This is a genomic window from Winogradskyella sp. ABM4_392, assembly GCF_056160445.1.
This window is the reverse complement of record NZ_JBSWXE010000006.1, coordinates 57,672-115,342: the sequence shown is the minus strand read 5'-3', so window position 1 is coordinate 115,342 and position 57,671 is coordinate 57,672. Positions and strand designations below refer to the sequence as shown.

Genomic DNA, 57,671 nt, shown 5'->3' with positions numbered 1-57,671 from the left:
AAACCACGCTCTTCTGGCAAGTAACCAATATCTCTAATATGCTCAGGTTTTAAAGGTTGTCCATCTAGCTGAACCGTACCTTGATCTGGCATTGTTATTTGATTGATAATACGAATTAAAGTGGTTTTACCAGCACCATTAGGGCCAAGTAATCCAAAAATACTGCCTTTAGGAACAGCAATGGAAACTTCATTTAGTGCTCTAAAATCTCCGAAACTTTTAGATACGGAATCAGCAACTAACAAATCGTTCATATGAATTGCGGTTTTATACAACGGTTAGTGTGTAAATATATTAAATGTTACAACACTAATAAGGATTTTTAATTATTAATCAAGTTAGATTATACTACTTAATGGTCTAAAAAACAAAACCCACCCTTATGGTTAGATAAGGATGGGAAAAAATTGCTATGAAAAAGAAAAATTACCGCTAATTAGCATTAGCGATAATTCAAAGATAGTATTTTTTATTTAACATTTAAGGTTTTACGAAAACATATCCTTAACCTTTTCAAAAAAAGATTTGTCAGAGCTTTCTGGTTTAGGCTCAAAATGCTCGTCATCTCTCATGTTTTCGAAAAATTCTTTCTGTTTTTTGTTCAAAGTCTTTGGTGTCCAAACATTTACATGAACCAGTAAATCTCCTTTACCATATCCATTAATACTTGGTATACCTTTTCCCCTTAGTCTTAAGATTTTTCCAGATTGTACGCCTGCTTCAATCTTAATTCTTACTTTACCTGTTACAGTATCTATTTCTTTAGAAGTACCTAAAACCGCATCTGGTAAACTTACATACATGTCGTAGTGTAAGTTGTCACCTTCTCGTTTTAATGTTGGGTGCTCTTCTTCTGAAATTACAACCAAAAGATCACCAGCAATTCCGTTTCCTGGTGCATCATTACCTTTTCCGGTAACTTTAAGCTGCATACCATCTACAACACCTGCAGGTATTTTTACAGAAACAGTTTCTTCAGATACCTTTAAACCTTGTGCATCTGCATCAGAAGGTTTCTTGTCTATAATCTGCCCAGCACCACCACATGTTTGGCAAGTTGTGGCCGTTTGCATTCTACCTAAAATAGTATTCGTAACTCTGGTTACCTGACCAGCTCCATTACAGGTTGTACATGTTTTATAGGTAGTACCTGGTGCTTGCTTCTTGCGTTTTACTTTTATCTTTTTCTCAACACCATTGGCTACTTCTTCCAGAGATAATTTAACACGTATTCTAAGGTTGCTTCCCTTTACTACACGTTGTCTTCCGCCTCCACCGAAGCCACTAAAACCACCTCCACCAAAGGCACCTCCAAAAATATCTCCAAACTGACTAAAGATGTCATCCATATTCATGCCACCTCCGCCAAAGCCACCTCCGCCTTCAAAGGCTTGATGACCAAATTGGTCGTAACGTGCTTTTTTGTCTGGATTACTTAAAACCTCATAAGCTTCAGCTGCTTTCTTAAATTTTTCCTCAGCCTCCTTATCATCTGGATTTTTATCTGGATGATACTTTAAAGCCATCTTACGATAGGCTTTTTTTATCTCTGAGTCCGAAGCACCTTTACTTACTCCTAGTATGTCGTAATAATCTTCTTTCATGTTTATTGCCCAAAAAATTGGGTATCTTTTATTGTTCTCGATACAATTTTTCGTCCCTCAAAATCACTCGAACTGACGAATCGTTAATACTCTATCTGCTAAGCCTGTCCGATAACCACTTTTGGGAAACGAATAACTTTATCACCAAGTTTATAGCCACGCTCTACAACATCAATGATTTTACCTTTTAAATCATCACTTGGAGCTGGTATTTGGGTTACCGCTTCATGATCATCTGCATTGAAGGTATCGCCTTTGTTAACTTCAATTTTAGATAAGCCTTTTTGCTCTAATGTGTTTAATAATTTGTTGTAAATCAAAAGCACACCTTTGCGTAATTCTTCGGCTTCTTTATCTTCTTCAATATGCATTAAGGCACGTTCAAAATCATCTAAAACTGGCAACATAGCTAACATTACACCTTCGCTGGCAGTCTTAAATAACTCTATACGCTCTTTATTGGTTCTTTTCTTATAGTTTTCGAACTCAGCAAACAAACGCATAAATTTATCTTTCTCTGCTGCCAACTGGTCTTGTAATTGTTCTTCAGCAGTTTTTTCTTCTTTTTGCTCTTGTTCTGCAGTTGCTGTTGCAGTATCGTCTACTTGTGGCTCTTCAACCTCTTTATTTTTATCTTTTTTACTCATTTTGAGTTTGTTTTATTTTGAATCTGAATTTTAAATCTACGATTTAGGGTTGCAAAAGTACTGCCATTATTATAATAATGTCAAAATGTCATTAACATTTTTTTATAATACTAGCAGCTCCTATATCCTTAACTTTGCTTTTCAACAAACATATTTTAAAAAAACACTAACATGAAAACAACGTTTTTAAAAATTACCGCTTTAGTAGCATTTGTAGCCTTCTCTAGTTGTAAAGACAAAGCTGAAGAAGCAGAAACAAAAGCCGCTGAAGATGCTGCTGTAGCAGAAGCTACTGCTGTAACTTACAAGGCAGACACCGACAATTCAACTATTAACTGGAAAGGTTTTAAACCAACAGGATCACATACAGGAACTATTAGCATTATGGATGGAACTGTTGCAGTAAACGATGGAAAAATAGAAAGTGGAAGCTTCGCTATTGACATGAAAACCATAGCTGTAACGGATATTCCTGCTGATGATGAAGGTAATGCTAAATTACAAGGGCACTTATCTGGACCAGATTTTTTTGATGCAGAAGGTTTCCCTAAGGCAACATTTGAAATTACTGGCTTAGGAACTAAAGATGGTAAAACCATGCTTTCTGGTAACTTAACAATGAAGGGTGAAACAAACAACATTAGTTTCCCAGTGAAAACATCTATTGATGGTGACACAATGACCCTAAAAAGTGAAACATTTACTATTGACCGTTCTAAATGGAATGTAAAGTATGGTTCTAAATCGTTTTTTGATGATTTAGGTGATAAGTTTATCAATGACGATATAGAGTTAAGTATTTATCTTATAGCTATGAAAGCTTAACATATAGAGACGTCAGTTCGAGTGGATTTTAGATGCGATAGCAGATAAAATTTGTATCGAGAACTATTTTCACATGCGAGACTTCTCGATACAATTGCTCATCCTTCGCAATCACTCGAAGTGACAAATCAACAAATAACAAAAAGCACTTACGTTTCCGTAAGTGCTTTTCTTCTCCATAGCAATCTTATCTCTAAAATTGCCTCGCTATTAATCAACCATCATCAACCAAAACAATGATTAATAACGTTGTAGTAATGCGCTAACTATTAACACTAAAACCATATTACGGCATTACTACAGTATCAATGACGTGTATTACACCATTGCTACCTTTTACATCTGTCGCAGTAATCTCACTATAATTACCATTTTGGTCTTTCAACCAGATTTTTCCATCTTTTTGCATTACAGTTAAGATCTCACCTGCTAAAGTCTTTACCTCTACTGATCCTTTGCCTTTCTTTAAAGCAGCTACAACATCGCTAGCCATTAATTTTCCTGGCACTACGTGATAAGTTAAAATCTTAGTTAAGGTCTCTTTGTTTTCTGGCTTTAATAAGTTGCCTAAAGTTTCTTTGTCGATTTTTGCAAAAGCATCGTTGGTTGGCGCAAATACAGTAAAAGGACCATCACCTTGTAAGGCTTCAACTAATTCTGCTGCTTGTAAAGCTGTAACTAAAGTTGAAAAATTCTCATTGCCTACTGCTGCGTCTACAATGGTTTCTTGTGCCACAGTCTTTTGTGAGAATGTTAAGGCTACAATTGTCGTTAAAACAAATACTAACTTTTTCATGATTTTTTTAAAATTTTGGTTAAACTATTGCACTTATTTCGTTTTTGAAGTGCTTTCATTTATATTTACACAGGCTTGATGCTAATGGATGAGCAAGCCTTTATTTTTGGGAAATCTTTAACATTAATGCAAAACGATAACTTTCTTATTCAACAACTCAAAGACAAGGATGAGCGTGCGTTATCGTTACTCTACGACAAATATGCTGGTGCCATTTACAGTGTGATTATAAAAATGGTACGCGACGAAGGCAAAGCCCAAAATTTACTCCAAGACACCTTTATGACCGTTTGGGATAAAGCCGAAAGCTACGATGCCAGCAAAGGCCGTTTTTATACTTGGGTATTTAGAATTGCAAGGAACAAAACGTTAAATTTTCTCAGAAAAGTAGAACCTCTCATCCAAACGGATGATTTTAGTGTATATGATAATAAAGAAGAAGCTATTAGTATAGACGCTAAGTATTTAGAACTTAATGGTGCCATAACCACGTTAGAAGAACACCATAAGGAAGCTATAGAACTGGTATATTTTAAAGGCTTAACACATAAGGAAGGACACCAGCAGATGGATGTGCCTCTTGGCACGTTTAAATCTTATGTGCGCCAAGCTTTAAAGCAATTGCGAAAAGCCTATACCAAAACCCTGAGTGTACTTTTACTAATACTAAATGCGCTGTGATGATGGATAAGAAAACGATATTAGATAACGGACTATTAGAGCAATACCTGCTTGGTGAACTCAACGCACAAGAATGCGAACAGATTGAGCAAGTCTTAGCAACTGATACCGAACTAAAAGCGCAGTTTGATGCTATTGAAAAAGATTTTGAAACGCTTGGTTTAGAAAATGCTATTGAGCCACCAAAAGGCATTAAATACCAATTAATACAAGATATTAGAGAAGCCAAAGACACCAAAAACAATAGGAATAACACCAATCTTAAGTATTACTTAGGTATTGCAGCCAGCATAACAGCATTATTAATGCTTGCTAACTTTTGGATGTATAACGAGTTGAGCGACGTAAAACAACAACTACAAACGGTTGAAACCGAAAAAACCGAGTTAAACGATAAACTCAACAACCTCAACAAACAAATAGATGAGGAAATTGCACTATTTAGTACCATAGCACATCCTGATACTGAGCAATATGTCTTAAAAGGCAATACCTTAATGCCAGATGGCAAAGTGGTAAGTTATGTAAACCATAGCACCAAATCTGTGGTGATTAATACCGAGCGATTACCAGATCTCGACGCTGAGCACGACTACCAAATGTGGGCAGACGTAGAAGGCGAAATGATAAATATGGGAGTCATTACCAAAGACCAAAATCTTATGGCAATGAGCTATATAGACCATGCCGAATCTCTAAACATTACCATTGAACCTGCTGGTGGTAACGACCACCCAACTGTATCTCAATTGGTGACTAACGTTTACCTCAACTAGCCTGAAAAAATACGTAGGGTTACGTATAGTTTGTTTTATTGTATTTTTTAATTTTAATGCTTTGAATTAGGCTAGTATTGGTTTTATTCTGCTTAAGTGCTGGGATAAAGTAATATTTTGCTTAGTTAAAACTAGTTGGCTATAATTTAAGAAAGCATATGCAAACAAGAAATGTTCTTCCTCAAGACAACCTCTTTTATTCTGTACTTTTAAGTTTAGATGGAGGAAAATCATATGGTTCTGGCTTCAGAACAAAATATAAGAACCATAATTATCTTGTTACTGCGAGACACGTTCTGTTTACGGAAAACTACGATATAAGAGCTAAAAGCTTAATAATTACTTGCCAAAATAAGAACAATATTGATGAACCTTTAATTTTAGAAATTGATTTAGAAAAAGCATTTTGCAAATACGACAAGATTAATGACGTTGCTATAATTAGACTTGGAGAATTTAAAAAACTATATGACAAAGAAACCCCTTTGAAGACAGATAAAACCAAACACAAAAGACCCACAGTTTTAATTGGAGAAGATTATTTAACAGAAATATCTTTACCTGAAAATCTTAGGCTTGTTTCTCTTGACAAAGAAGCGACCAGAGGAATTGACGAAATAAGAATAGGTAATGACGTTTTTTTAATGGGTTATCCAACTTCTCTCGGTATGAGACGGAATGAAGACTTTGATAGTAGCAAACCTTTATTGAGAAAAGGGATAATAGCTGGAGTACATAAAAATAAAAACACATTCATAATTGATTGTCCAACATATTTTGGAAATAGTGGCGGACCAATAGTCGAATACGGAGAAGATGATTATTATAGAATTATTGGAATTGTTTCTAAATATATTCCATTCGTCACGCATTGGCATAGTAGTCGTGAACATATAACTAATACCGAACTGACTAATTCAGGATACACAGTGTGTGTTCCTATTCAAGCCGCATTTGACCTAATAGATAAACAGAATAACTAAAATGAATTGGGACGAATTACATCCTAAAGTGAGACAATTGGCAGAAGAAAGATTTATTAATAAATTTTATGCAGATGCTATTTCTATGACATTAAGAGAAATAAACTCTATAGTCAAGGCAGAAATATTAAACTTAACTGGGACTGAATATGATGGAATAAACTTAATGAGACAAGCATTTGGTTTTCAATACAATAACGGAACACTTAATAGAGATGCGAGGATATTATTCGTACCTGATTTAACAACAGAATCGAGAAGAAACATACAAGATGGATATATGAATATTTTTGTTGGAGCTATGAGTGCAATTAGAAACCCAAAAGCTCACGAAAATATGATTCCGGATGAAACAAAAACAAGGCACCTACTTCAATTATCAAGTTTACTATTTATTAAACTTGAAGAGGCAGGTATACAAATACAAATGGAATAAATAAAAAACTACAGCCAACAATGGCTATAAGTAATTGCTTGTTCTCGCCTACTTCTGAAAATCCTCGCGGATTTTCAACTTGGTGTATACTTGCAGAGTTTAGTACTAACACACGCAACAACTCATAGCCGAGACCGTTGTGCGTCATTTACTAGAACCGAAATTGAACAGTAATCAATGATTAAAAAATGGATTCATAATCTTCTCAGAAAAGAAGAAAGCAATGATATCAATATTGACATTTTTCAAGAAGCCATAATTGATTATCGTCAAGAGGGAAAGGAACTTATGTTTAAACTTGGAGAAAAATATGGTTTAAATATAGAGGTTAAAGAAGACTATGAAAAATTGATATCTAGAAGCAATAAAAATATACCAAGAAGAGGAGAACTTTCGAAAAGATGGAATTATAGTTTTCACGGAGGAGAATGTGGATTCTACAATAAAAAACATCAAAAACAAGTGGAAGTTGTTTTAAGTAATCCGCCTGAATTTGGACATATAGATTCTTGGTTTCTTCTGTCTTATATGCAATCAGTTGATAAATACAAAAGTGAAGTTGCAGAATTGGATTGGCAGAAATTAAAGTTGGTTGTAGAAAAACTATATGTAACTGGTAAAATCAAAAAAGTAGTTGAATAAAATATACAACATACTACTAAATGAACTTCTAATAGGAACAACTGAATTAGAAAAAGCTGATGCACCTATGGGAGTTGTATTTGGACTGATTGAATTTAACGGAATTGAATCGCCTTACGAATTCCTCAAAGAATACTGTTTGAATAAACAAATCGAACTCGCCTCTGATTATCCAGAAGACAAAATGATTTCTACAATGAGTATTCCTGAATTAAAAATCACAAGAGACAATGGAATCGAAATTAAAGGAATTGGAAATCAAATAACAGGAATGGATAATGAAGAATATGAAATATCAATATTCGGAATTCCATATCCATTTTACGAAGAGGAATTTCCTCATCACGTAAAAGAGTATGAAAATATGTTTAATAAAGAATAAAAAACGAACGCACAACAATGGCTAAAAGTAATTGCTTTTTCTCGCCTACTTTCTAAATCACACCAACAAATCCTCCAAAGCTGGTCTTAGATTAGCATACGTAAAATTAAACCCTTTGTTTTCTATTTTTTGTGAGCTCACGCGTTGGCTTTCAAATAAGAGAATATGCATTTCACCAAGTGCCAATTTCATTGCAAATTTTGGGATATTTGGCAATATTAAAGGACGTTGCAATACGCTTGCCGCTATTTTAGTAAGCTCTTTATTGGTCACAGCATTTGGAGCTACACCATTGTAAATGCCTTCTAGTTGGTATTGCAAAACGTGCATAAAAATACTGGCAAGGTCTTGCACGTGTATCCAACTTTGCCATTGCTTGCCATCGCCAAAAGCGGCACCAGCACCAAACTTAATAGGTTTTACAATTTCTGGTAAAGCACCTCCATCTTTAGCTAACACCAAACCTATACGCACCTTGGCTACTTTACAACCTAAGGTTTTAAAACCATCTACAGCAGCTTCCCACTGCTCTACTACGTCTCCTAAAAACGTGTCAGACACTTGTGTTGTATCTTCCTCATAGTAGTTGGTTAAACTTGTTGGATAAATACCTATAGCACTCGCAGAAACCACATGCGCTATCTGGCAATTATGTGCTTTTATTGTATCTTGTAATAGCTGCGCTGTTTTAGTACGGCTTTCTAGGATTTCTTTTTTATAGCTGTCTGTCCAACGCTTTGAGATACTCGCTCCTACCAAATTGATGATTGCAGATACACCTTTAAAACAGTTGTGGTCTATCTCGTTGGTATTAGGATTCCAATAGAAACCTTTGTAATTGGCTTCGGCACTTAATTTAGATTTTGAAGTGGTTAAATAATGGACAGTTATCTCTTGTGCATGACATAGTTTTACAATCTCCTGCCCAATTAATCCTGTTGCTCCTGTTATTAAAACTGTCATTGCTTATTTCTTTTTCTTTAGCTTTTTTTGTTCTTAGCAAAGATACGACATGCTTTAGGGCTTCAACGAGACTTTAATTTGGATTTAACGTTTGGTGTGCTCATTGTCTGTTCGAGTGAATTTTAGATGCGAGAGCAGATAAAATTTGTATCGAGAACCTTTTCAACTCATAAAGCTTCTCGATACGATTGCTTAAGCTTCGGAATCACTCGAAGTGACATAGAGTTCCATTTAGCTCTCTGCGTTCGCTGAATGCTTCGTTGCACGAAGCATTTCCCTCTTACCAGGTGGACCAGGAAGCCGCTCAACTATAAAACCAACAGCTTGCATGGCACGTCGCACACTTCCTTTTGCCGAATAGGTAACCAAAATACCATTGTCTTTTAATGCTCTATACATAATCTTGAAGATGTCTTCTGTCCAAAGTTCTGGCTGTACACGTGCGCCAAACGCATCAAAATAGATAATATCAAATCTATTTTGGTCAGTGATGTCTTTAAAGAATTTTTCTTGCTTTTCGAGCTTGAAATTTGGACTTATAACGTGCTGCTCTTCCCAAGGAATCGTATGCATTTTCTCGAATTCAACATTATGCTGTTTAGAAATTAATTCGACATAATTTAGTTGTTGAATTTCTTCAGTTTTTACAGGATAGGCTTCTACTCCAACATAGTTTATGGATTGCTGAAGTTCTTCAGCTTTTAAAAAGGTAAGAAAGGCATTGAGTCCTGTACCAAAGCCTATTTCTAGAATGTTGATTGGGTGAGATCCTGAATCTAGTTCAGGGTGACATGATTGAAAATAAAAAAGCAAACCATGTTTTATAAACACATGGTTTGCTTCTTGAATAGCACCATGAATGGAATGGTATTGTTCATTCCAATCTTCTATCTGAATGGTTTTAGAACCATCTGATGTGGTGATTATTTTTCGCTTCAATTACTGAATTAAAAGTTTTCTAATCTTCGGTATTGGTCCTGTACATTCGGTTTTATGACAAGCCAAACAATTATTAATGGCTGTATTGTAACGCTCCTTTAATTCAATATTAGATAAAGTATCTACAACCATTTGCTGAGCGGTTATAAAACCATCTACCTTACTATTCCAAACTGCTGTTCTTCCATGACCATTACTCATTTCTGCGGAATGCAGTTTCATAAGATCTAAAGGCATAGACACAGGTGTTTCACCATTGATAATCTGCTGTTTTATTTGCAAATTATAGGCATACATACCATTCATAAGATTTGCCATCTCAGATGGTTGATGCATGATTAACTCTGGCTTTTCCTTTTTATCAGTAGGTTTTGGCTCAGTTTCATTCTTACAATTAAAGCATAAGAATAATACTACTGCAAAAGCAAGAATCTTATTGTTTAAGGAGAACTCCATCAGCTAAGAACTTGTATTCGAATTTAGGCTCAGTTATTGCAGCAATCTCTTCTGCAGATTTGCCTGCATCTTCTGCATAGTGTCTTAATTCGTCTACTGAAGTTTCTTCAACAAAGGCTTTTCCGTTTACGACTACTTCACCCTCAGCATTTAAAGGCATAAAGAAACCGTAATCTTTAAAACGCACCATAACTTCCTTGTCGTTACCCATATCTAAAGTCATCCAACAGCCTTTTTTAGAGCATACTTCGTTGATTTTTCCTGTCATTTTAGCATTGATGGTATCACCTGCTTTTAAGCCTTTGTAATGTTCCATCATACGATCTGACGATAATGCATCTGCATCATTAATTTCCATTCCGAAAGCGGCATAAGCAATCTCTTCTTTTATATCTTCTACCTTGTTTTCAGTGACTTCTTTTTCGTTTTTACAAGACACGATGGCTAAGCTCATTGCTAAGATTACAACTATTTTTTTCATTATTGATTTGTTTAGTATTGTTTATAATAGAACTACAAAATTACGAATTTTAAGATAATATTACCTTTTATTAACCACAATGATTTTGTACTTTTGCACAAATTTAAAACACCTCTTTAATGGTAGAAACTAACCCTAACGAAATCGTTGTAGTAAAGTCAGAAAATTCTAAAATCAACACTGTTGATTTTGACAACTTAACATTTGGGCGTGTATTTACAGACCATATGTTTGTATGCGATTTTGAAGATGGTAAATGGCAAACTCCAAAGATTATGCCTTACCAACCAATGACAATAGAACCTTCTGCGCGTGTGTTTCATTATGGACAAGCAGTATTTGAAGGTATGAAAGCCTATAAAGATGAGGATGGCAAAATATTTTTGTTTAGACCCGAGCAAAATTTTCAAAGAATAAATAAATCTGCTTCTAGACTTGCTATACCAGCATTTCCTGAAAATTACTTCTTTAATGGTTTAGAGACCTTATTGAAAATGGAAAGCGACTGGATAAAACCAGGACTAGGCAACTCATTATATATTAGACCTTTTGTTATTGCTACTGAGCCAGCTATATCTGCTTCACCAGCAGCAACGTATCGTTTTATGATTATTTGTTCGCCAGCAAAGGCTTACTACAATAAACCTGTTCGTGTTTTATTTGCTGAAAAATTTAGTAGATCTGCAGATGGTGGTGTAGGATTTGCAAAAGCAGCTGGTAACTATGCTGCTCAGTTCTACCCAACTGGATTGGCCCAGAAAAAAGGATTTGATCAAATTATATGGACTGATGCTTCTACGCACGAATATCTGGAAGAAGCTGGTACGATGAATATATTCTTTAGAGTTGGTGATAAATTGATTACAGCACCAACAAGCGATAGAATTCTGGATGGTGTAACACGAAAAAGTGTAATACAGCTTGCTGAGGATTTAGGCATAACGTGCGAAGTAAGACCTGTAAGCGTTAAGGAAATTAAAGAAGCTGCTATAGATGGAAGTCTAAAAGAAATATTTGGTGCTGGTACTGCAGCAGTAATTAGTCCAGTTTCAGCATTTGAGCATGCTGATGATGTTTTCGAAATTCCGCAGTTAGACAACTCTTATGCTTCACTATTTAAAAAGACACTTACAAGTATTCAACATAACCTATCGGAAGATAAACATGGTTGGAGACACGAAGTAAAATAATTAAAAAAGCAGCCGATTGGCTGCTTTTTTTTACGACTCTAAAATATCTTTAATATTTGGTTTAAAGTAATTAGGTCCTTTAAGAACCTTACCATCTTCTCTATAAATTGGTTCACCATCTTCACCGAGTTTGCTCATATTACTACGCTGAATTTCTTCAAAAACCTCTTCTATCTTATACTGAAGTCCATGCTCTATAATTGTACCACAAAGAATGTACAGCATATCACCTAGCGCATCTGCAACTTCTACCAAATCATTATCATTAGCAGCTTCGAGATATTCTTCGTTTTCTTCGCGCATAAGTTTGTAGCGCAGCATATTTTTTTCTATTCCTAAATCAGCTTTTGGTGTTTCTCTGTGTCCTATTTTAAAGGCTGTGTGAAATGCTTTTACGGCATTAATTTTATCTTGCATATTGAATAAAAACTAAGGTTGTTATTTTTTCGTATATAGAACAGAGACCATCATTTTTTGATGATTTTGCTCTAATTTTAATTATTTTTGCATAAAAATACACTAATGTTTACTACAGGTCAACTGATTTTTGGGATATTATTTTTTATAGCTTTTGTTATTGCTGTAGCTTACCAATATCGTAAAGATTTAAAAATCCATAAAGCCTATTACAAAGGAACTGTTTGGATTCTTATTGCATTTATTGGCTTTATTGGTATGATTGCCGCAGTGAAGTTTCTTTTAATGTAATTACTCTCATATTTTTCACACTTTTTTAGAGGAGATACACCCTTTCAATTGTTTTATAGGAAAAGGTGCTATGATTTTTCTATACGTGGTTTTGGCTTTAGTCATTTTTAATGGATTGCTTTTGGTCATTAGCTCTAATAATACCGATGATTGTTAGTAAAACTAACTACCATTGATATAGCCAACTACTTTTTTAGTCGTTTGTCCTAATTTTCTTATCAATTCACATTTATTTTTTAACTTATAGACAGAAATATACCCTTTATTGGGTATGTTTTGATGTACTCCTACTTGGCATCTTTGAATCAAGGAATTACAGAATGGAATATAAATTTTATTGTTTTAAAGAACTGAAATATATGCCTCAACCAGAGTCTTCATACTGGTGCTGGGCAGCCTGTCTTTCACAAATGGTGATTGGTCTTAAAGCACCATCAAAATTTGGAAGAACACAATGTGAACTAGTAAGTGAGTACAGGTCTAATTTTATTGATAATCATAGATTTAGTTGTTGTACTACAGACAACACTATACCTGTTGGTTGTGATTTACCTTTGAAGGAAACTGACCTTGTAGAAGTATATGATAAAAGTGGATTTGACACTGAAGAAATTCAAATACTCAATTTAGATGATTTTGAATATATAAAAACTACATTAAAAAAATGCCAATCTCCAATTGTATTAAAAATAAGGATAAACCGTAGTGCTCACATGAACCTTATAACCGGTTACGGTGAAAAAGGTGACTGCAAATATGTCCTTGTTACCGATCCTCAAAATAGCATTGGCGAAACATATTATAAAATGGATGAATTTCGACGAAAAATTATCGTTGAAAGCGCGTGGACTACTGAAGTAAAAGGAGACCATCTAAAGACAGATGTAGCTCTTCAACAAAGTATAAATTTCATTGATGAGTTTATTGAGAAATATCAAAATGATATTTTTGAGTTTTCTAGAGACAACCTTCTGAACAGAGTTATCCTTCTTGATCCTTGGTCATATTTATCACATAATGAACCTTCAAGATTAGCTCAACTTATTAATGATTTACTGAATAAAAATGCTTACGACAAGGAAGAGTTACATGAGGTGTTTAAATTAATTAATGAGAATACCAAACCAAAGAATGACAAAAATGATCGATTAAAAACGTTCTGTTGGCCTTACATTAACAAAACAACTTTTGGTATTAGAGACCTTAATTTTATTGACGAAAATTTATTAAGAAAAAAGATTGACAAAGAAGGAATTAATCTTTCTGTCTTTAATAGAATTAAAAGAGGAGATGCATTCACTGTATTAAAGAATTATGCTATAACAATTCAATTAGAATTAAAAGAAAATATAATATATGTTAAACCTGTGAAATATCCTTTTAATTATTCCTTAAACACAGAATGGCAAAGTTATAACGACTTTATATACTCACTAATCTCCTTACCTACAATCGAATATTTTGCTGAAGACCGGACAAGACCAATAGGTGGATCAGCATTAACTATGTAATCAATAAACCCTAATTATATGGCACACGAAAATTTAAAATTTCCATTAAATCTAAAAAAGAACGATACATGGCAGCCTATTTATGGTGGACAGCACCATGGAACTTTTTATATGATTTATATAATGATTCATAACTATGAAGAAATAGAAGTAGCTAAAGACCAAAAAGCTTATAATTTTGAATGTAGTTTTAGACTTCAAAACTTTAGAGGCGCAATTACAATTGGCTTAAATGATTTCAGAAACCATCAATTTGCAGTTGATGAATCAGATGAAAATACGGAGAACATTTTAAATTTTAATTTAGAAGTAAAACCTTTTAAAAAGAATGATCATCTAAATAATGTTCAAATCCTATTAGAAAAACCAATAGAGTCAGGCCTAATTGCAGTATTTAATGTCTTTATTACTTCACCACCTGATTGTCTTTTCAATCCTAAAGACTTAGATAATTCAACATATATTAATCCATATACACACTTAAGGGATGGAGATCAATACATTGACGTCGCCTTTAGAAGAAATGGATCCGAGGAACAATTCAGACCACCAGAGGATATGGGTTGGGGTAAATATGGATTCTGTATACCTGATGTTTGTATTTTTGAATAAAATTAAAATACATATTTACAAAAGTGTTTTTTTCTTCGTGTTTCCAATTTTATCATTTGGTCAAACAGAGGAAAGCACTTTTTTGCATTTTTGTAATATAGGTAAGTATGAAAAAGCCAAAAATGTATTAAGTGCAATCAAAAATAAAGAATTAGCACTTCAACTAACTAATTATCTTAATGTAATCGAATATGGAAAATTTGATCAGATAGACTTAAACCGCTCGTTAGATTACACCACTGATAAACGCATAATAGCTTTAAATAAAATTAATAAATCATTAAAATTTTATTTAAAAGATGGGAGTGAATTAAAAGCTTATACACTTTTAAAAGAGAGCTTAAACATTTCTGAAAGTATAAATAATAAAGTCTTAATTTGTCTAAACTCTAGATTACTCCTAGAAATCTATAGTAGAACATTGTTTACATTAAATGATATATCATATAAATATGTGATAAATAATTATAAAAAACATGCTGCTAATAATTATGATAAGAAATTAGCAGAATTCTACGACTTTAAAATAACAATGCGATTCTTTTACAAAGACTCAACTGAAGTCTTGACAAAAAAATACAAGCAGATAAATACTCTTTACAAGAATGATTCTTTAACTTTTAACACAGCTAAACTTTATCTCAGTAACTCTGCGTATCACAATAGATTAACACAAAATATTGACAGTAGCTTTTATTATTTGAATAAAGCTAAAGTGTTTTTTGATTCTAAAAAAGGGTATTTTGAAAATGAAAAAAATATAGCCCTAGATGTAAATTTAGCATCCCTATTATTCCAACAAAAAAAGTACAATAAATCCATAGAAGTACTAAGCAAAATTGAAAATAACCAAAATGGCTATATATACCAAATTTTAGACTCGTATGTTAATTTATATAAGTACTATAATTATAATGCCTTGGGTGATTCGATTAATGCATTAAAGTATCACAATAAAGCACTTAGTCAAAGATTGGTTCAGAATCAAACTAAAAATCTGCAATTAGTCTCAGAATATGAAACTAAATATGAAGCGGAAAAAAAAGAAAATGAAAATCTGATTTTAAAAACTGAAAATCTAGAAACCGAAGCCAAGAGAAAACAAAACCAAAACATAGCTATTGGTTTGGGAGGAAGTTTAGTTTTAGGAAGCATCATTGCATTTTTATTGTTTAAAAACACCAAACGCAAACAAAAACTTGCAGAACAAGAAAAAGAAATAGAATCTCAAAAATTAGCAACTGTTTTAAAAGAGCAAGAATTAACTGCTATTGATGCCATGATTGAAGGTCAAGAAAAGGAACGTCAACGCATTGCTAACGATCTGCATGATGATTTAGGTGGATTGATGGCCAACGTAAAGTTGCATTTTAATGCCTTAAAAGATAAAGACTCACCAGAGCTCTTCAATAGAACCAACAACCTTATTGAAGAAGCTTACCAAAAAGTACGTACTGTTGCTCATGCTAAAAACTCTGGCGTTATTGCTAAGCAAGGTTTACTCAAAGCTGTAGAGAACATGGCTGAGAAAATATCTGCTTCTAACAAAATACAAATAGACGTTATTGATCATGGTCTAGATAATCGATTAGAGAATAGTTTAGAATTAACCTTGTTCAGAATTATTCAAGAGCTCATTACCAACGTTATAAAACATGCTGAGGCAACTGAAGTTACGATTCATTTAACTAATCATGACGACACTATAAATATTATGGTCGAAGATAATGGTAAAGGGTTTAATCCAAATCAGGTAACAAAAACTAATAAAGGCATGGGAATTAGCAGTATTGATAAACGCGTAGAACATTTGGATGGGAAACTGACCATTGAGTCTGAAAAAAATAAAGGAACAACTGTAATAATCGATATACCATTATGATACGACTAGCAATTGCAGAAGACCATCAGTCATTAATTGATGGTATAAAACTTCTTTTAGAATACGAAGATGATATTGAGATTGTGGGCACCGCCAACGATGGTGAAGCATTACTAAAATTGGTAAGATTAAAGCAACCTAATGTTGTTATCACTGATATTAGGATGCCTAAAGTCGATGGAATCTCTGCTACCAAAGCGATAAAAAAAGAACTCACTCATACCAAAGTTTTAGGATTTACAATGTTTGATCAACAAGATGCAATTAAACAAATGCTAGATGCTGGCGCTTCTGGCTATCTACTCAAGAATTCACCTTTGGAAGAAGTCCTTAAAGCTGTACGTTCCGTCTATAATGGCGACACCTACTTTGATGCTAACATCAAAGTAGAAGATGATAACAACACCAACAAAAAAGCAAAAGGCAAGCTCACAAAACGTCAAATAGAAATTTTAGCACTTGTCGGTCAAGGGAAAACCTCTCGAGAAATAGCAGACGAATTATTTATTGGTGTACATACTGTAGATACACACCGAAAGAATATGATTCGGATATTAGGTCTACATGGCAAAGGCGAATTAATGCGCTATGCTCTAGAAAAGAAGTATAAATTTTAATTATTCTCTGATCAATAAAAATCTTCTATAATTTCAATAAAAAATCCCCATTAATGGGGATTTTTTTGCTTTAATACGTTTTGTAGGTTTACACTGACTATTAATTCTTGTAACTTATGAAACGATTATTACCCTTAATTTTATTGACATTATGCCTATCATATAATGTGTTCTCACAAAGCTCTGGCAATTTTACTGTTAATGACTTATGCTATAATGCAACGACCAATTGCAACAATACTTTTGACACTTATCAAATTATAATACCTTATGATGGCAAGATTATATTCTCTGGTACTTTATCTAGTTCTAGTACTAATGGTGACCCTGTTGCTTTTACAATAAACGCAAGTATCAATTATACAAATAATGGAGGAACTCCATCAGGCCAGACTGTTGGAGTAGCCCAAAATCAAACTGGATCTAATATTGAGATGGAAACAAACGGTCTACAAGCTGGTATAACAGTAGACGTTAGCATTTCTGCCAATTTAAGTCCTAGTTACTGGACAGCAGCTTATGACATCTCTTATACTGTGGTTCCACCTATGTATAATAATGACTCAGAACCTAATGATGATTATACACAAGCTATAATTACAACTGAGAACAGTTTATACGAAGGCCATGGGCAATTTATACCTGGAGATATTAATAACATAGCAGAAAGTGATGATTGGTACAAACTTACTGTTCCTACTAATGGAACACTAAATATAACTGTTAACCATGATACTGTTATAGAAGATTATTATTCTACATACATACAAATGTATAAGCAAAATAATGATGGTTCTGCAACTTCTGGTATAGGTTATCAAAACAGCAATACTAATGGACTACTTTTAGCTTCAGCATATTGCCTTAAACAGGGAGATGTTGTTTTCCTAAAAATAGCTGGAAATGATAATAGTTATCAAATGTATTGGAATATGCAAGAACCTCTTGGATATATTGACAACGAACCAAATGACTTAGACTATCAGGCATTAACTATAAATTTAAATGAGACCAAATATGGCAATATTGGCCATGGTATTACACCAGATGCTAATGGACAAGCATTAGACGATGATGCTGATTGGTATAAATTTATAGTAGCTGAATCAGGTGATGCTACTATAACCCTAAATGCATCTCAAACTTATGTAAGAATACTAGAAGCTTTTTTTGAAAATTTAGACGGAAGTTTATCACCTACCTATTTCACAAATAATGGTACTGACCCAAACTATGATTTTTACTGTATTACAGAAGGAACCTATTATATTAAGGTTGAAGACACCACAAATTCACCTATAGGTAGTGGATTCACAAATGGTGGAAGTTGTCAAGAGTGTTGTAGTACATACTCTATTTCTTATACGTTTTCTAATGGCGCAACAAATGGTAGTGATGAATACGAACCTAATAATGATATAGGTACTGCAGAATACTTACCGTTTGATAGCAATTTTAATGGCCAAATCGGATACAATATTATAAATCAAATAGATAATATTGATTACTACGAAATACAAACTGACTATAATGGTGCATTAGAAATCAGCTTTAGCGAACCCTTTATAGGTACAGTTTATTTCTATTATTATGAAGGTATCCCTATTTCCGTTGGCAATATTAACACCAACTCTGATGGAGAAGTTACATCTGTAAGTGTCCCTTGCGCTGCTGAAGGAGAGACATATTATCTTTCGCTTTATTCAGCATCTTGTACATCATACCAATTGTATGCAACAAATACTTATTCGGGTGTAAATGGAGAATTGGAACCTAACAACACAACTAATGACTCTCAAACTTTAGATGAGTACGACAATGTATTTGGACAGGTAGGTTATGGAAACGGTTCTAGTCTTGATAATTACGATTATTATGATATTCCTATTTCAAACTCAACACCTATTGAGTTTTATTTTGACCTATATGGTGATTCTACAGTAGAATTGAGAAACGATTATTCTATGCTTACGAGTATTACTCAAGATCAAAACTCTGGATCAATTACATCACTCACTTATAACAATATTGAATCTAGCTCAAACTATTTCTTAAGAATAACTGGCAATAGTTGTACAGATTATGATTTGTACGGATGGAATCAAAATTTTACAGCGGAAAATGACACAGAACCAAACAATTCGCTATTTGAGGCAACAGAAATCAATTTTAACCAAGACTATGCAGGAAGACTAAGTTACTATAGCTCTGGCAGTGATACTGAGGATTATTATAGTTTCACACTATCTCAAAATGATGATGTAGAATTTCAATTAAATGCCTTTGAAGGATTAAATAATAATGCATCATTAACTGTATATGATGCTGTAAATAGCAATCAAGTTTTTCAACTTAATCATGATGGTACTAATTCTTCAAGAACAACTAATACGGTTAACCTTAATGCTGGCAACTACTATTTCATTATCACAGGAACGGACCAAACCGGATCTTACGATTTTAGAGTTACACCTCAAAACACATTGAGCATAAATAATTTTATTGATATTACTGCATCCATTTTCCCAAATCCAGCAAAAGATGAAATCAAAATAAATCTTAACAATCATCATGAAGACATAAGTGCTTCTATAGTAGATATAACTGGTAAGTCGGTACAAACTTTTGATGTCAATTCAAGTGAAACCCATGTAAATATTACTTCTTTAGAAAGAGGCCTATATTTTATGGTATTAAAAATCGGTAACTCAACAATTACAAAACGCTTCATAAAACATTAGTTAGTTGTTAATTAAGATAGTTAGGTTGCTATGAACTTTAGGGAAAAGACTATTAACCAGCTATCAATAAAAATCCCCTTTAAAGGGGATTTTTTTATGTGCTCAACATATATATTTTTAATGTATGTATTATCCATCCAAAACCGCTAAAAATCAGCTATTAAAACTAATTTCTACTATTGATAATGAAGAGAAAAAATTAACCACTAATGAACTTATTGAAGTGTTGGAAAACATAAAATGTATCTGTAAAAGTCCTGAGATTGTTTCAGCACTTACAAACTCTATAAAATTAAAATTCAATAATAGTTTACACAGCAGGAACAACCTCACTAATCGCGAAAGACAAGTTGTACTACTAATAGGTGAAGGCTTACCAAATAAAAATATTGCTCAAGAACTTAATCTCAGCAAATCAACCATAGAAACACACCGTAAAAACATTAGAAAAAAACTAAAGCTTAAAGGAAAAGATAGCCTTATTGTTTTTGCTATTATCTACAAATTACAACAACTCGATAATATTGAATCTTAAAAATTAAACGCTATGATTATTCTTCTCATTCTATTAAGTATTAATTCTCTGCTTTTAAAGTATAGCACAAACAAAAAGCAGCCTAAATAGGCTGCTTTTCAAAATTATTCTAAAAAATTTTAGTTTAGTTGACCTCAGGTAAGAAACTGAACGTTTTACTATACTCTAACATTTGTTCTGGGAAACCAACTGGCTGTGTTACTTTAATTGCTGTAATTTCACCATTTTCATCCATCTCAGGTACTAAAACTGGGTTTACAAAACCACTGTAAGGTGCAGATGTAAATTGCTTGTTACGCTCTAAAACCTCAGCGTGAATTGCTTGATCTACCTTAACACCATAACCTTCTACTAAAGCTTCAACAGCTGCGTAGTCGCCTTCGGACTTTATACGTTGTGTTTCTCTTAATAATTGACCGAATAACTCGTGTAACTTATCGTAATCATTAATATTAAAATAGGTTTTACCATCTCTGGTTACTTTTTCAATCACGTTGTCTGCTTTTCCTTTTTCATAAGCCCAAGCAGAAACCCATTGACGATTACGCATATGTGCTTCTTCTACATCGTCACCTAAGTTCAAACGAATTAACTGCGTCATTAAACCATTTCTTATGTAACCATCGTAAGCTGCTTTTCCTACAGATTTCCAATCGTCAACTAAGCCTAATTCTTGCAATTTAGAATCGTATAAATAGTAAAGTCCAACCAAATCTGCACGACCTTCTTCTAAAGTAGATGCATAATTCTTCAAAGTTTCTTTAGTTTCACCTACTCCAGGATTTAACTGTCCTGATGCGTGACCAATAACTTCGTGCAAAGCAGTATGAAGTTTATCAGCTAACTGACCATACTTTTCTTCAAGTTGTAATTCTTCCTCATCGTGTACAAACTCTTTTAAACGACCTGTACTACCAGCATTATTGTAAGCATTAATAATGTTTCCTAGCGAAACTGACTTACTTCCTACTTCCTTTCTAATCCAGTTGGCATTTGGTAAATTAACACCAATTGGTGTGCTTGGAGATGCATCACCAGCTTCACCAGCGACAGTTACCACTTTGTAAGTTACACCTACAACGTTTTTCTTTTTGTGCTCGTCCATTAATGGCGAATTATCCTCAAACCATTGAGCGTTATCAGATAAAACTTTCATCTTTTTAGACATATCAAAATCATTGATTTGTACAATAGTTTCGTAAGAACCTCTGTAACCTAACGGATCGTTGTACACTTCAATAAAACTATTGATGTAATCTACGTTTCCTTCAGTAGCAGCTGTCCAAGCCACATTGTAATCGTCCCAAGTTTGTAAATCACCTGTTTTGTAATACTGAATTAATAAACCGATAGCATCGTCTTGTGCCTTGTTTTCTGCAACATCTTGTGCCTTTTCTAACCACTTTACAATTTCATCGATTGCAGAACCGTAAAGTCCACCAGATTTGTAAACGCGCTCTTTTAAAACACCATTTTCTTTTACTAATTGAGAGTTTAATCCATAAGACAAAGGTTGATCTGGATTTGGTGATTTTTTAGCTGCATAGAATTTTTCTACATCTGCATTAGTAACATTTGGTCCGTAGAAATTTACAGCAGATAATGCAACGTTATCCACACCTTTTGCCTGATTTACTTTCTTAGTATCCTTATCATTAAAAATAACATCAAAAGCTTCACCATCTAACTTTGTGTTGGTTGCCAAGAATAATTCGCTTAAGTAATCCTTAGAAAATTCCGGTTTTAATTTGTCATTAGAATAGTGATGATGAATACCATTACTAAACCATACACGCTTTAAATACGTTTCAAAAGCACTCCAGTCTTTAGAATTTTTATCACCAGAATAAGTCGTGTAAACATTTTCTAAAGCTTTACGGATTTTAAGGTTGTGTCTGTAGTTTTGATCCCACATAATATCACGACCAGCTAAACCAGCTTGCGTTAAATAGTACACTAATTTTTGTTCTTTTAAGCTCAAATTTTCCCATCCAGGAATTTGATAACGTAAGATTTTTATGTCCGCAAATTGCTCAACATTAAAATCAAACTTATCTGCTACTTTTTCTGTAGTATCTTCCTTCACAGGTTCTTTACTGTCATTTTTACAAGACCAGGCAAAAACCACTATTAGGCAGATTACAAATATTGATTTAAGTTTCATATTTAAGTTAGTTTTTTTGAATTCTCACAAATGTAACACTTATAAGACAAATTACTATCTTTGGATAACTACTAAATCATACTAAAAATGAAAGCTCTTAAGTATATTCTGTTGCTGTTGCTCATACTTGTTATTGGATTTTCAATTTACATTGCAGTACAGCCAAACTCATTTGAGGTCACTAGGACTAGAAATATAAAAGCACCACAAGCCGTACTCTACAATAAAATTATAGATTTTGAAACTTGGGAAGATTGGTCCTCTTGGGTTGAATCAGATCCTGAAATGACACTTACTATTCCAGAAAATCATGTTGGTGTTGGTGGTTCATACTCTTGGGAAGATAAAGATGGTGTCGGTACAATGACAACGGTAGCTGCCAATCCACACAATTCTATAACTCAAGAAATGCAATTTGCAGAATTCCCTAAATCTGATGTTTCTTGGAAGCTAGATACCAAAGAGGACGGTTCTACAGATGTTACTTGGAATATCTCTGGAAAAGACCTACCGTTTGTGTTTAAATTATTTTCGACTTTAATGGGTGGAATGGAAAAGCAAATTGGTCCACATTACGAAAGAAGTTTAGAAAAGCTAGATAGTATTGTACAAGATGACATGAAACAATTTGAAGTGACCATAAATGGTGTCACTGAATATGGTGGTGGGTATTATTTATACAAAACTACCAATGCTAATTCACAAAACATTAGTGCTAAAATGGGCGAGAATTTTGGTGCAATTATGATGTTTATGGGTAAAAATGACATCAAACAATCTGGAATGCCACTAACGGTTTACAATGATATGAGCTCTGCTGATGTGATAATGAGTAATGGAATTCCTGTTAAAGAAAAAATTACATTACCAGAAGGTTCTGATGTGTCTATTAATTTCATTCCAAATATTAAGGTTTTAAAAACGACCTTGAAAGGTAATTATACCAATCTTAGTAAAGCTTGGGAAGAAACTATGGCTTACTTGGTTAAAAACAATTTAGAACAATCGGAAGAAAAGCCTTTTGAAATTTACACCACTGACCCTGGGAATTATCCTAATCCTGCGGATTGGGTTACCGAAATCTACATTCCGATAAAATAGATGAAGCAACTCATTCTTGTTTTTATTGGTGGTGGATTTGGTAGTACGCTTCGTTACCTCATCGGAAAATGGTTAAACAGCAGTGAAACTGGAATTCCTTACGGAACCTTTGCTGCCAATATTTTAGGTAGTTTATTAATAGGTTTAATTTTAGGGCTTGCTGCCAAAAACGATAGTCTTACACAAAATCAAACCTTGCTACTTGCAACCGGTTTTTGTGGTGGTTTTACCACGTTTTCAACCTTTGCCTATGAGAATCATGTTTTTCTAAAATCTGGTGATTTTATGAACTTTGCCATTTATACCATTGCTAGTTTTATCGTTGGATTTTTAGCTGTGTTCTTGGGATTGTATTTGGTTAAGTAGTATTTAGTTGCTAGTAGATAGTGTTTAGTTAAGAGTTTGAAGTGTGATTACTCATTTCTCATACACAATTAAACAGTTCAACGATTCGACAGATAAACATCTAACAAAACTACTTCTTAAACGCCTTTACTCCTGCTTCAACTTTTAAGGGCAAATAATTTTCTCTTGGCACTATTGGGCAAGAGTACTTTTCATTATATGTACAATAAGGATTATAAGCTTTGTTGAAATCTATTTCTATTTCATTTCCTTCTGGGATTCTTAAATCAATATAGCGTCCTCCACCATAAGTTGTGTCTCCATTTGTATCGTCTAAGAACGGTAAAAACAAATAATCTTCATAACCTTCAGTAGTCATTAATTCCTTACCTTGATACACATTTAGTTGAAAACTCTGTCCTTTCAACTCAAACGTTAAAACACCAAACACACGCTCTTCAGATTCTCTACTCGTGGTGGTTTTCATTTTAAACCACTTTGTATCAGTTGTTCTCTTCAATACGGCTTTCACAACAAAAGTGCTATCAAATTTGAAAAAATCTAAACCTTCAAAATTCTTTAAATCCTTAGATTTTAATGGCGATTTTGAAGCATCTTTAAAATCAGCATTCATTTCTTTTTGCCATTCGGTTTCACCTTTTACAGCAGTTTTTTCTTGTGCGCATCCAAAATAGAATGCCAAAGTAAAGATGACTAAGAGTTTTTTCATTTTAGATTTTTTTGATTTTCAAAAATACAACTTATCAAATTTTATTGTAGCTTTGGGTCAAGTTATTAGAAAATAATATGTTACAAGTCAATAGATATACAAAACAAACCTGTGCGATTTCTTCGGAAGTCATTCGGACGTATTATCTATTGTAGCTATTCCTATATACTATTAAACAATATTTAAAAGTCCGACGATACCGTCGGACTTTTTATTTTTATAACAATCAATCAAAATGAAAAAACTTTACACTAATTATATTGAATCCTTCACTGGATTGTCTAAAGAGATTTGGTATATCTCTTTGATTTCGCTTATTAATAGAGCTGGGACAATGATTATTCCTTTTCTATCGCTATACCTTACCGATAACTTAGATTTTAGTAAAGATGATGCTGGCTGGATTTTGGCCTTTTTTGGTATTGGATCTGCTATTGGAGGATGGCTTGGTGGTAAGCTCACAGACCTCTTTGGGTTTTACAAAGTAATGGTCTTTAGCCTATTTGTAACAGGATTTAGCTTTATTGGGCTTCAGTTTATCTCATCATTTTGGGGCTTATGCTTTGCAATACTTTTTATAATGTCTATAGCAGATAGCTTTAGACCTGCTATTTATGTATCAATAAAAGCTTATAGTACGCCTGAAAACCAAACTAGAGCAATTGGTCTTATTCGTTTGGCAATTAATGCTGGTATGGCTATTGGTCCTACAGCTGCAGGTTTAATTATTGTAAGTCAAGGCTACAATTTATTATTCTGGATAGATGGTATTACTTGTATTTCTGCCATTATTCTCTTTAAATATTTAGTGAAAGAACCTGAGAAAAAGATTGCTAAGGTTACAGAAGATGTCATCACTAAAGCTAAAAACATTGTTTATAGTGATACGACGTATTGGGTTTTTATTGCCATTTGTTTCTTTATGGGAATGACATTTTTTCAACTCGTAGTTACAATGCCTTTGTATTACAAAGAAGTTTTTAGTTTAAATGAATTTCAAATCAGTCTGTTTTGGATTATTAATGTTGGACTTATTATTTTACTTGAGATGCCTTTTTTAAATTTTCTCGAAAAACAACTAATACCTGTAACCAAACATATTTTAACAGCATCACTTTTAATGAGTTTAGGCTTTTATTTACTATTCCAAAACTTTTGGTTTGGTATTTTAATAATTAATATGATTTTGTTAACCGTAGGCGAAATGTTAGGTTTTCCTTACACCAATAGATTTGCACTAAGCAGAGCAAGAGAAGGCTTCGAAGGTAGTTATATAGCATTGTATGCTATTGCATTTTCTGTATCTCATATTTTTAGTTCAAAAATTGGTTTAACCATTGTTGAAAATTATGGTTACCAAATCAATTGGTTAGTTACTGGGACGTATGGATTCATAGCCGTAATTTTGTCGTACTGGCTAATTAATAGAGTGAAACTTAAATTATGACCAAAGATTTAGACATCATAATCATTGGCGCAGGACCTATTGGAATTGCCTGCGCCTTAGAATGTAAAAAACATAACTGGAACTACGCTGTCATTGAAAAAGGTGCATTAACCAATTCACTTTTTAATTATCCTTTGAATATGACATTTTTTTCAACTTCTGAAAAGCTGGAAATTGATCATATTCCTTTTATAAGCAACAATCCTAAACCAACCAGAAATGAAGCTTTAGAATACTACCGAAGAGTGACAACTTCAAATCAATTGAATATTAAATTGTATGAAGAAGTAGCAACTATTAACAAGATTGAACATCATTTTGAAGTCGCTACCAGCAAAAGCCATTACAAAGCAAAAAAAGTCATTATAGCCACCGGGTTTTATGACATACCAAACTTGCTGAATGTACCTGGCGAAGATTTGCCAAAAGTGTTTCATTATTACAAGGAAGCACATCCTTTTACTTTGCAAAATATTGCAGTTGTTGGTGCCAGTAATTCGTCCGTAGATGCTGCTTTAGAAATATACCGTAAAGGTGGAAATGTTACAATGATTGTTCGTGGCGAAAGTATTGGTGAGCGTGTAAAATATTGGGTAAGACCAGATATTCTCAACCGTATTGAAGAGGGCAGCATTAAAGCCTATTTTAATTCTGAAATTATTAAAATTGAAGAACACCAAATTGGTGTTAAAACACCTGATGGCGAAATCATTTTACCAAACGATTATGTTGTAGCTTTAACAGGTTACCAACCCAATTTTAAGTTTTTGAATAAAGCAGGAATTGAATTTTCTAAAGACGAACGTCATATTCCCTTCTACGACGACAAAACAATGGAATCTAATATAAAAGGGTTGTATCTCGCAGGTGTAATTTGTGGCGGAATGGAAACACACAAATGGTTTATTGAAAACTCTCGCATTCACGCTAAAATGATTGCAGAAGATATCGCTAATACTATTGAATAATTTGGAATTATGAATTTAAACCAAGTGACCATACCATCGCAAGATGTTGTAAAATCTGTTGAATTTTATAAAACTCTCGGACTGCAACTCATTGTTGATGCTGCACCACGATATGTTAGATTTTTATGTCCTGATGGTGATGCAACGTTTTCAATTCATAAAGTTGAAAAGCTATCTAACGATAATCAAACCATCATTTATTTTGAAGTTGATAACCTCACCCAAACTGTATATATGCTCAAACAAAAAGGTATCGTTTTCGACACAGAAATTACCACTCAATCTTGGTTATGGACTGAAATAAAATTGAAAGACCCAGACCAAAATCCAATCATTATTTACACAGCTGGAGAGGATAGAAAAAATCCGCCTTGGCGGATTTAATTCTATATGTATTAACTCAATATTATTTAGGTTCTAATTTCGTCTCAAGAAACTCAATTAACAATTTTAAAGCCCAAATAATTAACTTTATAACCCATCTAGGAATAGCCATCTGAACAATGTCATTCTTATTTTCATTTGACTTAGTATCTTTTTCTTGATTAATGACGTCACTAATCTTTTTTAATAATTCTGTATTTTCCATTGTATTTCAATTTTTGGTTTACCTACTCTTTTTTTAATGGCTTTTCGGTTTACTCCATATTCTTTTTTTAACAACAACTGGTTTTAAAAGCTGCAAATTCAACAACTACCCTACCTGCATCTCCGCCTCTTGGACGCTGAAGCTTTATATCTAATTGACTTGTTGGCACTTTATTGGCTTCACAATCAAGAATTATTTGTACACCTTGTTCACTTGGTTCTAAATCAGAACCAACATCTGATGCTCCATCTAAACCATTTCCCCATTCTAATGCGTCTGCCCTCAATAAAACTGGAAATTTTTCACCCTCCATAACCTTAAAAACTCCTATTTTTTGATTTAGGTTTATCCAACCATGTTTAGGATGAACTTTTAAAGTTGTTCCCAAGCCTGGTGCAACAGCAGATTGTTGGTTGGCGTATCCCATTAGTATTAATCCACCTTCAGGATTCCAATCACTATTGTGTGTTAACCAACATCTAGTTATGTACACTTCAAAACGGCACTTCTTACATTTATCTTCCTTTTCTAGTATGATATATCCAGTATCTTTACTTTTCCCTTCACAGCAACTAGAAATATTCACGATGTTACCTTCATTATCCCTTGGGCAACAAGGTTTTTGATCTTTTTGATTATCCATAATTTTAAATTTTTAATCTTGCCTACTCTATCCACTTTTCGGCTTCCGTGTTTTTACATTACAAAGTTGAAGACATTGACTATTTAAATTGAGGAGCCAATAACCTTATTATGGATGTTTGATGTACGGAAAATATTTGGGTGTTTTAACCTTAAGAGTTAAGGTTATTGACCTATGATCGAAAAAAACAATTTGTCTTTACTTTGTACGAGATATTAAAACGTATTTTTAAATAACTTAAAATCAATACTATGAAAACACATTTTTTACCCTTGGCACTTTTCGGAATAATTATTTTATCTTTAAATAGTTGTACTTTTTTTGATGGGAAAGGAAGCGGGACAAGCAATAACGCTCTATGTTTGAATTATGAAAACTCTCCTAAAAGTCAACTTGAAGTTGGTTTAGTCCATGAAATGACTGATCTATACCAAAAACAAGCTAGATTGAATCAAGACAGTATAATGGCTATAAGGTTTGATATTCAGACTCTAAAAAAATTCATCTATCATATTGAGATGGAAGGAAAAAAACAAAATGTATCAAATCAAGATTTAGGTATAAGAATATATTATGCTCGTTATCCGAAAAAAGCAACATGGAGTCCGGGTGCTAATTATGGGAATGATTTATCTGGCTTTTTAGGCGATTCAATAACTGAACAGTATGAAATGAATCACACTTTAGTAATGATACCAACTATTAAAAAAGGGAATACTCAATATGATTACAACCCATTAGACAGCACTACTTATGATTTAGGTTTAACTCATGCTTACGATCAATTAATTGACGGACATAATTCAAGACTAATTATGGCTCTTACACCTTCTGTTTCTGGAAATCTAAGACAAAACCACGGACAAATGTATCCTCCTTACCCAGAAGACGGAATGACTTTTAACTAAACAAGATGGAGGAAGTTCATTTGACACTAAATAATACTCTTGTTTTTATTCAACTCATTGCAGCAATAACAGGAGTATTTTATTTTAATAAAATTAAGGATAGTAACTGGAAATGGTTTTCAATTTACCTCATCATAGTTTTCTGTCAAGAATGTTTTTGGAAGTTTAACGTTACTTATAGTAGAGAGGGTAAGTTTATCTATTATACATATGTAGGAGTTACTATTGAATACTTATTTTTTTATTGGCTTTACGCCTATAAATCACAAAAAAGAAAGAAATTATTTATACTAGTTACTCTAATATATATATTCACTTTAAGTATTTCAACATTCTTTTTTAGTGTATATGAAATTCACTCAATAAGTATAAACATGGGTTCTATTTTTCTTATTTGCCTGATCATTTTAGAGTTCATCAAACAAATAAAATCTGATGATATTCTTAAATTTAAGGAGAATAAAATGTTTTATATCAATCTTGGTCTAATTCTTTTTTATGTTGGAAGTTATCCGTTTCATGTATTTGGGAAAGAGCTTTATGAGAATTACAGGTATATATGGAATGGATACAATACTTATTTTTTAGCTACTAATTGTTTAATGTACATGTTATTTACTACATCTTTTATATGGGGCAAGACACATTAATATTAACCTTAGTTCTATTCAATATTTTTTTCACAGCTTTTATTACTGGCATTATATTATTCATTAAAGAATACCGCAAAAAGAAAAAAGTACATCTAAAGGAATTAGAAACAATAGATCTTTTGCACAAAGAAGAACTCCTAAAAACCCAAAACGAAATTCAAAAAGAAACTATGCAGCATATAGGTAAGGAAATACATGATAATGTTGGGCAAAAACTAACATTGTCTAGTATCTATTTACAACAGCTTGTTTTTGAAAATAAGTTCCCACAATTGAACACAACCATTAATAACATTAATGATATCATCAATGAATCTCTCAGCGAGTTAAGACAATTATCTAAATCCCTAACAGATGATGCTATTAAAGATAGTTCGCTGGTAGATTTGATTTCTCAGGAATCTACACGAGTGAATCAACTTGAAACTTGTAAAATAAAATTTAAAAATAGTCTTACTACTAATATCACTTCATACAAAACAAAAAGCATCTTACTAAGGATTGTGCAAGAGTTTATTCAGAATAGCCTTAAACATTCCAATTGTAAAATAATTTCTATTGATCTTTTAAATAATGAAAATACCTTAACCCTTTTATTAAGTGACGATGGAAAAGGGTTTGACATTAATACTATAGAATCCAGTGGCATAGGATTAAAAAATATTGATAAGAGGATTAAAATACTTAATGGATCTTCAATATTGCAAAGCGACAAAACTGGGACTGAACTAACTGTAAATATTCCTATTCTATGAAACATAGCATTGCCATAGTGGATGACCATATCTTAATTGCTAATGCTTTAAAAAGCATAATCTCTAATTTTAAAAATTTTGATGTTATCCATATTAGCGAGAACGGTGTAGATTTTCAAAAGAAACTAAAGTCAAAACCTATTATACCTAATATTGTGCTACTAGATATCAGTATGCCAATAATGGATGGTTTTGAAACTGCCCAATGGATTAAAGAAAATCATCCTGAGATAAAAATTATGACTTTAAGTATGCAAGATGACGAGCATAGTCTAATAAAAATGATTAAAAATGGAGCTAAAGGCTATATGCTTAAAAATACCCAACCGCTTGAGTTGGAAAAAGGCTTAAATACATTAGTAGAAAAAGGACATTTTTTTCCAGATTGGGCTTCTAGCAAAATATTAACTTCAATAAGTGAAAATACTATAAACTCAAATCTAAAAAATAATCTTTCAGATAGAGAAATAGAGTTTTTAAAGTATACTACAACAGAAATGACATATAAAGAAATAGCAGAGAAAATGTTCTGTAGTCCAAGAACAGTAGAAAATTATAGAGATAGTCTATTTGAAAAACTAGAATTGAAATCTCGAGTAGGTTTAGCTGTTTATGCTCTTAAAAATGGATACTCAGATTAACCCAAACTATTTCAAAGGCTTCACTTCACTATGCTTTATAACGTGTGAGAGTACAATTTGTGTCTTTGTCTCACCATAGGTAATCAATTGGTCAATGAAAGATTCTAAATGTTTTTGATTTTTTAAAACCACTTCCATTACAATGTTTTCGTTTCCAGTAATTCGGTAACAATTGATAACTTCATCATAAGTCTTTACCTTTTCTAAAAATGGTCTCAACATTCCCATAAAGGCTCTAATTGTTATTAAAGCTTTGAGTTGATATCCTGCTGCAAAAGGTGAAACGAACGTGGTATAGCCTTGAATAATTTCAGCATCTTCCATCTTTTTAATACGTTCACTTACAGCAGGTGAGCTTATACCTACCCGCCTTCCAATCTCTGCATTAGACATGCGCGCATTCTGCTGCAAACACTTTAAAATCTTCCAATTTAAATTATCTATACTCATTTAAAGAAAACAATATTAAATAATATAATTATTAAAGCTAATATACCATTTAACTTTAATAATTAAAGTTAAATTTCATTATTCCTCAGTAATTTCGTAACAATTGCTATTGAAAATATGAACTACAACCTACCATCGCATCTATCGGATTTGCCTGTGTATCAAAAGGCAATGGATATTATTATGCTATCTCGAAGTATATCTACCTATATAAATCACGATTTATCTTACTTGAATGAGGATGGTACAGAAGATAACGACATTTATTTCTCAGGTGATATAGTTCAGCAATCATCTAATCTTGCACCAGAAATCATTAATGCAGAACGCGAACGTTATTCTGATAAAAAACATAAACACTTAGAAAGCCTAGAACGTCTTACAAGCAAACTATATAGTAACTGTAGACGTTTAGAGCGTTCTAAAAGTAATGGTAAAGATTATTTACCGCTTTTACGTGGTGAAATAAGAACTTTTAGAAAGCTAAAGCGCAATTGGATGTTAACGCTTTAAAGAGCTTTTATTTTCTTTGATTATTGCTCAATTCTATATCTTTAATAATGTCAATCATAATGTCGAAGATTAGTCTGAAACTTTTAAAATCAACTTTTTTATAGTTTTCATTATTATTCATTATGTTGGTAGCAAAATCTTTTTTAGATAGAGCTAAACTCTCTTGTTTTTCGTTTCTAACGTCATTATCTATAATTCCCTCTACTGCGCCAAGTTTTTTTCTTCCAAGATGACATCTAATTTTATTATCATCTAGCTTAATTCCACTTTCAGAATCGAATTCATTACTCAAAAACAACCTCCTTCCTAAAGTATCTTTTATCTTTAAATCTGAATCCTTATAATAATGTTCAATACAATTTTTATTTATTCTTCTATGAGATGGCTTTGGTAAGTAAAATGTATAAACCCTATTATCAAAATTATTATACTTTTTCTCTTTTATTGGAATAAACTCCCCCAAATTTCCAATATTATCAGAATCAAAAACCCCTATTATTGGTATTGTTCTACCTGAAACTAAATGAGCTCTTAATAGTTCTTTCAACTTGCTGTCACCTACAGAAAAATTAGGATTATATTCAACTATCTTAATTGCCTTTTTAAGATTTACATATTTATAGTCAGTAACAAAATAATCTAATGCTCTTTTTAGATGCATCCAGTCAGTATTTCCTTCTGTGAATACTAAGATTTTCTCACCTTGATAAGACAAATAATTTTGTAAATTTTTATTTGGGGACAGTCTTTGAAAAATAGCTAAATATTTTTTAAATATTTGATCATCCTTACCTCGTATATCTGATAAAAACAGTAGTTTACCCTCAATTATTTTAACAAATAATCTACTTGACTTAGAATCGTATCTTTTAGTTGAGTATTTTTCAAAATGTTCTTTGGCTGCTTTATCAAGACCGAATTTATCCCAAGCATATAGCATTGCTCTTAATTGCTTTATATACTTTCTTTTAACATTTAATTTCTTATTGACGGTCAAACCTGTAACATATTGGTTTTCAAACCACTTTCGTAAAGATGATTTAGATGCGTTTATAGTAAAACCATTTTTATTGATAATATTCAAAACATCTGAATTAATCTCAACAACGTCATTTCTAATAACAGCAATAGATTTTGGAAAACGATTCAAGTTTGTCGAAATTGTTATATCATCTGCATATCTCGAATAATAACATCTATTCTTTTTCGATAATTTTAGTATCTCGTTGTCAAGATTCCTACATATAAAATTTGATAATATAGGTGAAGTTGGGCTTCCTTGAGGAAGTTCATTATTATGGCAACATAACTGCGCTAAAATGTTTGCTACCTCAATATTAAATTTAAAGGGATACGATGTAAAAACACCTCGTATTCTGCCAAAATTAATAGAAGGAAAAAAATCTTCTAAATCTATATTTAAAATATTCTTCTGACCAACGTGTATATTAGCATTTGTTCTTATACCTTTATTTTTAAGATAACTATGAACTTGTCTTTTTGGCTTATAATGCTCTGTTATTTCGTTAGCTAGTACGTATTGAATTGATTTTAATGATGGAATTGGCGATAGAATTCTTCTTTCTTTTCCATTCCTTTTTTTTATGAAAAACTCATTATATTTTGAGTCTACTTTATAAGCATTAAATAAGAGTTTTTCCAAACTGATATCTAAAAAAGAAGCTAAATCTTGTCGGCTATTTATGTCTAAGAAAGATTGACTCATATATATAAAAAGTGCTCATAGCCATTCTACTTTAGCTGAATTGATTTAAGCCAAATTTGTTTATTATAGACTTTTTGTTTGTCTACTTTGTTTTTATTGTTTTTAATAATTTCAATATCTACTTAACAAAGTGTTCTTGTAAAGTATACCACTCCGTAACTGCTGCCGGATCGCAAGCAAAATCAATAAAACTATGAGCACAATAATTGAGCATAAAGCTAATAAAACTCTATTAATGAGACATATAAAAATTAAAAATAATCTACATATTCCTGCGATACTGTCCGCCAACTTCGAATAAGGCATTGGTAATCTGTCCTAAACTACACACTTTACAGACTTCCATTAAAGCTTCAAAAATGTTCTGATTATTAATAGCCTTGTTCTGTAAATCTTTTAATAATTCGGTTGTATTAGTTGCTTTATGTAAATTTTGAAGCGTTTTAATTTGATCTTCTTTTTCCTCTTCCGTTGCTCTAATTACTTCCGCAGGTTGTACTGTTGGCGAACCTTTACTGCTTAAGAATGTGTTTACACCAATAATTGGAAATTCGCCATTGTGCTTTAGGGTTTCGTAGTACAAGCTTTCTTCCTGAATTTTACTACGTTGATACATCGTTTCCATAGCACCTAGTACACCACCACGTTCTGTGATTCTGTCAAACTCAGTCAATACAGCTTCTTCTACTAAATCGGTTAATTCTTCAATAATGAAAGAGCCTTGTATTGGGTTTTCATTCTTAGCCAAACCTAATTCTTTATTGATGATTAACTGAATTGCCATTGCACGACGCACAGATTCTTCCGTAGGTGTTGTAATAGCTTCGTCATACGCATTTGTATGTAACGAATTACAGTTGTCGTAAATAGCATACAATGCCTGAAGCGTAGTTCTGATATCGTTGAAATCAATTTCCTGAGCGTGTAAACTACGACCAGATGTTTGAATGTGATACTTCAACATTTGTGCTCTTGGATTGGCACCATATTTATGCTTTAACGCTTTTGCCCAAATTTTACGTGCTACACGACCAATAACTGCATATTCAGGATCGATACCATTTGAGAAGAAGAATGATAAATTCGGACCGAATTTATTGATGTCCATTCCTCGACTTAAGTAGTATTCTACATAGGTAAATCCATTAGCCAACGTAAACGCTAACTGCGAAATTGGATTAGCACCAGCTTCTGCAATATGATATCCAGAAATAGAAACTGAGTAGAAGTTACGTACATTATTTTCAATAAAATATTCTTGCACATCACCCATTAAACGAAGTGCAAACTCTGTTGAAAAAATACAAGTATTCTGCGCCTGATCTTCTTTTAAAATATCTGCCTGAACCGTTCCTCTTACCTGAGCAATGGTCTTTGCTTTAATGTCTTGGTAAACGTCTTTTGGCAATACTTGATCACCTGTAACACCTAATAACATCAACCCTAAACCATCGTTTCCTTCAGGAATTTCGGCATTGTATTTAGGACGCTCTTTGTCCTTGTAAATAGCTTTTATCTTTTGCTCAACTTCTTCTTCTAAACCATTTTCTTTGATATAAATTTCGCATTGCTGATCTATTGCTGCATTCATAAAAAAGCCTAGTAACATTGGCGCAGGACCGTTAATTGTCATACTTACCGACGTCATAGCATCCGCTAAATTAAATCCTGAATACAGTTTTTTAGCATCGTCTAAACAACAAATACTTACACCTGCATTACCAATTTTACCATAAATATCTGGTCTGTAATCTGGATCATTTCCGTATAAGGTTACCGAATCGAAAGCTGTAGATAAACGCTTTGCTGGCATACCTAAACTTACGTAATGAAAACGTCTGTTGGTACGCTCTGGACCTCCTTCACCTGCAAACATACGCGTTGGATCCTCACCTGTTCTTTTAAAAGGATATAATCCTGAAGCATATGGGAATTCTCCTGGCACATTTTCTTGTAAACACCATCTTAAAATATCTCCCCAAGCTTGGTATTTTGGTAAAGCTACCTTTGGAATATCGGAATGCGATAACGACTTAGTGTGCGTTTCTATCTTAATTTCTTTATCTCTTACTTTGAAACTATAAATAGGATCTTTATAACGGTTTACCTTATCATCCCAACCTGTAATGATTTCCCAATTGTAAGGATCTAAGTTCAGTTTTACACGATCGAATTCTGCGATAAGCATTTTAATGAAATCCTTTTTGTCATTCTGAACTTGTTTTAGGATCTCATCTTGGTCTAAACCTTGTTTTCCTATAAAAGACTTTTCAACTGCTCTCAAAGTGACATTACCAACAGAACAAATAGTTTTAAAAATTCCGTATAACTTTTGAGCTACCTCTACCTGAGCATCAGCTGTTTTGTCGTAAGCTCTGTTATTCTCTGCAATCTCTGACAGGTAACGTGTTCGAGATGGTGGAATAACGAAAATTTTCTCGCTCATTTCCTTAGAAATCTCGAAAGTCGATTTTAAGTCTGCTTCAGTTTTTTCTGCAACTTTATCCATTATCGCTTTGTAAAGCGTGTTCATTCCAGGATCGTTAAACTGAGATGCGATAGTACCAAAAACAGGCATTGTATCTGGATCTTCGTGCCACAGATTGTGGTTTCGCATATATTGCTTTTTCACATCGCGTAACGCATCTAAAGCACCACGTTTATCGAATTTGTTAATCGCTACCAAATCAGCAAAATCTAACATATCGATTTTTTCAAGCTGTGTGGCTGCACCAAATTCTGGTGTCATTACATAAAGTGATACATCACTATGCTCTAATATTTCGGTATCTGATTGTCCGATACCAGACGTTTCTAAGATGATTAAATCATACTCAGCAGCTTTTAAAACCTCAACCGCTTCGTTAACATATTTAGACAATGCCAAATTAGACTGACGTGTTGCTAAACTACGCATATACACACGCGGCGAGTTGATGGCATTCATTCGGATTCTATCGCCCAATAATGCACCACCTGTTTTACGTTTGGAAGGATCTACAGAAATTAACCCAACTGTTTTTTCTGGAAAATCAATTAAGAAACGACGCACCAACTCATCTACTAACGACGATTTACCTGCACCACCTGTACCTGTGATTCCGAGGACTGGTGTTTTTGAAGTTTCATTTTTAGTATGAATAGTTTCTAAAGCATCTTTGGCTACTTCAGGGAAATTTTCGGCTGCAGAGATAACTCTCGCAATAGATTTTGGGTTCTTTTCGTGAAGTGTATTTGCTTCGCCATTTAATTGATCTCCTATGGCATAATCTGATTTTTGAACCAAATCATTAATCATTCCTTGCAAGCCCATTTCCCTACCATCGTCTGGCGAATAGATTCTAGTGATACCATAATCCATTAGCTCTTTAATCTCTTCTGGTAGAATTACTCCACCTCCACCACCAAAAATCTTGATGTGGCCTGCACCTTTTTCTTTCAACAAATCGTACATATATTTAAAGTACTCATTGTGTCCACCTTGATAAGACGTCATTGCTATAGCATTTGCATCTTCTTGTATGGCTGTATTTACAACCTCTTCTACACTTCTATCGTGCCCAAGGTGAATGACCTCTACTCCAGTAGCTTGGATGATACGACGCATTATATTTATGGCTGCATCGTGCCCATCAAAAAGAGAGGCTGCAGTTACAATTCGTACTTTGTGTTTTGGTTTATATGGTGCGATTTGTTCCATTCGTAAAAATCTTGCTTAATTGAGGTGCAAATTTACTGATTATTCAAAAAAAACTAACCGTAATTATAAATTATATAATGCCCTTGTTTAAGCTTCAATAATTAACCTAATTTATGAAATAGTGTTAAATGTAATTAATTGTTATATCCTTATACCTTAATGATCTCATGAATTGGTCCTAAAATATTTTATAATGTAGTTTGACAAAACAATAGTTGATTAATTCTCGAATGTTATAGAAAACTATCATATTTGAAAAAATTAAAAAATAATTTAATATCATTTATTCAATTTTTTTGTTAATATTTTATCAATTTTTTATATTTTTAACATCTTGATTAATTTTTTTATCGATTAATCTTAATTCCAACAATTAACTTATCCCCTAACCTCTAAGTTAATAGTGACCCTTGCTAATTAACTGTGTCTAACAAAACACGTGGGACGATAATTCTTACGATAAAAATAAACTATAACCATTAACTAATTATTTATTTCTTATGAAACAAAAACTATTATTACTAGTTTGCTTTGTAGCTGGGATAGGATTTTCTCAAGCACAAGGATTACCAACAAACCCTGAACCAGGTAAATGTTATGTAAAATGTATTACTAAGGATGAGTTTAAGGAAGTTGAAGAAACTATTCAAACTTACCCAGCTTACACTACTCTACAAGTAATTCCTGCAACTTACAGAACAGTTGAAGAGCGTGTATTAGTAAAAGAAGCTTCTAAAAAGTTTGTTTACGTACCTGCTACTTACGAAACTGTTGATGTTCCTTACGTAAAGCAAGAAGCTCGCACAGACTTAAAAGTTGTTCCTGCATCATTTGGAAGAGATTCTAGAACTTTTGAAATTTACCCAAAGACTTCTGGTTGGGAGTACAAAGTATTAGAGGACTGTCCTTCTGTAGATAAGGATGATTGTGTTGCAGCTTGTTTTGTTGAGTATCCTGCTCAATCTAGAGACGTAAGTTTTACAACTTTATCGTCTGATGCTAGCACTAACTCTGTACCAGTACCAGAGCAAACAACTACTTACAAGAAAAGAGTTATTAAGACTCCTGCTAGAATGGATGAGATTGAAATTCCTGCTGAGTACACAACTATCAAAAGAAGAGTTGTTGACACACCTGCAAGAACTGAAACTACTACTATTCCTGCTCAATACCAAACAGTTACAAGAACTGTATTAGACAAAAAAGGTGGTATCACTACTTGGGAAGAAGTTGATTGTGAGTTATTAAACCCTAATGTATTACCTGTTTTTTATGAATTAGGTAGCGCTAGATTAACGTCTTCTTCTAAAAAGACTATCGATGACACTTTATTACCAATCTTAAGTGACAGTAATGTAAGTATCGAAATCATGTCTCATACAGACTCTAGAGGTAATGATGACTTTAACATGTCTTTATCTCAACAAAGAGCAAACTCTGTAGTTAACTATTTAGTATCTAAAGGTATCTCTAGAAGCAGATTAACTGCAAGAGGTTTTGGTGAAACAAGATTAACAAACAGATGTTCTAACGGAGTTGAGTGTTCTGAAGCTCAACACCAAAGAAACAGACGTACTGAGTTTAGAGTTATCTCTAACTAATAAAATACTGTACTATGTACAAATAAAAAAAGCTCCTTTTTAAGGAGCTTTTTTTATTCGATAATCTTAGGTAAAATTATCATTTGTCTTTTAGCTTAACATCTTAATTATCGAACGGTTCTTTTAACTAGAAAACTCTCATACAAGATTGAATTGAATTAGTAACCTACCAATCCAAATCATCAGACAATTAAGACAGCATATCATAAGGGTTTATTATCTTTCAGAAAATTAAAACTACAAACTTAAGCTTCACAACAACCAATTTAGAATGGTGCTCATATTGAAAAGCTCATATTCAAGGAGCCTTTTTTTGTATGTGATATACTGGGTAAGTAATCGTTTTCTTTTCAGCCTTAATACCATAGTTATCTTCTAAATCGGTTTGCATTAACTGAAAAAACTTATAATGAAAATCCCAATCATGAAGTGTTAAACTCATACCTGAATCATCTGGCACAATAACTGGCATATCTAAGACATATGCTAATTGATAAGCAATATCTTTTAAAGACACATTATCACCTTGTATTTGAGAATCGCCTATTAAATATTTAGCATTATTTTTTCCCCAATCTATTTGGTTAGTGTCCCAAAATCTTGGTGTATCTACAGTAAAGCTAATACCTTCTCCTTCGTTGAATTTTCTATCCACTCCCAAGTTTAATTCTGTAATTAATTTAAAAGCAATATTTTCATTTGCATTTAATGGTTTTTTAAAATACACTTCATAGTTGGTATCCAAACCATCAGCAATGACAATTTGATTCTTATATATTTTTGCCAAATATCCTAAAACAGCCTTTAAAGATCCTGACACTTTTAAATATTTGTCATTATCCACTACGTTCAATTCTTCAAAACCACTTGCCAAAGGTTTAACTTCCATTGCTTCTGTGGGAATGTATTCGTTTGAAGTTTCATCTTCAACACTAATAACATTAAAAAATGAGCTTAATGATGTTTTAGCAGTTTGCTGTCTTAGAAACCTTGCCACCATTTCTTTCTTTAGATCTGGAGCTCCGCCTTCCCAAAGCACCTTTCCATTAGCATTAAACAAAACACCTGCAGGTAAAACATTTACATTGTACTTACCGAATGTCTCTTTATTATAATCTATGGCAACAGCTAAATCATTGGGCTTTTTCTTTAAAAATTTCTCAACCTTTATCGGATTTTCGCTTGATAATGAAACGACATAAAAATCATCTGGAAATTGGCTTTGCAACACCTTCAAATGTTCTTTAGCCGCTATACACGGAACACACCAAGTTGCCCAAAAATCGACAAAATATAATTTATTATTATCTGGAGAAGCAATTTTAGATTCTTGAAGAAATTCTGAAACGTTAATCTGACTATGTCCGTAATTAAGTAACAAAAATACTATTGCGACAAATGAGAGAAGTTTTTTATTGAAAGAATTCATAATGAATTTTACTGTTTACAAATGGATAATCAAATACTGTGCTAAAAATAAGAATTTTAACTAATTAATGTATTCTAACGTTTTTCTGTCGTTAAAATTGCTATACTTTGTGGTACTCTATATTTTTAAAATATCTTTGTTAAAACTAAATCTTCAATTTATGATTAAAAGAATTTTTGCCCTCCTAATCGTTTTAAATTTAACTGCCTGTGCAGAATTACAAAATGTAATAAATGAGTTACCACAAACAGGTGGATTAAGTAATGAAGATATGGCTGCCGGTTTACGCCAAGCATTAGACTTTGGTATTGACAAACAAGTTACCAAGCTTACCCAAAAAAATGGTTTTTACAAAAACGAATTAGTTAAAATTCTTTTACCTGAAGAGCTGCAAAAAGTAGATGAAGCATTACGAAAAGTAGGATTGAGTAGTTTAGCCGATGATGGTATAAAAGCACTTAACAGAGCAGCTGAAGATGCCGTAAAAGAAGCCACACCTATTTTTGTAAATGCCGTAAAGGACATCACTTTTAATGATGCAAAAAATATTTTGCTTGGTGAAGACAATGCGGCGACCGAATATCTAACTTCAAAAACACAGACGCAGCTTTACAATAAATTTAAGCCTGTAATAAGCAACTCTTTCGGTAAAGTTGGTGCAGACCAAATATGGAATAATCTTATTACCAAATACAACAACTTGCCGCTTACCAATAATGTAAATCCAGATTTAACAGATTATGTAACCACAGAAGCTTTAAAAGGCGTGTATACCATGATTGCTGTGGAGGAGAAAGAAATTAGAACTAAAGTATCATCTAGAACTACAGACTTACTAAAAAAAGTATTTGCCCTACAAGATTAATTATTTAACATAATTTTTTCACTAAAACCTGCATCTTATTTGCTTAATTTTTAGTAAATTAGAAGACTAACCAATTTTCATTTATTGTGCAGAATTCAGAACACTTGCTCCGAAAAAGGTTAAAATTAAATCAAGAATACCTACGTCTTATTGAGGATGCATACAATCTGAGGCAAACTGATCATGCACTAAGTGATTTTTCAGAATTTAAAGCTACCAAAGTCTTACACCAATTAAATAAACTTAAGTTTATTATTGGTGACTCTAAATTACAGGCTAACTAATTTTTGCGCTTATACAAACCGTCAAAGGCCACAGTTACATCTTTACCATCTGTTATAGTTTCCCAAAGTTGTCTTACAGTACCATCTGCATTATCTGTCCAAGTGACACGATGGTAAAATGTTTTTCCTTCGGAATTAGTTTCTTCATCAGTTTGTAAGATCATTTGATTACCAACTTTACTTCCTTTGAGATGCAAGCTTTGTCCTTGGTTATCTATCCAGATTTGCTCCCACTGTTCTGTCTTGTAGTTATAGAAATTATTACTTGTACCCGTATATCCTGGTGTAGCACTAGTCCAATTTTCTTGCAATACACAATCTCCTTGTATTTTTTCTATCGTATTCTCTCCTGCTCTTGCTCCATTAGGATTAGTTACCTCCCAAGTACCTATCCAAAAATCAAATTCTGAGTGTTTTTCTGTACAACATTTGCAAGTAGAATTTTGCGCACTAACGAATGTGCTAAACATAACAAAGACCAAAAGATGTGTAATTGTTTTCATGATTGATATAGTTTTAGCCTAAGTTATTAAACTACATTTAATTATATGCTAATATTAACATAACATTTAAACCACAGAAAGTCAACATCTTTGTACTGCAAAAGAGATTAAGTCTTAAAAGAGATTAGAACAGTTAGTTAGATTAAGGTCGGTATTTTAGTTAGGTACCGACTTTTTTATTTAATAAAATGATGTTTGAAAATACTTGTAAGACTTCAATAATCGGCTTCCATACCACGAAAACATTTCACCATCAACTATACTTATATCTTTTAACGGAAACTGCTCTCTAAAACCCTCTATATCTTTAGTTTTAAAAGGATATGGCTCACTTGAAAGGAATATTAAATCGGCTTCTTTTAATTTTGAATGCTCTAAATCTATTTCAGGATAACGCGATTCGTTTTCAAAAACATTACTAAAACCAGCTTCGTTAATCATTGTATTTATAAACGTATTTGAAGCTGCAACCATCCAAGGATTCTTCCATATAAAATAGGCAACTTTCTTCTTCCTTGTAGATTGTAATGCAGATTGAAATTTTTGTCTTTCGGTTGTAATAGCTACAATTAAATCTGAAGCATTTTTAGAGCTATTGAAAATACTACCATACATTTTTATAAGCTCTAAACAATCATCAACAGTATCTACATCACTAATATGTATAGGAGCTACATCTTCTAAATCTTTGATTATTTCCTTTGTATTTTCTTCTTTATTACAAAGTATAATGTCTGGCCGAAGCGCTTTTATTTTATTAAGATGAATCTGTTTTGTACCACCAACAACGGTTTTTTGTTTTCTGAGATGATTTGGGTGTACACAAAATTTTGTAACACCTACAAGGTCGTTTTCTAGTCCTAAATCAACTAATAATTCGGTTTGTGAAGTCACCAGAGACACAATGCGTTTTGGTATATACTCTAGCTCGACGTTTCTATTTAACTGATCTAAGTATTTCATCTTAAGATGTTGAAATGAGTTTAGATTAGCTAATTTTAAGCATTCAGAATTTCACTCATCTGCAACTGCAACTCTTTAGCTTTTGCTGCTGCAGCCTGTGCAAAATCATCGTTTTGAGATGCATATATTATTCCTCTAGAAGAATTAATAAGCAAACCTACAGTATCAGTCATTCCGTATTTACAAACATCTTGAAGGTTACCTCCTTGTGCACCAACGCCTGGCACCAACAAAAAACTATCTGGTATGATTTGCCTAATATCTGCTAAAAATTCTGCTTTAGTAGCACCAACCACATACATTAAATTTTCAGAATTTTTCCAAGTTTTTGAAGTTTGTAAAACCTGTTTATAAAGTTCTACTCCATCAACGGTTTTAGTTTGAAAATCGAAAGCTCCTTGATTAGATGTTAATGCTAACAAAATGGTGTTCTTGTCCTCAAAAGCTAAAAAAGGTTCTACCGAATCTTTGCCCATATATGGTGCTACGGTAACACTATCAAATCCTAAATCTTCGAAAAAGGCCTTAGCATACATAGTACTTGTATTACCTATATCTCCACGCTTTGCATCTGCAATGGTGTAAATTTCCGGATGCTTGTCGTTAAGATAGTTTATTGTTTTTTCTAACGCCTGCCAACCTTTAATACCATAAGCTTCATAAAAAGCAGTGTTAGGCTTGTATGCCACACAAAGCTGATGTGTTGCATCAATTATAGCTTTATTAAAAGCAAATATTGGGTCTTCTTCCTCTAAAAGGTGTTGAGGAATTTTATTTAAATCTACATCTAATCCTATGCAAAGAAAGGATTGTTTTTTCTTGATTTGAGTGATTAGTTGGTTCGTTGTCATTAAAAGTTATAAATTAATGTTCCTATTATATTCTCTTCATCTACAAAACCTCTATATCTAGAATCTAATGAATTATCTCTATTATCTCCGAGAAAAAAATATTTTTTTGGTGGTAAAACAATAGGTCCAAAATTACTTATGTTCCAATTACCTTTTTTAGAAGAAATGTCTCTAGAAAGTGCTGAAAAATCATCATCTAGGCGTCTCTTAATTTTTAGTTGAGAATTAGCCACATAATCAGAATCTAAAAAAACCACCATAGAATCGTTACCTTTTATATACATCTGAAAAGATTCATCCTCTTTAAATTCTTCTATTAAATTTTTTCCAATATTATTTGAAACCACGTATGAATATCTTAAATTCAACAAGGTATCTACATTCTTGTCGTTAACATAAATCACTCCTCTCCTACACTCTAACTTATCACCAGGTACAGCAATCAATCTTTTTATTAATGTCCAACCATCCAAACTATCTGAAAATTTAAAATAGGCAAAATCCATAGGCTTTGGCTTAATTAAATTTGAACCAATCAATTTTGAATTCAATTTTAAATTAGGTTCGTTTGAAGTACTTGGAAGTGTGTAGTAAGACAAAGCACCTGTTAGCCTTGCTAAAATAATTACAGCACCTAAAATGGATAATAAAATTAAAAGTTTTCTTTTCATAAAAAAAGCCTCAAAAAAGAGGCCTGAAAATTTATATTGCTTCGTCGCTAGCTTTTAACAACTCAGTGTTTTCTGCAAGCATTAACTCGTCTATTATTTTTTGAATATCTCCGTCTATGATATTTGATAAATCATATAAGGTTAACCCAATTCTATGATCGGTTACACGACCTTGAGGATAGTTGTACGTTCTAATCTTAGCACTTCTATCACCAGAACTTACCATACTTTTACGCTTTTCTGAAGCTTCTGCCTGACGCTTTCTTAATTCTTCTTCATATAATCGCGAACGTAAAACCTTTAAGGCTTTTTCTAAGTTTTTGTGCGATGATTTCTGATCTTGACAACTTACAATCATACCTGTTGGCTCGTGGTGTAGCTTAATTGCAGAGTATGTTGTATTTACCGACTGACCTCCAGGACCAGTTGATGTTGTACGCTCTATACGAACCTCTGTCATGTCTAGTTCGTAATCAAACTCTTCAGCTTCTGGCATTACCACCACAGTTGCTGCACTAGTATGCACACGACCTTGTGTCTCTGTTTGTGGTACACGTTGTACACGATGTACACCTGCTTCAAACTTCATAGTACCGTAAACATCTTCTCCAGAAACCTCGAAAATAATTTCCTTAAAACCTCCGGATGTTCCTTCGCTTGTACTTACTACATCTACCTTCCAACCTTTATTACTACAGTATTTTGAGTACATTCTGTATAAGTCACCTGCAAAAATACTGGCTTCATCACCACCTGTTCCTGCTCGCACTTCTACAACAACATTCTTGGCATCGTCTGGATCTTTTGGTATCAATAAGAAACGTATTTCTTCTTCTATTTTAGGCAAATCTTCTTTGGCTTCATCTAACTGCATTTTTGCCATTTCTACCATCTCTGCATCAGAGCCATCTGCTATAATTTCTTCAGCTTCAGAAATATTATCTAATAATTCTTTATAAACGTCCCCTTTATCAACTATTTTTTTTAGGTCTTTATATTCCTTATTTAGTTGAATGTAACGCTTTTGATCTGCAATTATATCTGGTTGAATTATGAGGTCATTTACCTCATCGAATCGTTGTTTTACAATCTGAATTTTCTCTAACATCTCTCTTCAAAAAATTGGAAGTCAAAAGTACAATTTTTTAGTTGATTATGGAGATTTAACTTTTTAGAAACTTATTTCTGAATTCATAGATTTTATCAAAAATGTATTTTACGTCTATTTTAAAAAATATTTTCTATCTCTTTAGCGTTTTAGGTAGTATGCGAAAGCAGTTTACCTCTATACTAAACTACTACAAGCCGCTTGCTCTTTGGTCGTTTTTAGTGACCATTGCTATTACGGTAATTAATCCAGAATTGATTTTAGCGCTTTGCACTAAATTATTCCTGGTCTTTCTACTATGGATAATGATTAGTGATAGAAAATTAAGGCAACGCTTAAATTTTTATAAAATAAGAGGTGTATCTAACCTTAAGTTTTTTAGTATCATATTTTTGCTAGACAGTTTAATTACCAGTGTCTTTCTTTCGTTGATAAAAGGTTTTATTTGAAAGCGTAACACTAGGGCTCTGAACTTCCGTTAATCACATTCTCTAAATCTACCACAACACCAACACCTAGTAATTGTTTCCATTGAATTCTAGGTCCTTCAATAACTACCTCTTCATTTGTAATCTCATTGGTTTCTACCTCAGAATTGATATCGTGATCATATCTTAAATGAGACCCTAAGGTTGCCTGCACATATTTATTAACTTTCATGCCTACATTAACCTCCCAATCTACATCTACATTTCCAAAATTTACCAAATAGTCGGTATAAAGTCTTAAGCGTGAGTTTAATTTTATGTTCTCAAAAACTTCATCTTCAAATTGCCCTGTAAAGAGCATTCCAAATTCCTGACGAGTAGTTTCACCCTTTCTTATAACATTTCCTTCCATATCATAAATAGCAGGCTTTACTCCAAAAGCACCTTGATTAGCCAAGGCTTCATCTAAAACAAACGTAGTCTTCAATGTTATAGGTGATACATATAAAGAAAATCTGTCTATATGTCTACCATATTCCATACCTGCACCCAAGAATACATAGCCTGGCGCCATAAACTTTGAAATAGGATTGTTATCATTTGGATTACTATAACCATTTGCAAATTGCGTATTGAAACTAAACCTGGCCGAATAAAACCAATTGCTTTCAGGACTTTTGTCTAATCCGAAATTAGAAATCACTTCAATCACATCTTCAGTTTTAAACAATGACTGCCCTTCTTGCTTATTTAAACCATATCGCAGGTTTAATGAAGAATTCCAAAAGTAAGTTTCTGTTCTATATTTAGCTGTTGCTTTGCCACTGAGAATTGCTGTAATAGAGTTGGTACCACCAGCATTCCAATTGGTAAAAGACACTTGATTTAATGTTAGTCCTACTTCGTTTTTAGTATTCCAGCCTAAATCTATTTTTAATGCAGGATCGACAAAAAAAAGTGAATCTGGTTGTGCTACAATAGTGACAGATGTCAATAAGAAAAAAGCAAATATTAATCGCTTTATGTTTTGCATATGCGCTTTAATTTAATATGTAAATGTACCGTACTCGCTTGTAATACTTAGCTTTTTAGTTTCTAAAGCCTCTACTCTACCTATAATCTGAGCATCAACATTAAACGATTTAGAAATTGCAATAATATCTTCAGCGATTTCAGGCTTTACATATAACTCCATTCGATGACCACAGTTGAATACTTGATACATTTCTTTCCAATCTGTCTTAGATTGCTCTTGTATAAGCTTAAACAACGGCGGAATTTTAAACATATTATCTTTTATAATATGAAGCTTATCTACAAAGTGAAGAATTTTTGTTTGTGCTCCACCACTACAATGTACCATACCATGTACAGTATCACTTTTATATTTATTAAGTATTTCCTTAATTATTGGAGCATAAGTCCTTGTTGGTGACAATACTAATTTACCTGCATCTATTGGAGAGTTCTGTACAGTATCAGTCAGTTTAGTATTACCAGAATACACTAAGTCTTTAGGCACTGATGCATCAAAACTTTCAGGATATTTTTCTGCTAAATATTTTGAAAAAACATCGTGTCTTGCTGATGTTAACCCATTACTTCCCATTCCGCCATTATACTCAGTTTCGTAAGTAGCTTGTCCAAAAGATTCTAAACCTACAATAACGTCACCTTCAGATATGTTAGCATTGTCTATGACGTCAGAGCGTTTCATACGAGTCGTAACTGTAGAATCTACAATTATGGTTCTTACTAAATCACCAACATCCGCTGTTTCACCTCCAGTTGAGTGAATAGTTACTCCAAAGCCTTTTAAGTCGTCAATCAATTCTTCTGTACCATTGATTATGGCTGAAATAACTTCTCCTGGAATAAGATTTTTGTTTCTTCCGATTGTAGAGGATAACATAATATTATCTGTTGCGCCAACACACAACAAATCATCAATATTCATGATTAAAGCATCCTGAGCTATACCTTTCCATACAGAAAGATCTCCTGTTTCTTTCCAATACATGTATGCTAAAGATGACTTTGTACCTGCACCATCGGCATGCATTATTAAACAATAGTCATCATCGTTTGTTAAATAATCTGGCACAATCTTACAAAAGGCCTTAGGAAACAAACCTTTATCTATATTTTTTATGGCATTATGTACATCTTCTTTTGAGGCAGAAACACCTCTTTGGGCATATCTTTTGCTTACAGAATTACTCATAGAAACTCTTAATGATTCTTAGTAATGCAAAAGTAAGAATAGAAATTAATTATTTGATTAAATTAGAATTTATTACAGTATCTATATTTTCTAAAATCTGTTCTTTTCGTTTTTTACCACCAAAATAAAGGTTAACACCTAATCCTACTCGCAAAAAAGACTCATCGTTATCAGGCATTATTAGCCCCTCCATTTCATTAGAAAGTACAAAATTATAATCCCCAAATAACTTTATCCCTAAGCCTTCCATAACAATATATTCTAACCCTAACCCAAACTGAACTTTGGTATGGGTTTCCTCAAAATAATTAGATGCATTGTAACCATAGCCACCAAAAATAAACGGAGAGAACTCATTATAAGGACTTACTAAATACTCAATATTGAGATCAAAAGACATAAAGCCTAAGTTAGTATTTTCATCTAAGACTATATTATATTTATTATAGGATAGATTGATATCGAGATTACTATTAATATGGTATTTGTATCCTATTCTTAGAAAAACATCGAGTTCTGAATTTGGATAATCACCAAATAACATAGAAGTACCAACAACAGCATCGACAACATGAGTTCCCCTTAGTGTCAAAAATTCTAACTCATGAAGCAATCTCTTGTTTGTTTGATCTGTTTCTTCTTGTTGAACACTTTCTTCTTGGGCAGTAATACAACATAGACTTAGAAAAATAAAAATTATTGTTAGGAATTGATTTTTATTTGTAATAATCATGTAAGCTTAATTAGCAAGTAAACTTAGGTCATTTAAGTATCTGAGGTTGCGCAATATAGAAAAATATTTCACAACTAATAAATAAAATGAAGCATCTACTGTAACAAAAAAAGGATAAAACCACAGCAATGGTAATATCCTTCTATAAATTTTTAATGGCTAAAAGCCGTTAATATCTTATTTTTTTAAGACTCCGTTTGTAGCTCAGGTTGTACATTAACAACCTCATCCTTAACAACATCTTTTATGTCTTTGGAATTGTCTTGGGATAGAATTAAGGTCGCACCCACTAGAATAGCTACACTTAATAGTAACTTCTTCATTTTTACAAATATTGATTAATAGCACTACAAACATACTAAATAAAGATTTTTAAAAAATGATGAAAATTAGTTTTTTTATGACAATCCATTGGGTTTTCGACAATGCGACAATTGTTATCGACAAACGACACTAATTCAAATTCTGAAACTAAGTTTTATACGTAATTATACGTATAAAACTAGCATCAAAGCCTTTTGAAAATTTTGAAAGCTCATTTTTACTTAGTAAAAAGAAGCTCTCTATATTTTGTAAGTGGCCATAACTCGTCATCTATCATTAACTCTAATTTATCACAGTGGTACCTTATATCATCAAAGATCGGTTTTACTTTATTGCAATAACCTTTAGCTTTCTTTTCTATATTGTTTTGAGAATTTAGGCTTTTACGCTCATCAATCATCGTAGTAACCAAAGAATTTATTGCTTCTATGTGTTTAGAAATCTGCTCGATAATATTTAATTGTTCTTTAGCAAAATCCTTAAACTGATCTCCATAAATAGTCTTAAGCCCTTTTACATTTTCTATAAGGATATTTTGATACCTCACTGCCGTAGGTACCACATGATTGCGAGCAATATCACCAATAACTCTGCTTTCAATTTGTACACGAAGAATGTACTCCTCCATTTCTATTTCATAGCGCGCCTTAGCCTCAATTTCATTCATAACACCAAGATTCTCAAACAACTCAATAGAAGACTTAGCTATCTTAACCTTAAGTGCATCAGGTGTTGTTTTATTATTGCTTAGACCTCGTTTTTTTGCTTCTTTTTCCCAAGCTTCACTGTAACCGTTTCCTTCAAACAATATTGCTTTTGAAGTTTTAATATACTCTCTTAAGACATTAAAAATGGCATCATCTTTTTTCATTGATTTTTTGTCAATCAACACATCAACCTCTTCTTTAAAATCCATTAATTGCTTAGCTACAATAGTATTTAAAACCGTCATAGGATTTGCACAATTTGCCTTAGAACCAACTGCTCTAAACTCAAATTTATTGCCTGTAAAAGCAAAAGGTGAAGTTCTGTTTCTGTCAGTGTTATCTAACAAAATTTCAGGAATTTTACCAACAACATTCAGCTTTAGATCTGTTTTCTCTTGAGGTGATAATTTTCCTTTAGTTACGGTTTCTAATTCTTCTAAAACCTTAGTTAATTGAGCACCAATAAAAACTGAAATTATTGCAGGAGGCGCTTCATTAGCTCCCAAGCGATGGTCATTACTTGCTGACGCAATGGCTGCTCTTAATAATTCTTCGTGTGTTTGTACTGCTTTTATCGTATTAATAAAAAAGGTTAAAAACTGTAAGTTACTCATTGGTGTTTTGCCAGGAGATAAAAGATTTATTCCTGTATCTGTACTAAGACTCCAGTTATTATGCTTACCCGAACCGTTAACACCTGCAAACGGTTTTTCGTGCATTAATACACTAAAATTATGACGCTTAGCAACCTTTTGCATAACATCCATTAATAGCGAATTGTGATCTACAGCAAGATTAGCTTCTTCAAAAATTGGTGCTAATTCAAATTGGTTTGGAGCTACTTCATTATGTCTAGTTTTTACAGGTATACCTAGTAACATACACTCGTTTTCTAAATCTCTCATATATGACATTGCTCTCGATGGTATACTTCCAAAATAATGATCATCTAATTGTTGCCCTTTTGCTGGTGAATGTCCAAGCAAAGTTCTACCTGTAAGTACTATATCTGGCCTAGAAGTTGCCAAGGCTGTATCTATTAAAAAATACTCTTGTTCCCACCCTAAAGAGGCACTAACTTTCTTCACATTTTTATCAAAGTATTTACAAACCGCAACTGCTGCTTTGTCAACAGCGTGTAATGCTCTTAGTAATGGTGTTTTATAATCTAAAGCTTCACCAGTGTAAGACACAAAAACAGTAGGAATACACAATGTTGTTCCGTAAATAAATGCTGGTGAGGTTGGATCCCAAGCAGTATAACCTCTAGCTTCAAATGTATTTCTTATGCCACCATGCGGAAAACTAGAGGCGTCAGGTTCTTGCTGCACCAATTGACTACCTCCAAACTTTTCAATAGCCATTCCATCTCCAATAGTTTCAAAGAAAGCATCATGCTTCTCTGCTGTTGCACCTGTCAAAGGCTGAAACCAATGCGTATAATGAGTAGCACCTTTAGAAATTGCCCATTCTTTCATTCCTGTAGATATATGGTCAGCTAAAACACGATCTATTTTTGTCCCTTTAGTTATAGCCTCAATAATACTAGACAAAGCTTCTTTGGTTAAATATTGACGCATTGCATTTTCATTAAACACATTTGCACCAAACACTTCTGAGCGTCTTTTAGGCTCATCTATTTTTAGGGGTTTTCTTTTTAATGATTCTTTAACTGCGAAAAATCGTAATGTTGACATATTAGTAATATTTTGGCTCAAAAATACGAATTTATCAGGTTTACATAAATTAACCCCCTAAATTTTAGGGTTTATTAACAGCTTTTAATAACATTTAATCTAAAAGCCCCTATTTTTTTTGACGGTATTGAAAAAAAACTAATATTTGCATCATCTAATAACAAATTCCAATACTGATGAGTAAATCTAAATTAGAGTACATATGGCTAGATGGTTATAAGCCTACTCAAAACATGAGAAGTAAAACTAAAATTGAAGACGATTTTAGTGGAAAACTAGAAGACTGCCCTATTTGGTCTTTTGATGGTAGTTCTACCAGACAAGCTGAAGGCGGTTCGTCAGACTGTTTACTAAAACCAGTTGCTATTTATCCTGATCCTGCAAGAAAAGATGGATACCTAGTAATGACAGAAGTTTTAAATCCAGATGGCACTCCACATGTATCAAACGGAAGAGCTACTATTGATGATGATGACAACGATTTTTGGTTTGGATTTGAGCAAGAGTATTTTATTATGGATAAGAAAACCCAACTACCTTTAGGGTTTCCTGTTGGTGGTTATCCTGCACCTCAAGGTTTATACTATTGTTCTGTAGGTGGAAGAAATACTCACGGCAGAGCTTTAGTAGAAGAGCATGCCGACCAATGTATTGCTGCTGGGTTAAATTTTGAAGGAATTAATCAGGAAGTTGCTTCTGGTCAGTGGGAGTTTCAATTATTTGCAAAAGGTGCTAAAAAAGCTGGTGACGAAATTTGGGTAGCACGTTATTTATTAGATCGTTTAACTGAAAAATACGGATACTATATTGAGTACCATCCAAAACCGTTAGGTAAAGAAATGGACTGGAATGGTTCTGGTATGCACGCTAACTTCTCTAACACTACATTAAGAACATGTGGCGACAAAGCAACTTACGAGAAAATATGTGAAGCATTTAGACCTGTTGTTAAAGAACACATAGAAGTATATGGAGAGTTTAATGACCAACGTCTAACTGGTGACCATGAGACACAATCAATAGATGAGTTTAGCTACGGAATCTCTGATAGAGGTGCTTCTATTCGTATTCCTATTATTACAGTAGAAAAAGGATGGAAAGGATGGTTAGAGGATCGTAGACCTGCGTCTAATGCAGATCCTTATAAAGTTGCAGGTAGAATTGTAAAGACAGTAAAAAGTGCTAATGTTTAATCAACAGTACTATTTATAAACAAAAAAAAGCTCATAATAAATATGAGCTTTTTTTGTATCCTATTTTAATGCCAAAAAGATAAAAAGCATATAAGCTCCAAATAATAACATTCCTTTATAACGACCAATAATAAATCTTTTTGGAATAAGCATTAGTGGTACCAATATTGCCGCAAAAGCAATCATCCAAAAGATATTAGTTGATAAGATTTCTGGAGTTTCTGGGTTTACATCAATTGGTTTTACTATTGCTGTTAAACCTAAAACTGAAGCAATATTAAAAATATTAGAGCCAATTAAATTACCCAAGGAAATCGCTTTTTCACGTTTTAATGCAGCAATCACAGAAGCTGCCAATTCTGGCACACTGGTACCAATTGCAATAACTGTTACTGAAATAGCATAATCACTAACACCAACTGCTTTAGCAAGATCCTTTGCACCTTGCACTAACCATTCAGAACCAAAATACAGTCCTGCCGCACCAATAAGTAACCAGGTAACGATTTTAAAGTTAGACACCTCAGCTAATGCATCATCTACCTCATCTAAATTTGCTTTAATCGATTTTCGAGAATTTCTAATGAGTATAACCAAAAATACAATTAAGGCTATAAAAAGTATTGCCCCTTCTAATGCTGAAAGCAGTTCATCATTCTTCAAAAAATAATAAAGCACAAACGATACCAACATCATCATTGGCCAATTTAGCCGGTAAAAATCTCGATCTACAGCTAGAGGTGAAATAATTGCTGTAATACCTAAAACCAAACCTATGTTGGCAATATTAGAACCTATTACGTTACCCAATGCAATATCTGTTATACCATCAAAAGCTGCTTGTAAACTCACCAAAAGTTCTGGTGCAGACGTTGCAAAAGACACCACTGTCATACCTATAACAAGCTTAGAGATTTTCAACTTAAAGGATAATCCCACAGAAGCTCTTACCAAAAAATCACCACCAACAACCAATAAAGCTAAGCCAGCTATAACAAGAAATACACTCATCTACAACCCAAATATTTAATTCATGTTTTTAAGAATTGCGAAGATAGTATTTCATTTTCAAAGCAAACAAAAACTAAATTTTTCGTTAAATAACTATTTTCATAGTTGATTAACTATAAAAATAGTTATATTTGAATTCAAATACAATGATTTAATACTTCTAAGATGCAAAAACTCACAAACAAAGAAGAAGAAATAATGCACATTTTATGGAAGCTAGAAAAAGCTTTTGTAAAAGATGTATTGGCAGAAATTGAAACTGATAAACCACACTACAATACTTTATCTACCATAATTAGAAACCTCGAAGAAAAAAGGTATGTGAGTTATAACGCTTATGGAAAAACACATCAGTACTACCCTATTATATCTAAGGAAGATTATAAAAAGCGTTTTATGAATACTGCTATTGAAAACTACTTCAACAGCTCTTATAAAAACGTCGTATCCTTTTTTGCGAAAGAAGAAAAAATTAGCGTTGAAGAATTAAAGGAGATTATTGAAATTATAGAAAGTAAAAAGTAATTATGGAGTATCTATTAAAAGCATCAGCCGTTGTTTGCGTATTCTACATATGTTATCAGCTATTATTAAAGCGAGAAACTTTTTTCAATCATAACCGTTGGTTTTTGTTACTGGGTTTAGTCATTGCATTAATATTTCCCTTAATTGTTATACCAATTAGTATTCCTGTTGAAACTAGTGCATCTTCACAAATCGCATTTCAAGTGAGCGAGGCAACAACCAATAAAGCACCTGTTACAATAGAAGAAACATTTAATTGGATGTCATTACTACCAATTCTATACATCATTGGTTTTAGCGTTTTATTTCTTCAGTTTTTATTTCAGTTTGGGTCACTTATTAGACTACTACTCAAAAACCCAAAAGACAAGGATGGCATTTACACCTATGTTATTGTAAATCACAAAATTTCTCCGTTTTCATTTTTTAAATGGATAGTTTATAATCCAAAAGACTTTAGCAAAGAAGAATTAGAGCTCATTTTAATGCACGAGAAAGTACATGCCAAGCAAAAGCATTCTCTAGATGTTCTTTTTTCTCAATTAGCTTGTGTAATATTTTGGTTTAACCCACTGATTTGGTTTTACAAAAAAGAAGTGCATCAAAACCTTGAATATATTGCAGATAGCGAGACACAGTCTATTTCAAAAAACAAAAAAGCTTATCAGCATTTACTACTAAAAACTAGTATATACCACACGAATATTTCGTTATCAAATAATTTTTATAATTCACAAATCAAAAAACGAATCATTATGTTACACAGATCTAAATCACATCAGAAAAAACAATGGAGATATCTATTAATTCTTCCTCTTTTAGCAGGTTTATTAATGAGTATGAATACCGAAAAAGTATATATAGAAAACGCTTCTACTATTGAAAACTCAAAAGAAATCATTGAGTTTATCATCACCAAAAACACTACAGATAACGAATTAGACAGAATAAAAGAAGACCTAAAAAAAGAAGGACTTACTGTAACATTTAAGCGTATAAAACGAAATAATAATGGTGAAATAAGAGCTATCAAAATTGAAGCAAAATCTAAAAACTCGAGTACTAATTATCAAGTCAGTTCAGACGACGAAGCCATTAAACCTATAAAAATAGTTTTTGACAAAGAAAATAACAGTATATCTATTGGTAAAGGAGATACAATCCATAAATCCCATTCCTATATTATTGAAACGGAAGATGGAGGTAAACACAAAATTCATAAAACCGGTAAAGGAAGTAATGTGTTTGTAATTACAGAAGAACACGAACATGATAATGATAAAGAATACGAGCATGATGCACGCTTTATTATAAAAGAAAAAAATGGTAAAGTAAAAACTATAAAAAAATCAAAGAATATTGAAGTCATTTCAGGTGATGATGAAGAAGTTGAAGTCATAATCGAAAATGAAGGAAACAATGAAGATGAAATCATTATTGTTAATGGTAAGAAAATCAAAACTGCAACGGATAAAGACGTTGAAGTTATTTTAGAAGAGAAAAACAGTAAAAATGTTTGGGTGACAAAAGATGATGATGAACATGAAAGCTACATCATTGAACTCGATGACAGCAAGGGTAACATATTTATTTCAGATGAGAATGGAAGAAATCCTTTATTCATAATTGATGGCAAAGAAGTTACGAAAGAAAAATTTATAAAAATAAATCCCAAAGAGATAGAATCTTTGACTGTTCTTAAAGATAAATCTGCTACTGAACAATATGGAGACAAAGCCAAAGACGGTGTTTTAATAATAAAAACTAAAAAGAACTAAACTAAAATTTCATCAATCAATCAAAACGGAAAAAGCCAAACATCAGTTATTGAGTTTGGCTTTTTCTATTTCATTTATAAAATCTACTATTCTATAATAATCTTTCGGGTTAAAGTTGCCTCATTGTTAGTTAGTTTTACCAAATACAAACCAGAAGCTAAATCTAAATCCACATAACCATCTATAGAGTTATATTGCCTTAATCGTTTACCTTCCACAGAATAGACCTCAACATTTACCACATTAGTTGTGTTTATATATAATCTTCCAGATGTTGGGTTTGGATATAGTGAAACACCTTGTAAAACATTTTCATCCATGCTAAGTGGCTGATCCCAAACATCTCCAACATTATTTCCCCAAATATATTCCACCAAATCGGGTTGATCTATAAATGGGTTTCTATTGAATTGCCATGTGTAAACAACGTTATTTCTGTTCATTTCAAAATCGTCTGGCGGATCGTTTCTATGCCAATCTAATAATGTTGCTAAATCACCTAACTGCCCTGTTGTTGTCGGAAATCCATTTACCACTTCAAGTCCATTATAACGAATTTCCATATACAACACACTTCTAGCCACATCACCTCTAAAACTACCTAATGTTCCGCTTGGACCAATATATTGTCCGTAATGTTGATTGCCACGAGTGCTATTCTCAGCAGCATCAGCAGCACGCAATGCATGTGCATCAGAGTTTCCATGACGCAAAGAGTCTGCTTCCGTTGTCCAAAATACATCAATACCATCTGCGATTTCATCTTCTTCTATATCATCAAAACCGCCTCTAGAACGTGGAAATGTATGCTCTCTATTCCATTTACCAGCATTATTACTTCCTGTTTGTAGGTCTAGCTTTGCTCTACCTTCTTCTGTGTAAAGCAACCAAACTTGATTGCTGTTTGCCGGATTTTGATCCGCTTCCATTAATATGTCGATAACATCTGCATAGGTTTGCGCTCTAACAACATTAGGATCTGCAATAATATCTTGCAATGCTTGTCTCAAAGCCATGTCAGACAAACCATCTAAAC

Annotated in this window: 59 protein-coding genes (2 of these 59 cut by a window edge); 30 read left to right on the top strand and 29 right to left on the bottom strand. The window is 32.9% G+C overall.

What is annotated here, in order from left to right:
* The 3 genes from ACXAFS_RS13020 to ACXAFS_RS13010 all read right to left on the bottom strand — a co-directional run.
* Window positions 1-254 carry the 5' end (the start) of an ABC transporter ATP-binding protein gene (locus ACXAFS_RS13020; protein ID WP_138433764.1) on the bottom strand. Its footprint begins 673 nt before the window's first position, so the window shows 254 of its 927 coding nt (coding positions 1-254); the start codon lies at window positions 252-254; its stop codon lies beyond the left edge, outside the window.
* Window positions 255-488: 234 nt separating this feature from the next.
* Window positions 489-1,604 carry a molecular chaperone DnaJ gene (gene dnaJ, locus ACXAFS_RS13015; RefSeq protein ID WP_475307466.1) on the bottom strand — a complete coding sequence of 372 codons (1,116 nt, stop codon included), beginning with the start codon at window positions 1,602-1,604 and terminating at the stop codon, window positions 489-491.
* Between the two features lie 98 nt (window positions 1,605-1,702).
* A complete protein-coding gene (locus ACXAFS_RS13010) occupies window positions 1,703-2,251 on the bottom strand; it encodes a nucleotide exchange factor GrpE (protein WP_475307464.1) in 549 nt (182 codons plus the stop codon).
* Window positions 2,252-2,422: 171 nt separating this feature from the next.
* Between ACXAFS_RS13010 and ACXAFS_RS13005 the strand changes: the two genes are divergently transcribed.
* Window positions 2,423-3,076, top strand: coding sequence for a YceI family protein (locus ACXAFS_RS13005; protein WP_475307462.1), 654 nt, complete (start codon window positions 2,423-2,425; stop codon window positions 3,074-3,076).
* Between the two features lie 286 nt (window positions 3,077-3,362).
* Here the strand turns inward: ACXAFS_RS13005 and ACXAFS_RS13000 are convergent, their stop codons facing one another.
* The gene (locus tag ACXAFS_RS13000) at window positions 3,363-3,872 is read right to left on the bottom strand and encodes a fasciclin domain-containing protein (RefSeq protein WP_475307461.1); all 510 of its coding nucleotides are present in this window, start codon (window positions 3,870-3,872) and stop codon (window positions 3,363-3,365) included.
* A gap of 126 nt (window positions 3,873-3,998) precedes the next feature.
* On the opposite strand from ACXAFS_RS13000, the gene ACXAFS_RS12995 reads away from it, so the two are divergent.
* The 6 genes from ACXAFS_RS12995 (at window position 3,999) to ACXAFS_RS12970 (ending at window position 7,772) form a co-directional block, all read left to right on the top strand.
* Complete coding sequence (locus tag ACXAFS_RS12995; RefSeq protein ID WP_475307460.1) at window positions 3,999-4,553, top strand: RNA polymerase sigma factor; 555 nt, start codon at window positions 3,999-4,001, stop codon at window positions 4,551-4,553.
* Complete coding sequence (locus tag ACXAFS_RS12990; RefSeq protein WP_475307458.1) at window positions 4,553-5,329, top strand: anti-sigma factor; 777 nt, start codon at window positions 4,553-4,555, stop codon at window positions 5,327-5,329. Before ACXAFS_RS12995 ends, ACXAFS_RS12990 begins: the two co-directional genes overlap by 1 nt.
* A gap of 158 nt (window positions 5,330-5,487) precedes the next feature.
* Window positions 5,488-6,312: a S1 family peptidase gene (locus tag ACXAFS_RS12985; RefSeq protein WP_475307457.1), complete on the top strand. Its 825-nt coding sequence runs from the start codon at window positions 5,488-5,490 to the stop codon at window positions 6,310-6,312.
* Between the two features lies 1 nt (window position 6,313).
* On the top strand, window positions 6,314-6,748 hold the full coding sequence (locus tag ACXAFS_RS12980) for a TIGR02391 family protein (protein ID WP_475307455.1): 435 nt from the start codon (window positions 6,314-6,316) through the stop codon (window positions 6,746-6,748).
* A 177-nt stretch (window positions 6,749-6,925) separates the two neighbouring features.
* A complete protein-coding gene (locus ACXAFS_RS12975; RefSeq protein WP_475307454.1) occupies window positions 6,926-7,390 on the top strand; it encodes a DUF6896 domain-containing protein in 465 nt (154 codons plus the stop codon).
* Window positions 7,383-7,772, top strand: coding sequence for a hypothetical protein (locus ACXAFS_RS12970; RefSeq protein ID WP_475307453.1), 390 nt, complete (start codon window positions 7,383-7,385; stop codon window positions 7,770-7,772). The genes ACXAFS_RS12975 and ACXAFS_RS12970 overlap by 8 nt, the downstream gene beginning before the upstream one ends.
* A 57-nt stretch (window positions 7,773-7,829) precedes the next feature.
* On the opposite strand, the gene ACXAFS_RS12965 is transcribed toward ACXAFS_RS12970, so the two are convergent.
* From ACXAFS_RS12965 to ACXAFS_RS12950, 4 genes are all read right to left on the bottom strand, one after another.
* Complete coding sequence (locus ACXAFS_RS12965; RefSeq protein WP_475307451.1) at window positions 7,830-8,735, bottom strand: TIGR01777 family oxidoreductase; 906 nt, start codon at window positions 8,733-8,735, stop codon at window positions 7,830-7,832.
* Window positions 8,736-8,966: 231 nt separating this feature from the next.
* Complete coding sequence (gene mnmC2 / locus ACXAFS_RS12960; RefSeq protein ID WP_475307450.1) at window positions 8,967-9,674, bottom strand: tRNA (5-methylaminomethyl-2-thiouridine)(34)-methyltransferase MnmC2; 708 nt, start codon at window positions 9,672-9,674, stop codon at window positions 8,967-8,969.
* The gene (locus tag ACXAFS_RS12955) at window positions 9,675-10,130 is read right to left on the bottom strand and encodes a hypothetical protein (protein WP_475307449.1); all 456 of its coding nucleotides are present in this window, start codon (window positions 10,128-10,130) and stop codon (window positions 9,675-9,677) included. It abuts the gene before it with no gap.
* Window positions 10,108-10,611 (bottom strand): DUF4920 domain-containing protein, encoded by a 504-nt coding sequence (locus ACXAFS_RS12950; protein ID WP_475307448.1) that lies wholly within the window; start codon window positions 10,609-10,611, stop codon window positions 10,108-10,110. The genes ACXAFS_RS12955 and ACXAFS_RS12950 overlap by 23 nt, the downstream gene beginning before the upstream one ends.
* Window positions 10,612-10,730: 119 nt before the next feature.
* On the opposite strand from ACXAFS_RS12950, the gene ACXAFS_RS12945 reads away from it, so the two are divergent.
* Window positions 10,731-11,801 (top strand): branched-chain amino acid aminotransferase, encoded by a 1,071-nt coding sequence (locus ACXAFS_RS12945; protein WP_475307446.1) that lies wholly within the window; start codon window positions 10,731-10,733, stop codon window positions 11,799-11,801.
* A gap of 30 nt (window positions 11,802-11,831) precedes the next feature.
* Here ACXAFS_RS12945 and ACXAFS_RS12940 read toward each other — a convergent pair whose 3' ends face one another.
* Entirely contained in the window at window positions 11,832-12,218 is a 387-nt protein-coding gene (locus ACXAFS_RS12940; RefSeq protein WP_475307445.1) for a pyrophosphohydrolase domain-containing protein, read from the bottom strand.
* A gap of 105 nt (window positions 12,219-12,323) precedes the next feature.
* On the opposite strand from ACXAFS_RS12940, the gene ACXAFS_RS12935 reads away from it, so the two are divergent.
* The 7 genes from ACXAFS_RS12935 (at window position 12,324) to ACXAFS_RS12905 (ending at window position 20,407) form a co-directional block, all read left to right on the top strand.
* Window positions 12,324-12,509, top strand: a complete 186-nt coding sequence (locus tag ACXAFS_RS12935) for a hypothetical protein (protein WP_138433748.1) — start codon at window positions 12,324-12,326, stop codon at window positions 12,507-12,509.
* A 320-nt stretch (window positions 12,510-12,829) separates the two neighbouring features.
* Window positions 12,830-14,020 (top strand): C39 family peptidase, encoded by a 1,191-nt coding sequence (locus tag ACXAFS_RS12930; protein WP_475307444.1) that lies wholly within the window; start codon window positions 12,830-12,832, stop codon window positions 14,018-14,020.
* 18 nt (window positions 14,021-14,038) lie between these two features.
* Window positions 14,039-14,632 carry a hypothetical protein gene (locus ACXAFS_RS12925; RefSeq protein ID WP_475307442.1) on the top strand — a complete coding sequence of 198 codons (594 nt, stop codon included), beginning with the start codon at window positions 14,039-14,041 and terminating at the stop codon, window positions 14,630-14,632.
* 37 nt (window positions 14,633-14,669) lie between these two features.
* Window positions 14,670-16,514, top strand: a complete 1,845-nt coding sequence (locus ACXAFS_RS12920) for a sensor histidine kinase (protein ID WP_475307441.1) — start codon at window positions 14,670-14,672, stop codon at window positions 16,512-16,514.
* Window positions 16,511-17,131 carry a response regulator transcription factor gene (locus ACXAFS_RS12915; protein ID WP_475307439.1) on the top strand — a complete coding sequence of 207 codons (621 nt, stop codon included), beginning with the start codon at window positions 16,511-16,513 and terminating at the stop codon, window positions 17,129-17,131. The genes ACXAFS_RS12920 and ACXAFS_RS12915 overlap by 4 nt, the downstream gene beginning before the upstream one ends.
* A 116-nt stretch (window positions 17,132-17,247) precedes the next feature.
* Window positions 17,248-19,872 carry a T9SS type A sorting domain-containing protein gene (locus ACXAFS_RS12910; RefSeq protein WP_475307438.1) on the top strand — a complete coding sequence of 875 codons (2,625 nt, stop codon included), beginning with the start codon at window positions 17,248-17,250 and terminating at the stop codon, window positions 19,870-19,872.
* 124 nt (window positions 19,873-19,996) lie between these two features.
* Complete coding sequence (locus ACXAFS_RS12905) at window positions 19,997-20,407, top strand: response regulator transcription factor (protein ID WP_475307437.1); 411 nt, start codon at window positions 19,997-19,999, stop codon at window positions 20,405-20,407.
* Window positions 20,408-20,531: 124 nt separating this feature from the next.
* Here the strand turns inward: ACXAFS_RS12905 and ACXAFS_RS12900 are convergent, their stop codons facing one another.
* On the bottom strand, window positions 20,532-22,571 hold the full coding sequence (locus ACXAFS_RS12900; RefSeq protein WP_475307436.1) for a dipeptidyl-peptidase 3 family protein: 2,040 nt from the start codon (window positions 22,569-22,571) through the stop codon (window positions 20,532-20,534).
* Window positions 22,572-22,658: 87 nt separating this feature from the next.
* Here ACXAFS_RS12900 and ACXAFS_RS12895 point away from each other — a divergent pair, with 87 nt between their 5' ends.
* The gene (locus ACXAFS_RS12895) at window positions 22,659-23,672 is read left to right on the top strand and encodes an SRPBCC family protein (RefSeq protein WP_475307434.1); all 1,014 of its coding nucleotides are present in this window, start codon (window positions 22,659-22,661) and stop codon (window positions 23,670-23,672) included.
* Window positions 23,673-24,038, top strand: a complete 366-nt coding sequence (gene crcB, locus ACXAFS_RS12890) for a fluoride efflux transporter CrcB (protein ID WP_475307432.1) — start codon at window positions 23,673-23,675, stop codon at window positions 24,036-24,038.
* 109 nt (window positions 24,039-24,147) lie between these two features.
* On the opposite strand, the gene ACXAFS_RS12885 is transcribed toward crcB, so the two are convergent.
* Window positions 24,148-24,747, bottom strand: a complete 600-nt coding sequence (locus tag ACXAFS_RS12885; RefSeq protein ID WP_475307430.1) for a DUF1684 domain-containing protein — start codon at window positions 24,745-24,747, stop codon at window positions 24,148-24,150.
* Between the two features lie 235 nt (window positions 24,748-24,982).
* On the opposite strand from ACXAFS_RS12885, the gene ACXAFS_RS12880 reads away from it, so the two are divergent.
* The 3 genes from ACXAFS_RS12880 to ACXAFS_RS12870 are packed head-to-tail and all read left to right on the top strand — an operon-like array spanning window position 24,983 to window position 27,546.
* Window positions 24,983-26,194 (top strand): MDR family MFS transporter, encoded by a 1,212-nt coding sequence (locus tag ACXAFS_RS12880; RefSeq protein WP_475307428.1) that lies wholly within the window; start codon window positions 24,983-24,985, stop codon window positions 26,192-26,194.
* Window positions 26,191-27,162, top strand: coding sequence for a YpdA family putative bacillithiol disulfide reductase (locus ACXAFS_RS12875; RefSeq protein WP_475307427.1), 972 nt, complete (start codon window positions 26,191-26,193; stop codon window positions 27,160-27,162). The genes ACXAFS_RS12880 and ACXAFS_RS12875 overlap by 4 nt, the downstream gene beginning before the upstream one ends.
* A 9-nt stretch (window positions 27,163-27,171) precedes the next feature.
* Window positions 27,172-27,546 (top strand): VOC family protein, encoded by a 375-nt coding sequence (locus ACXAFS_RS12870; protein ID WP_475307425.1) that lies wholly within the window; start codon window positions 27,172-27,174, stop codon window positions 27,544-27,546.
* A gap of 22 nt (window positions 27,547-27,568) precedes the next feature.
* Here the strand turns inward: ACXAFS_RS12870 and ACXAFS_RS12865 are convergent, their stop codons facing one another.
* Both ACXAFS_RS12865 and ACXAFS_RS12860 read right to left on the bottom strand, forming a co-directional pair.
* On the bottom strand, window positions 27,569-27,751 hold the full coding sequence (locus tag ACXAFS_RS12865) for a hypothetical protein (RefSeq protein WP_475307424.1): 183 nt from the start codon (window positions 27,749-27,751) through the stop codon (window positions 27,569-27,571).
* A gap of 67 nt (window positions 27,752-27,818) precedes the next feature.
* Window positions 27,819-28,394, bottom strand: a complete 576-nt coding sequence (locus ACXAFS_RS12860; protein ID WP_475307423.1) for a hypothetical protein — start codon at window positions 28,392-28,394, stop codon at window positions 27,819-27,821.
* 251 nt (window positions 28,395-28,645) lie between these two features.
* Here ACXAFS_RS12860 and ACXAFS_RS12855 point away from each other — a divergent pair, with 251 nt between their 5' ends.
* The 3 genes from ACXAFS_RS12855 (at window position 28,646) to ACXAFS_RS12845 (ending at window position 31,351) form a co-directional block, all read left to right on the top strand.
* Complete coding sequence (locus tag ACXAFS_RS12855) at window positions 28,646-29,302, top strand: hypothetical protein (RefSeq protein ID WP_475307421.1); 657 nt, start codon at window positions 28,646-28,648, stop codon at window positions 29,300-29,302.
* A gap of 631 nt (window positions 29,303-29,933) precedes the next feature.
* On the top strand, window positions 29,934-30,710 hold the full coding sequence (locus ACXAFS_RS12850; RefSeq protein WP_475307420.1) for a sensor histidine kinase: 777 nt from the start codon (window positions 29,934-29,936) through the stop codon (window positions 30,708-30,710).
* Entirely contained in the window at window positions 30,707-31,351 is a 645-nt protein-coding gene (locus tag ACXAFS_RS12845) for a response regulator transcription factor (RefSeq protein ID WP_475307418.1), read from the top strand. The genes ACXAFS_RS12850 and ACXAFS_RS12845 overlap by 4 nt, the downstream gene beginning before the upstream one ends.
* Window positions 31,352-31,357: 6 nt before the next feature.
* On the opposite strand, the gene ACXAFS_RS12840 is transcribed toward ACXAFS_RS12845, so the two are convergent.
* Complete coding sequence (locus ACXAFS_RS12840; RefSeq protein WP_475307416.1) at window positions 31,358-31,801, bottom strand: Lrp/AsnC family transcriptional regulator; 444 nt, start codon at window positions 31,799-31,801, stop codon at window positions 31,358-31,360.
* 117 nt (window positions 31,802-31,918) lie between these two features.
* On the opposite strand from ACXAFS_RS12840, the gene ACXAFS_RS12835 reads away from it, so the two are divergent.
* Window positions 31,919-32,314: a hypothetical protein gene (locus ACXAFS_RS12835; RefSeq protein WP_475307414.1), complete on the top strand. Its 396-nt coding sequence runs from the start codon at window positions 31,919-31,921 to the stop codon at window positions 32,312-32,314.
* 7 nt (window positions 32,315-32,321) lie between these two features.
* Here ACXAFS_RS12835 and ACXAFS_RS12830 read toward each other — a convergent pair whose 3' ends face one another.
* Both ACXAFS_RS12830 and ACXAFS_RS12825 read right to left on the bottom strand, forming a co-directional pair.
* Complete coding sequence (locus ACXAFS_RS12830; protein ID WP_475307413.1) at window positions 32,322-34,040, bottom strand: reverse transcriptase domain-containing protein; 1,719 nt, start codon at window positions 34,038-34,040, stop codon at window positions 32,322-32,324.
* Window positions 34,041-34,302: 262 nt separating this feature from the next.
* Entirely contained in the window at window positions 34,303-37,740 is a 3,438-nt protein-coding gene (locus ACXAFS_RS12825; RefSeq protein WP_475307412.1) for a methylmalonyl-CoA mutase family protein, read from the bottom strand.
* A 500-nt stretch (window positions 37,741-38,240) separates the two neighbouring features.
* Here ACXAFS_RS12825 and ACXAFS_RS12820 point away from each other — a divergent pair, with 500 nt between their 5' ends.
* Window positions 38,241-39,341: an OmpA family protein gene (locus ACXAFS_RS12820; protein ID WP_475307410.1), complete on the top strand. Its 1,101-nt coding sequence runs from the start codon at window positions 38,241-38,243 to the stop codon at window positions 39,339-39,341.
* A gap of 298 nt (window positions 39,342-39,639) precedes the next feature.
* Here ACXAFS_RS12820 and ACXAFS_RS12815 read toward each other — a convergent pair whose 3' ends face one another.
* Complete coding sequence (locus ACXAFS_RS12815) at window positions 39,640-40,770, bottom strand: TlpA family protein disulfide reductase (protein WP_475307409.1); 1,131 nt, start codon at window positions 40,768-40,770, stop codon at window positions 39,640-39,642.
* A 160-nt stretch (window positions 40,771-40,930) separates the two neighbouring features.
* Between ACXAFS_RS12815 and ACXAFS_RS12810 the strand changes: the two genes are divergently transcribed.
* On the top strand, window positions 40,931-41,635 hold the full coding sequence (locus ACXAFS_RS12810) for a DUF4197 domain-containing protein (RefSeq protein WP_475307408.1): 705 nt from the start codon (window positions 40,931-40,933) through the stop codon (window positions 41,633-41,635).
* An 86-nt stretch (window positions 41,636-41,721) separates the two neighbouring features.
* Complete coding sequence (locus ACXAFS_RS12805; RefSeq protein ID WP_475307406.1) at window positions 41,722-41,919, top strand: Lacal_2735 family protein; 198 nt, start codon at window positions 41,722-41,724, stop codon at window positions 41,917-41,919.
* On the opposite strand, the gene ACXAFS_RS12800 is transcribed toward ACXAFS_RS12805, so the two are convergent.
* From ACXAFS_RS12800 to ACXAFS_RS12755, 10 genes are all read right to left on the bottom strand, one after another.
* Window positions 41,916-42,422, bottom strand: a complete 507-nt coding sequence (locus ACXAFS_RS12800; protein WP_475307405.1) for a hypothetical protein — start codon at window positions 42,420-42,422, stop codon at window positions 41,916-41,918. The genes ACXAFS_RS12805 and ACXAFS_RS12800 overlap by 4 nt on opposite strands.
* A gap of 180 nt (window positions 42,423-42,602) precedes the next feature.
* Window positions 42,603-43,385, bottom strand: a complete 783-nt coding sequence (locus ACXAFS_RS12795; RefSeq protein ID WP_475307403.1) for an ABC transporter substrate-binding protein — start codon at window positions 43,383-43,385, stop codon at window positions 42,603-42,605.
* Between the two features lie 35 nt (window positions 43,386-43,420).
* Window positions 43,421-44,236, bottom strand: a complete 816-nt coding sequence (gene pyrF / locus ACXAFS_RS12790) for an orotidine-5'-phosphate decarboxylase (protein ID WP_475307402.1) — start codon at window positions 44,234-44,236, stop codon at window positions 43,421-43,423.
* Window positions 44,236-44,907, bottom strand: a complete 672-nt coding sequence (lepB, locus tag ACXAFS_RS12785) for a signal peptidase I (RefSeq protein ID WP_475307400.1) — start codon at window positions 44,905-44,907, stop codon at window positions 44,236-44,238. The genes pyrF and lepB overlap by 1 nt, the downstream gene beginning before the upstream one ends.
* A 31-nt stretch (window positions 44,908-44,938) precedes the next feature.
* Window positions 44,939-46,015: a peptide chain release factor 1 gene (prfA, locus tag ACXAFS_RS12780; protein WP_278005865.1), complete on the bottom strand. Its 1,077-nt coding sequence runs from the start codon at window positions 46,013-46,015 to the stop codon at window positions 44,939-44,941.
* Between the two features lie 459 nt (window positions 46,016-46,474).
* Window positions 46,475-47,476: a DUF3078 domain-containing protein gene (locus ACXAFS_RS12775; protein WP_475307399.1), complete on the bottom strand. Its 1,002-nt coding sequence runs from the start codon at window positions 47,474-47,476 to the stop codon at window positions 46,475-46,477.
* Window positions 47,477-47,488: 12 nt separating this feature from the next.
* On the bottom strand, window positions 47,489-48,667 hold the full coding sequence (locus ACXAFS_RS12770) for an AIR synthase related protein (protein ID WP_475307398.1): 1,179 nt from the start codon (window positions 48,665-48,667) through the stop codon (window positions 47,489-47,491).
* Window positions 48,668-48,716: 49 nt separating this feature from the next.
* Window positions 48,717-49,400: a Curli production assembly/transport component CsgG gene (locus tag ACXAFS_RS12765; protein ID WP_475307396.1), complete on the bottom strand. Its 684-nt coding sequence runs from the start codon at window positions 49,398-49,400 to the stop codon at window positions 48,717-48,719.
* Between the two features lie 185 nt (window positions 49,401-49,585).
* Window positions 49,586-49,723 carry a hypothetical protein gene (locus tag ACXAFS_RS12760; protein ID WP_475307395.1) on the bottom strand — a complete coding sequence of 46 codons (138 nt, stop codon included), beginning with the start codon at window positions 49,721-49,723 and terminating at the stop codon, window positions 49,586-49,588.
* A gap of 218 nt (window positions 49,724-49,941) precedes the next feature.
* Window positions 49,942-52,128: a glutamine synthetase III family protein gene (locus ACXAFS_RS12755; RefSeq protein WP_475307394.1), complete on the bottom strand. Its 2,187-nt coding sequence runs from the start codon at window positions 52,126-52,128 to the stop codon at window positions 49,942-49,944.
* 176 nt (window positions 52,129-52,304) lie between these two features.
* Here ACXAFS_RS12755 and ACXAFS_RS12750 point away from each other — a divergent pair, with 176 nt between their 5' ends.
* Entirely contained in the window at window positions 52,305-53,321 is a 1,017-nt protein-coding gene (locus tag ACXAFS_RS12750; RefSeq protein ID WP_475307393.1) for a glutamine synthetase beta-grasp domain-containing protein, read from the top strand.
* A 60-nt stretch (window positions 53,322-53,381) separates the two neighbouring features.
* Here the strand turns inward: ACXAFS_RS12750 and ACXAFS_RS12745 are convergent, their stop codons facing one another.
* On the bottom strand, window positions 53,382-54,332 hold the full coding sequence (locus ACXAFS_RS12745) for a calcium/sodium antiporter (protein WP_475307391.1): 951 nt from the start codon (window positions 54,330-54,332) through the stop codon (window positions 53,382-53,384).
* 165 nt (window positions 54,333-54,497) lie between these two features.
* Between ACXAFS_RS12745 and ACXAFS_RS12740 the strand changes: the two genes are divergently transcribed.
* On the top strand, window positions 54,498-54,857 hold the full coding sequence (locus tag ACXAFS_RS12740) for a BlaI/MecI/CopY family transcriptional regulator (RefSeq protein WP_475307389.1): 360 nt from the start codon (window positions 54,498-54,500) through the stop codon (window positions 54,855-54,857).
* Window positions 54,858-54,859: 2 nt separating this feature from the next.
* The gene (locus ACXAFS_RS12735; protein WP_475307387.1) at window positions 54,860-56,635 is read left to right on the top strand and encodes a M56 family metallopeptidase; all 1,776 of its coding nucleotides are present in this window, start codon (window positions 54,860-54,862) and stop codon (window positions 56,633-56,635) included.
* An 86-nt stretch (window positions 56,636-56,721) separates the two neighbouring features.
* On the opposite strand, the gene ACXAFS_RS12730 is transcribed toward ACXAFS_RS12735, so the two are convergent.
* Window positions 56,722-57,671, bottom strand: the final stretch of a protein-coding gene (locus ACXAFS_RS12730) for a T9SS type A sorting domain-containing protein (protein WP_475307386.1). It continues 1,006 nt past the right edge of the window; only the last 950 of its 1,956 coding nucleotides appear in the window; the start codon falls outside the window, past its right edge; the stop codon is at window positions 56,722-56,724.

What these genes read in the sequence shown, in the direction of transcription:
- dnaJ (WP_475307466.1), bottom strand. Translation starts at nt 1,604, where the DNA reads ATGAAAGAAGATTATTACGACATACTAGGAGTAAGTAAAGGTGCTTCG.
- ACXAFS_RS13010 (WP_475307464.1), bottom strand. Translation starts at nt 2,251, where the DNA reads ATGAGTAAAAAAGATAAAAATAAAGAGGTTGAAGAGCCACAAGTAGAC.
- ACXAFS_RS13005 (WP_475307462.1), top strand. Translation starts at nt 2,423, where the DNA reads ATGAAAACAACGTTTTTAAAAATTACCGCTTTAGTAGCATTTGTAGCC.
- ACXAFS_RS13000 (WP_475307461.1), bottom strand. Translation starts at nt 3,872, where the DNA reads ATGAAAAAGTTAGTATTTGTTTTAACGACAATTGTAGCCTTAACATTC.
- ACXAFS_RS12995 (WP_475307460.1), top strand. Translation starts at nt 3,999, where the DNA reads ATGCAAAACGATAACTTTCTTATTCAACAACTCAAAGACAAGGATGAG.
- ACXAFS_RS12990 (WP_475307458.1), top strand. Translation starts at nt 4,553, where the DNA reads ATGATGGATAAGAAAACGATATTAGATAACGGACTATTAGAGCAATAC.
- ACXAFS_RS12985 (WP_475307457.1), top strand. Translation starts at nt 5,488, where the DNA reads ATGCAAACAAGAAATGTTCTTCCTCAAGACAACCTCTTTTATTCTGTA.
- ACXAFS_RS12980 (WP_475307455.1), top strand. Translation starts at nt 6,314, where the DNA reads ATGAATTGGGACGAATTACATCCTAAAGTGAGACAATTGGCAGAAGAA.
- ACXAFS_RS12975 (WP_475307454.1), top strand. Translation starts at nt 6,926, where the DNA reads ATGATTAAAAAATGGATTCATAATCTTCTCAGAAAAGAAGAAAGCAAT.
- ACXAFS_RS12965 (WP_475307451.1), bottom strand. Translation starts at nt 8,735, where the DNA reads ATGACAGTTTTAATAACAGGAGCAACAGGATTAATTGGGCAGGAGATT.
- ACXAFS_RS12955 (WP_475307449.1), bottom strand. Translation starts at nt 10,130, where the DNA reads ATGGAGTTCTCCTTAAACAATAAGATTCTTGCTTTTGCAGTAGTATTA.
- ACXAFS_RS12950 (WP_475307448.1), bottom strand. Translation starts at nt 10,611, where the DNA reads ATGAAAAAAATAGTTGTAATCTTAGCAATGAGCTTAGCCATCGTGTCT.
- ACXAFS_RS12945 (WP_475307446.1), top strand. Translation starts at nt 10,731, where the DNA reads ATGGTAGAAACTAACCCTAACGAAATCGTTGTAGTAAAGTCAGAAAAT.
- ACXAFS_RS12940 (WP_475307445.1), bottom strand. Translation starts at nt 12,218, where the DNA reads ATGCAAGATAAAATTAATGCCGTAAAAGCATTTCACACAGCCTTTAAA.
- ACXAFS_RS12935 (WP_138433748.1), top strand. Translation starts at nt 12,324, where the DNA reads ATGTTTACTACAGGTCAACTGATTTTTGGGATATTATTTTTTATAGCT.
- ACXAFS_RS12930 (WP_475307444.1), top strand. Translation starts at nt 12,830, where the DNA reads ATGGAATATAAATTTTATTGTTTTAAAGAACTGAAATATATGCCTCAA.
- ACXAFS_RS12925 (WP_475307442.1), top strand. Translation starts at nt 14,039, where the DNA reads ATGGCACACGAAAATTTAAAATTTCCATTAAATCTAAAAAAGAACGAT.
- ACXAFS_RS12915 (WP_475307439.1), top strand. Translation starts at nt 16,511, where the DNA reads ATGATACGACTAGCAATTGCAGAAGACCATCAGTCATTAATTGATGGT.
- ACXAFS_RS12910 (WP_475307438.1), top strand. Translation starts at nt 17,248, where the DNA reads ATGAAACGATTATTACCCTTAATTTTATTGACATTATGCCTATCATAT.
- ACXAFS_RS12905 (WP_475307437.1), top strand. Translation starts at nt 19,997, where the DNA reads ATGTATTATCCATCCAAAACCGCTAAAAATCAGCTATTAAAACTAATT.
- ACXAFS_RS12900 (WP_475307436.1), bottom strand. Translation starts at nt 22,571, where the DNA reads ATGAAACTTAAATCAATATTTGTAATCTGCCTAATAGTGGTTTTTGCC.
- ACXAFS_RS12895 (WP_475307434.1), top strand. Translation starts at nt 22,659, where the DNA reads ATGAAAGCTCTTAAGTATATTCTGTTGCTGTTGCTCATACTTGTTATT.
- crcB (WP_475307432.1), top strand. Translation starts at nt 23,673, where the DNA reads ATGAAGCAACTCATTCTTGTTTTTATTGGTGGTGGATTTGGTAGTACG.
- ACXAFS_RS12885 (WP_475307430.1), bottom strand. Translation starts at nt 24,747, where the DNA reads ATGAAAAAACTCTTAGTCATCTTTACTTTGGCATTCTATTTTGGATGC.
- ACXAFS_RS12880 (WP_475307428.1), top strand. Translation starts at nt 24,983, where the DNA reads ATGAAAAAACTTTACACTAATTATATTGAATCCTTCACTGGATTGTCT.
- ACXAFS_RS12875 (WP_475307427.1), top strand. Translation starts at nt 26,191, where the DNA reads ATGACCAAAGATTTAGACATCATAATCATTGGCGCAGGACCTATTGGA.
- ACXAFS_RS12870 (WP_475307425.1), top strand. Translation starts at nt 27,172, where the DNA reads ATGAATTTAAACCAAGTGACCATACCATCGCAAGATGTTGTAAAATCT.
- ACXAFS_RS12865 (WP_475307424.1), bottom strand. Translation starts at nt 27,751, where the DNA reads ATGGAAAATACAGAATTATTAAAAAAGATTAGTGACGTCATTAATCAA.
- ACXAFS_RS12860 (WP_475307423.1), bottom strand. Translation starts at nt 28,394, where the DNA reads ATGGATAATCAAAAAGATCAAAAACCTTGTTGCCCAAGGGATAATGAA.
- ACXAFS_RS12855 (WP_475307421.1), top strand. Translation starts at nt 28,646, where the DNA reads ATGAAAACACATTTTTTACCCTTGGCACTTTTCGGAATAATTATTTTA.
- ACXAFS_RS12850 (WP_475307420.1), top strand. Translation starts at nt 29,934, where the DNA reads ATGGGGCAAGACACATTAATATTAACCTTAGTTCTATTCAATATTTTT.
- ACXAFS_RS12845 (WP_475307418.1), top strand. Translation starts at nt 30,707, where the DNA reads ATGAAACATAGCATTGCCATAGTGGATGACCATATCTTAATTGCTAAT.
- ACXAFS_RS12840 (WP_475307416.1), bottom strand. Translation starts at nt 31,801, where the DNA reads ATGAGTATAGATAATTTAAATTGGAAGATTTTAAAGTGTTTGCAGCAG.
- ACXAFS_RS12835 (WP_475307414.1), top strand. Translation starts at nt 31,919, where the DNA reads ATGAACTACAACCTACCATCGCATCTATCGGATTTGCCTGTGTATCAA.
- ACXAFS_RS12830 (WP_475307413.1), bottom strand. Translation starts at nt 34,040, where the DNA reads ATGAGTCAATCTTTCTTAGACATAAATAGCCGACAAGATTTAGCTTCT.
- ACXAFS_RS12825 (WP_475307412.1), bottom strand. Translation starts at nt 37,740, where the DNA reads ATGGAACAAATCGCACCATATAAACCAAAACACAAAGTACGAATTGTA.
- ACXAFS_RS12820 (WP_475307410.1), top strand. Translation starts at nt 38,241, where the DNA reads ATGAAACAAAAACTATTATTACTAGTTTGCTTTGTAGCTGGGATAGGA.
- ACXAFS_RS12815 (WP_475307409.1), bottom strand. Translation starts at nt 40,770, where the DNA reads ATGAATTCTTTCAATAAAAAACTTCTCTCATTTGTCGCAATAGTATTT.
- ACXAFS_RS12810 (WP_475307408.1), top strand. Translation starts at nt 40,931, where the DNA reads ATGATTAAAAGAATTTTTGCCCTCCTAATCGTTTTAAATTTAACTGCC.
- ACXAFS_RS12800 (WP_475307405.1), bottom strand. Translation starts at nt 42,422, where the DNA reads ATGAAAACAATTACACATCTTTTGGTCTTTGTTATGTTTAGCACATTC.
- ACXAFS_RS12795 (WP_475307403.1), bottom strand. Translation starts at nt 43,385, where the DNA reads ATGAAATACTTAGATCAGTTAAATAGAAACGTCGAGCTAGAGTATATA.
- pyrF (WP_475307402.1), bottom strand. Translation starts at nt 44,236, where the DNA reads ATGACAACGAACCAACTAATCACTCAAATCAAGAAAAAACAATCCTTT.
- lepB (WP_475307400.1), bottom strand. Translation starts at nt 44,907, where the DNA reads ATGAAAAGAAAACTTTTAATTTTATTATCCATTTTAGGTGCTGTAATT.
- prfA (WP_278005865.1), bottom strand. Translation starts at nt 46,015, where the DNA reads ATGTTAGAGAAAATTCAGATTGTAAAACAACGATTCGATGAGGTAAAT.
- ACXAFS_RS12775 (WP_475307399.1), bottom strand. Translation starts at nt 47,476, where the DNA reads ATGCAAAACATAAAGCGATTAATATTTGCTTTTTTCTTATTGACATCT.
- ACXAFS_RS12770 (WP_475307398.1), bottom strand. Translation starts at nt 48,667, where the DNA reads ATGAGTAATTCTGTAAGCAAAAGATATGCCCAAAGAGGTGTTTCTGCC.
- ACXAFS_RS12765 (WP_475307396.1), bottom strand. Translation starts at nt 49,400, where the DNA reads ATGATTATTACAAATAAAAATCAATTCCTAACAATAATTTTTATTTTT.
- ACXAFS_RS12760 (WP_475307395.1), bottom strand. Translation starts at nt 49,723, where the DNA reads ATGAAGAAGTTACTATTAAGTGTAGCTATTCTAGTGGGTGCGACCTTA.
- ACXAFS_RS12755 (WP_475307394.1), bottom strand. Translation starts at nt 52,128, where the DNA reads ATGTCAACATTACGATTTTTCGCAGTTAAAGAATCATTAAAAAGAAAA.
- ACXAFS_RS12750 (WP_475307393.1), top strand. Translation starts at nt 52,305, where the DNA reads ATGAGTAAATCTAAATTAGAGTACATATGGCTAGATGGTTATAAGCCT.
- ACXAFS_RS12745 (WP_475307391.1), bottom strand. Translation starts at nt 54,332, where the DNA reads ATGAGTGTATTTCTTGTTATAGCTGGCTTAGCTTTATTGGTTGTTGGT.
- ACXAFS_RS12740 (WP_475307389.1), top strand. Translation starts at nt 54,498, where the DNA reads ATGCAAAAACTCACAAACAAAGAAGAAGAAATAATGCACATTTTATGG.
- ACXAFS_RS12735 (WP_475307387.1), top strand. Translation starts at nt 54,860, where the DNA reads ATGGAGTATCTATTAAAAGCATCAGCCGTTGTTTGCGTATTCTACATA.